The sequence below is a fragment of the Bacteroidales bacterium genome (genome assembly GCA_041671145.1).
Lineage (GTDB): Bacteria > Bacteroidota > Bacteroidia > Bacteroidales > JAHJDW01 > JAQUPB01.
This window is the reverse complement of the sequence record JBAZBZ010000016.1, coordinates 1-57671: the sequence shown is the minus strand read 5'-3', so window position 1 is coordinate 57671 and position 57671 is coordinate 1. Positions and strand designations below refer to the sequence as shown.

The window sequence follows — 57671 nt, the reverse complement described above, 5'->3', positions numbered from 1 at the left end:
GATGCCGGACTTGCTGCAAGCATTTTTCATTTTAAAGAAATTTTAATAAAAGATTTGAAAGATTATTTAAGAAACAAAAATATTCCTGTAAGATGAAAGAAATTGATTTCACAAAGTGCAATGGTTTGGTTCCTGTAATAATTCAGGATTACAATACAAACAAGGTTTTGATGCTTGGCTTTATGAATGAAGAAGCATTGAGAAAAACGAAAAAAGAAAAAAGAGTGGTTTTTTTCAGTCGCACAAAAAAACGATTATGGATGAAAGGCGAGACATCGGGAAATTTTCTTGAAGTAAAAAAAATTATTATTGATTGCGATAATGATACTTTGCTGATAAAAGCTTTACCGAAAGGAAATGTTTGTCATACAGGAAATGCAACCTGCTTCAATGAAGAAAACGCAGGATGTTTTATTGATGCACTTGAACAAATAATAATTGACAGAAAAAGAAATCCACAAAACAATTCATATACAAGCAAGCTTTTCAATGAGGGAATAAAAAGAATTGCACAGAAGGTGGGCGAAGAAGCTGTTGAAGTTGTTATTGAATCAATGGGTAAAAATAATGAACTTTTTAAAGAAGAATCTGCCGACTTGATTTATCATTTTCTTGTTCTGCTTTCAGCAAAAGGATTGAGTTTTGATGACATCATAAAAGTTCTTGAAAAACGCCAAGGGAAAAAGAATAAATAATATTTTTCAAGAAAAAACTTTTAGAATTACACTAAAGGGCATCTCTGAAAATTTTGAAGTCCAACGAAGATAGGCGGATTTTTTTTAGAGATACTATAAATAAAAAGCACTGCATGAAATATGCAATGCTTTCTTCATAGTGCAGAGAATTGTTTATTTTTGCTGTCTTCCTTCGCCTATGTATTTATAAAGAAATTTATCTATTGTTTCGTATAAAGCAAATTTATTTTCTTCATTGAGGAAACCATGCCCTTCATTGTTTTTTACCAGATATTCTACATCTATATTTTTTGCTCTGAGTGCTTCCACAATCTGGTCAACTTCACCTTTGTTTACTTTCTGGTCTCTTGCTCCGTGAGCAATTAATAAAGGTGCGGAAATTTTGTCGATAAAAAATAAAGGCGATGCTTCTTTCATGTATATAGTGTCATTATTGGGGTCGCAAATAGTTTCATAAGACATTTTTAATTGTGCTTTCAGATATGAGGGAAAAGAACGGATATAAGAGAACAGGTTTGGAATTCCTGCATAATCAATACCGCAAGCGAATATATCGGGAGTGAAGGTTAAGCCAGCGAGGGCAGTATATCCACCGTAATTGAATCCATATATTGCTATTCTCTTCTTATCGGCTATGCCTTGTTCAATGAGCCAGTTTACGCCATCAATAATGTCGTTCTGCATATTTTTCCCCCATTGCTTGAAGCCCATTTCCCTGAATTTTTTACCATATCCCCATGAGCCGCGATAATTCATTTGCAAAACAGCATATCCTCTGTTGGCAAGAAATTGCACCTCTGGATTAAGTCCCCATTTGTCTCTTGATAAGTATGGATTGTCATGAGGAACAACAACTACTGGTAAATCTTTTTGTTCTTTCCCTTTTGGAATTGTAAGATAACCCTGTATTGTCAGACCATCTCTTGTCTTAAATTCTATAGGCTTTGTTTCAGCCATAGCTTCTTCCTTTAACCATGGACTTACATCTCCTATTTTCGATAGAGCATCTTTAACTTTATCATATAAGTAATATGCACCTAATGTTTTATCGTTATATGCGTATATTACAAATTTGGTTTCTTTAATGTCGTTATCAACAATATGGATTTCGTAATTTTTAAGTTCATTCCCTATTCTTTCCATCATTTTTTTCATATCTTCATTAAAAAAAAATCTTTCGATTTTTGAAGAACTATATTCTACAAAATCAAGTTCTTTTCTAAGAGGCGACCAAAATAATCTTTCAATATCATAATCAGTATTTTCGTAAACAATTTCAATTTCTTTTCCTGTGCTCACATCAAATTTAATTATCGCTACTTTATCTCTTCCGATGTTAGTGGAGGCAATAAGATTTTTATCATCAAGTGTAAATAACATTGGATTGAAGCGTTCTTTAAAATTGCATTTGTAAATTGTTTTAAACTCATCGCTTTCGGTAGGGCGATATAAAATATTTGTGTTTACTCCATCACTTGATACAGCTATTCTAAGATTACCTTGATGGTCAGGAAGCCATTTTTGAATGCTTCCTGTATTTTCGCCAAGCATCGTCAGTTCACCTGTTTCAATGTTTAGACGATAAGGGTCGAATACCTGAGGATTTCTTTTGTTCAGTCCGACAATAATATTGTTTGTACTTCCTTCGAGCTGGGTAATTATCTGTGTTTTTACATTTTCGATTTCAATAAGTGGTTTTAACTTTTTTCCGTTAAAATCAACTGCATAAAGTTTATAATTTTCATCGTTGTTATTATCTTTCAAATATATCAGCCGTTTGTCGGTTACCCAGTAATATGTATTTATGTTTGTTTCTTTTTCACTGGTTACCCTTGTAACTTTGTTTGTTGCAAGTTCCAGAACGAAAATATTCATCTTGTTTTCAAACGGTGAAAGATATGAAATAAAACTACCGTCAGGAGAAATAAGATAATTTGTGCTTTCGGGATTTCTGAAGAAATCCTTAACAGCTATTTGTGCACTTAAGTTATTGAAAAGGAAAAAAATAAAAATTATAACAGGCACAAATATTCCTGAAAATTTATTATTTGTTTTCATGACAAATGAGGTTTTAATACATTTATTATTTATTTATACTAAAAACCGCATTCAAAAGTTACATCTTTTTGATTATTATTATGTATTATGTTTTATTTACTTTTTGTCAGATAAAATTATTTTTCGGTTTTTTTACTTTTTTTATTATCTTTGTGTGTAATAATATTGAGTAACGAATTTTATTTTTAAATGAGAAATAAAATAATATCAGCTATTACTTCTTTCAGTATTTTATTTTCGTTGGTTTCATTTTCACAAATTTTATTGAAGAAACAGGACGCAAAATATTTTACAATGCCAGTAGATATAAATACCGGTGAGTATATTCCAAAAACAATTATTGTAAAAGTAAAACCTGAATTCAGGGGAGTTTGTGAAAACAGCAGAATAAAAAATGAAGAACTTAGTAGTGCACTTTCAGATTTGCAAGTTAACAAACTCTTTAAAAAATTTTCAAATAAAAAACCACCTCTTGAAACGAAAAACAAAATCGGACTTCAAAATGTTGACTTATCATTGATGTATGAAATTACATATAATGCCGATATTCCTATTGAAGATGCAATAAATAAACTTTATGCCACATCAATTTTCGAGTATGTTGAACTTCATTATATACCAGTGCTTCTATACACTCCAAACGACACTTATATTGCTTCTCAGTATCATTTAAATAATATTCATGCATTTGAGGGATGGGATATATGTAAGGGTGATACAAATGTAGTAATTGGAATTATTGATACCGGCGTTGATACTGACCACCCGGACCTTATAAGCAATATAAAATATAATTATGAGGATACAATTGACGGAATAGACAATGACAATGACGGATACATTGATAATTTCAGGGGCTGGGATGTTGCCATGAACGACAATAATCCCGAAGCTCCGGCAAGTGGAGACAATCGTTATCATGGAGTTCATGTTTCCGGCATTGCAGCAGCTTCAGCCGATAACTATACAGGAGTTGCAGGAGTTGGATTCAAATGCAAATTCCTGCCTGTAAAAGTTGCTAATGAAAATTCTTCTTTGATTGCTTGTTATGAAGGTATCATTTATGCTGCCGACCATGGTTGCAGTATTATTAATTGTTCTTGGGGAAGAGAAGGTGGCAACATAAGCCAATATGAACAGGATATAATAAATTATGCTGTAATTAACATGAATGCTCTCGTAGTTGCTTCATGCGGCAACTGCAATGATGGCAATTGTGCGACATATTGGTATCCTGCTGTCTATGACAATGCTTTAGCTGTTGCTGCAACAAACTCTGTTGATACAAAATGGATTACATCCCCTACGTTCAGTTCAAGTTATTATGATAAAGTTGATATTTCCGCACCCGGTGCGGGAATTTATTCTACTATGGCACCCGGTACATATTCCACTATGAACGGAACATCAATGGCAGCACCTTGCATTGCGGGTTGTGCGGCAATTGTAAAATCAAAATACCCGAACTATACAGGAATACAGGTGGGGGAATTACTAAAGGCAACAGCCGATACGATAGATACTCTATCCGGTAACCTTCCATACAAAGGCAAACTCGGAACAGGAAGAGTTAATTTATACAGGGCTTTGACCGAAACTAATCACAAATCGGCTGCAATGACAAATTACATAATTACCGATAATAATGATAATGTTTTTGTGGGTAATGATACTTTGCATATAATAACCACAATTACAAATTATCTTGCTTCTATTAGTGCATCTACAATAACTTTATCATCAACATCTTTATTAGTAAATATTTTAAGTCCCGCAACTAAATCTCTGGGAGCTTTTACTACGGGACAAACTAAAAGTAATTCTTCGTCACCATCACCTTTTCTTGTGAGGATACTACCGAGTGTACAAAATAATTTAAGTGCGAAATTTTATATTACTTTTTCCGATGGAATATATAGCCATAAAGATAGCTTTGTTATTGTATTCAATAAGGATTATGTGGATGTGAATATTAACAAAATAACAGCATCTGTAAGCAGTGTAGGAAGAGTTGGATATACAGACAATACTCATAATTACGGATTGGGTTTTACATTTAACGGAAGTTTGTCGATACTTAATATTGCAGGTCTTGTAGTGGGTGTTTCCAACAACCGTGTTTCCGATTGCATTTATGGTACAAATATGAGTAATTACGAAAATGATTTTACAACAACAACAATTGCTCATACAATTACGCCTGCTGTTAAATCAGATTTTGATGTGGTAACAGAATATCATGATACGCTGTCCGGTGTTAATAAACTTAAAATAATGGTTACTCAAAAAACTTATGCGTGGTCTGATATTCCCGATTCAAAATATATTATTCTTGAATATTATATCCGAAATATAGGAACAACTCCGCTAAATGACTTGTATGCCGGATTATTTGCTGACTGGGACATTATTAATGATTTATGTACTGAAAGTCAAAACAGGGCTTCATATGATGAGATTAACAAAATGGGTTATGTTTATTGCATAAACGGTGGATATTGGGCGGGTTTAAAAATGCTTACAAGTGGTCCCGTGAAATATTATGCTTTTGATAATGATGGATATTATGGAAGTTATCAGATAAATGACGGTTTTGCAAGTTTCGAAAAATATGGAGCAATGAAAAATTCTCGTTTTAATGCTGGAAGCGGAGCAAATGGTAATGATGTTTCTCATATTTTAAGTTCGGGTCCATACAATATTCTTTCCGGAGATACGATTAAAATTGCTTATGCGATGCTTGCGGGAACAAACCTGAATGATTTGCAGACCACTGCCCAGAGAGCAGCCGAACGTTATACACCACAGAATTCGGTAAAAGACACCGAAAATGATAATTCTTTTTTATTTCAAAATTTTCCGAACCCATTTGATGGTGCAACAACAATAAAATATCAAATTGCAAAATCTTGTTTTGTTAAAATTAAATTATTGGATATTTACGGAAAAGAAATTACAACCCTTTTAGAAAAACAAATGTCTCAAGGTAAACATGAGCTTGAATATGATGGTTCTAAACTTGAGGAAGGGGCTTATTATTTCAGATTTGAAATAGATAATGATTCATTTACTAAAAAAGCAATAGTTATTCATTAATAAAACATTCAAGGACTTGGAAATATTTGATAACATTCCCGTAAGTTTTGTAGATTTCATTCTTGTAGCCCTTTTTTCCCTGATAATAGGTCTGGCTCAACGAAGAATACATTCACACAATCCCGAAGATAAACGATTATTCGGAACCGACAGAACTTTCACATTCATCGGAATACTTGGATTTATATTATACATTGCACAGCCCGATAGTTTGGCTTTGTACATAGGCGGAGGTTTTGTTGTCGCTTTATTCCTCGGGTTGTATTACTATCAGAAATTAAAAGTTTATAATGACTACGGACTTACAACAATAATTATTGCAATTGTAACATATAGTTTAGCACCTTTAATTGTTACTCAACCGCGATGGTTTGCAATTCTTATAGTTGTTGTAATTTTAGTGCTTACTGAAATAAAAGAACCGTTGACCTTAATTTCCCGAAAATTTGACAGAGATGAATTCATTACACTCGGAAAGTTTCTTGTAATTGCAGGAGTTATTCTTCCTATTGTTCCGGACAAACCTCTGTTTTCATTCATAAATATTACTCCATACAAAGTTTGGATTGCTGTTGTTGCTATTTCGAGCATTTCATATCTCAGTTATATTTTAAAGAAATTTGTTTTCAAGAATACAGGTATAATTATTTCGGGTTTGCTTGGCGGTATGTATAGCAGTACAGCTACAACCTTTGTTCTTGCAAGAAAAAGCAGGGAAGAAAAAAAATCCGGAAATTTATATTCTTCTGCAATTATACTTTCTACAGCTATGTTATACTTGCGAATATTAATACTCGTTTATATTTTTAATAAACAGCTTGCAGTTATACTGACTCCTTATTTTCTTGTGATGCTTGTTATTTCTCTGCTTTCGGCATGGTTGATTTACAGAAAGAAAAATAACATCAATGAAGACAATCAAGTTATTTCCGATGGCGATAAAAATCCTTTGGAGTTCAAAATAGCTTTCATTTTTACGGTTTTATTCGTTGCGTTTAGTTTTATAACATATTTTGTTATAAAAGAATTCGGAATAAATGGATTGAACATTCTTTCTTTTGTTGTCGGTGTTACTGATATAGACCCGTTTTTAATAAATCTTTTCCAGGGAAAATTCAATGTCGATACACAAATTATTGCTTATGCAACATTTCAGGCAATTATAAGCAATAACCTGCTTAAAGCTGTTTATACCTATTTTATCGGTGACAAATCAATCAAAAAAAATACAATAACAGGATTAGGTTTTATTATTCTCTCCAATATTCTTCTTGAATTATTGATGATTTTTGTTTTTTGAAATTATTTTTAGCTTTTTATTAAAATCATTTTTACTTTTGAAAAAAATAATATCGCAATGGTGAAAAAATATTTTTTACTGCTTTTTGTCATTTTTTTTGTAACAGCAATAACATTCGCACAAAAGGATTCGGTAAATTTTGGAATAAAATTTTCGGGATTTGTTAATGGTCAGGCGTATTTCGATTCAAGGCAAACAGTTAACTCACGCGATGCTCTGCTTTTACTTTATCCCGATAGTGTTTATAAAGATAAAAACGGAAAAGACCTTAATGCAGTGCCTAACCTGAATCAGGTGGCAATGAAGACACGATTCAGAGTTGATGTATGGGGACCCGATGCTTTTAAAGCAAAATCATCGGCAGCATTCGAAGCTGATTTTACAGGTCCAAGTAGTATTGAAAATAATGCTTTCCGCCTTCGTCATGCTTATGTTCGGCTCGACTGGGGAAAAACAAAATTATTAATGGGACAGTATTGGCATCCTTTTGTTATTTACGAAGTACAGCCCGAATTGGAATCATTAAATACAGGTGCTCCTTTTCATCCATATGCGCGTCAGCCACAAATAAGATTAGACCATAGAATTAAGAATTTTAATTTTGTTGTTGCTTCTTCTTCACAAAGGGACAATGTAAGCGAAGGTCCATCGGGCTCAAGTTCGGTATATATGAGAAATACTGTTATTCCTAACACCGATGTTCAGATTAAGTATTTAAAAAATGATAATATTTTCGGTGTTGCAGGTGATTACAAAATGCTTAGACCAAGAGTGAAGTCAAGTTTGGGTTATAAAGTTGATGAGCAAGTTGAATCATTCGCTGCTTCCGTATTTGCGAAAATGAAATTCAAAAATTTCACTATTAAATTACAAGGAGTAATTGGGCAGAATTTGTCTGACTTGTTAATGCTCGGCGGTTATGCTGTCAGAAAAATTGCTGACTCGCTGACAGATGAAAGAACCTATACAACTATAAATGTGGCATCGGGTTGGGTTGATGTTGCTACAAACGGGAAAAAATTGCAAGTCGGAATATTCGGCGGATACCTGAAAAATCTTGGTTCTATATACAATATTAGGGGTGATTATTATGCAAAAGGAAAAGATATTGCTTATCTATACAGGATTTCACCGCGTGTGATTTTTAATTCGGGCAAGGTGAGAATTGCTTCCGAAATCGAATATACAGTTGCTGCTTATGGAACACCTAATAGTTTGGACGATATTAAAAATGCAGAAGAAGTTAATAATATTCGTATACTTTTGGGAATTTATTATTATTTTTAATGCTAACTTATATAAACTTTAATGAAAGTTTTCTAAAATAAATTATGGATAATTTTATTGTATCGGCACGAAAATACAGACCTGTTACTTTTGATACGGTTGTTGGACAAACAGTGATTACAAATACGCTAAAGAATGCTATTAAAAACAATCATGTTGCACAGGCGTATCTTTTCTGCGGACCGAGAGGTGTTGGGAAAACCACTTGTGCGAGAATTCTTGCAAAAACAATAAATTGTAATAACATCACAAAGGATATTGAACCATGCGATAAATGCGAGAATTGTCTTTCATTTAACAAATCGGCGACATTCAATATTCATGAACTTGATGCTGCCTCAAATAATTCGGTTGATGATATAAGAAGTCTGGTGGATAAAGTCCGCTTTGCACCGCAATCCGGAAAATACAGCGTTTATATTATTGATGAAGTTCACATGTTGTCGTCATCGGCATTTAATGCATTTCTGAAAACATTAGAAGAACCGCCTTCTTACGCAAAATTTATTCTTGCTACAACTGAAAAGCATAAAATTATTCCTACAATTTTGTCGCGTTGTCAGGTATTCGACTTTAAAAAAATTACAGTTGATGATATTGCAAATCATCTGAAATATATTGCAGAAAAAGAAAATGTAGCTGCCGAACCTGATGCACTTCACGTTATTGCCACCAATGCCGACGGCTCTCTGCGTGATGCACTTTCAATATTCGACCAGTTGGTGAGTTTTTCGGGAAATAATATTACATACAAAACCGCTATTAATAATCTGAATGTGCTCGATTATGAATATTATTTCAAAATTACTGATGCCGTTTTTTCGGGCAACATTCATTCCTCGGTGAGCATTCTTAATGAAATACTTTACAACGGTTTTGACGGACATAACTTTATTACCGGTCTCGGTGAACATTTTAGAAATCTTATGGTTTCAAAAAGTGAATCCACTTTGAATTTGCTTGAAGTAAGCCCATCGGTTAAAGAAAAATATAAAGAACAATCGCTAAAATGTAATCCTGAATTTTTGCTGAAAGCTCTGAATTACGTGAGCAAATGCGATGTTCAGTATAATATGAGCAGGAGCAAACAACTGTTGCTTGAAATTACATTGATGCAAATGTGTACAATAAATTCAGATATTAATTTTGATGATTCTTCAGATACCGAAAAGCAGGAAAAAACTGAATTGAAAACAAATACAAGAACGCATAGTATTTCACAACCTACAAAGCCAGTAAATGTTGCAAAGCCCAAAACTCCCGAACCGCCGAAATATTCAAATGATGAAAAAGCAATTCCACAATCATTAAAAATTAAAGACATAGGAAACTCTTTCGAAGAAGAGAAAAAACAGGATGTCGTAAAAGATGTTGAAAATAAAGTTGCAAAAGATTTTACTGCTGACGAACTTGAAAAAGTGTGGCTGAAATATTCCGAAACTATTCCAAAAAATAATCTGAGTTTTATTACACTTCTTACAAAACGAAAACCTTTGTTGAAAGAAAATAATGTTGTTTTATTAACCATTGATAATAAAGCACAGCAAAACGAACTCAACACACGAAAAGCCGAACTTCTCGAATTTATAAGAAAAGAACTCGACAATAATCAGATACAACTCGAAATATTTATTGAAAAAACAACAACGGAATCAAAGCCATATACCGATTCTGATAAACTCGTTGAAATGCAGAAAAAAAATCCTAACCTCGAAAACCTCCGTAAGCAATTTGATTTGGATATTGAATATTAAATGTAATATGTAAGGTAAAGCAACAGCTAACATGAATCTGATGTAAGCGGGGGCGATTTAAAATAATTTATTGATTTTGTTGAAAATTATGCTGTGCAAAAAGTAAGTTTTTAAATTTATATTCCCTTCTTTATACAGTTACAAAAAGATATTTGCGATTTAGTTATTTTAATGCCTTTGTGGTATCTTCTGCCATTTTTTGTAATCTATAGTTACGTATTTTTTTAAGTTTTTTTCGGTGACGTGCTTGCTTATTGAATTGTTCATAGAAATATGATATAGGATTGGCAAATGCTGATGGCTTATATGGTGCATTGCTGCCTCCTTCTTTAAGTATGATGCTTGGTAATACATATAGATTACTTCCATTATTTGGTTTTTTGAAAATATTATATTTATCATCATCACGATTTTTAGATAATATATAATTTTTAATGAAAAGATTTCTGTCAATGTTGAGGACTATCAAAATAGAATAAACCTGATGTGTAATGTCTTTAACAAAATACATTTTCTTTGAAATATATCCGGGATAAATAAAATAAACAGTATCATTTCTGCCCATCATAATCGAAAACTGTCCTTTATTATTGGTGATGGTTTTCTCACCTCTCGAAATATTATAAACAGTGGTATTGCTCAATGGAACACTGTCATAAGTTAATACGCTTCCATATATTTTAGAAAAATAATAATTGGATTGAGCTCCTGCAAATGAGAATTTTAAAAATACAGCAATAAAAAACAATAAATATTTCAAAATATTTTTTCTAAGACATACATTCAAATACAATAGTTATAAAACAAAAAATCTAGAAAAATATTATATTAAATAATTTAAGCATTCTATGTTCAATAGGTGGATTCAAGGTGCTAACGCAACAAAATTATTTCTGAACTTTCAAGCAGTACGAACACGGTAGTTGAAGCAACCACATGTTGGGAGCTGGGCTTTATTCTTTTATTATTTTTCTCGCTTCAACTGTCTTGTCAGTAATCAATTTCACAGAATAAATTCTGCTATGCAAAGTATTTATATCTGCTTGTAGTTTGATGTTTATAACTGGTAATTAAATGCTTTCTTTTTTAACCTTTCCGAATGTCTTAATAATTCGGAAAGGTAATATAAAATACCTACAGTTTACATTCAGCCATTCTTTTAAACTCAGCTTTAATAAGTTTTGATAGTATGTTTCCTCCCATACCAGGTTTATACTTCCATAGTATTTCGCCAGTTTCACAAGAAACAATAACTTTTAAATACATGAGTTTTGCAGAGGAAATGGGTCCTATACCGCCTTTAGCTATGCCATAAGGTATTGCAAAAAGAACTGCCTTGCCTTTTTCTCCATTAACATAACTCAAGTCAAGGTTTTCTGCTGTTACAAATTCTATTTTCTTTCCGTAAGTTGTTTTTGCTTCTGATTCGTTTGTACTTTTATCTATATATTCTTTATCTATCAGTACAGTATAATCCTTAAGTTTTACACAATTTGGTTCTGCAATTTTTTCGGTATAATCTTCAAAATGCAAAACATCATCATTCTTAATTATCCATTTAATATGTTCTTGCATGCATATCAAAACAAATTTGCAATCGCTTTCAAGGTATTTAGAATTCTTACGTGCAAAAGATGATGGAAAGTATATCTTATAATCAATTTTCCTAAGAGGCTCTTCCATCCTTTGATACATCAACGCAGGAACTGTTAACCCAGATCTTGTAACAACATTAGCACCACCATCCTCAAGTTCAAAATAAGCTAATACAACATATTTGTTATTTTTTGCATCTCTTAGCTTCCTGACTTCCGATTCTGTTTTATATTCAATTACGGCATTGTACTTCCAATATTTTGGTACTACTTCTTTAATCATTTTGTTATATTCAGAAATAAAATCCTGATATTCTTGCAATTCTTTTGCGTTCTTTTCTTTCTTACTTAGTTTTGCAACATAATCTTTATCTTCTTCAAGCAATTCAACAACAAGTGTTCTTTTTGACATTGCTTTAAAATCTTCCGGTTTTCCATAAAATTTTGGACTGATTTGGGTATAGCCGTAACCGCAAGTTAACAGCAAAAATACCATAAACACCATTTTTGTGATTTTTTTCATTGTTTTTTGTTTTTTTTTATTCCCTACTCTTTAACGGATTTTCGGGTTACTCCGCTTATTTTATGTTTATAATTTTCTTGTTAGCGTTTCGCATTGCCTCAAATTGTATTTTATTATTCCTACAACCCGAATTTCTATAAAATAATTGATTCAAAAAAGCCATACGTTTTTTTTGCTTATAAAAAGCATTCTATCCGCAAATTACAAAAAAAATAAATATTTAGAAAAATAAAATTTGAAATTTTAAAAAATCTCGCAGAGTTTTACACAAATCCCGATAACTATCGGGACGCGGAGCTTGAACTTTAAACTTTAGACCTTAAACTATTTAACAGTATGGATTGGCTTCACAATTTGTTTTCCGATTTCCACTGCTTTTAAATTTTCGGGAATTAAATTATGATGGCGTGCAGGCAGCGATTTTTCAAGTCCTTTCTGAATAAATTCTGTTGAAACTACGGGTTTTATTTTTAAGAAACCGCCGAGAACAATCATGTTAAATACTTTAGAAAGACCTTGTTTTGCTGCTTCATCGGATGCATCAATACGAAAAATATTTATGTCTTTTCTTTCGGGATGGCGTGTTATGCCGTTACCGTCATATACCAGAAATCCTCCCGGTTTAACTTTCTGTTCAAATTTATCCATCGACTGCTGATTAAGAATAATAGCAGTATCATAAGAATTAAGTATAGGTGAGCTTATTTTTTCGTCACTTATGATAACAGTAACATTAGCAGTGCCACCGCGCATTTCGGGACCATAAGATGGCATCCAGCTAACTTCCTTATTTTGCATTATACCTGAATATGCAAGTATTTTGCCCATTGAGAGCACACCTTGTCCGCCAAAACCGGCTATTATTATTTCTTCTGTCATAGCTTTACCGAAAATTTATTATTTATAATTTTAAAATATTTTTTAATAATTATTCTTTAGGAACTTTTAAATCACCGAGAGGATAAAATGGCAGCATATTTTCCTCAAGCCATTTGTTTGACTGAAGCGGTGTCATTTTCCAACCCGAATTGCAATTTGAAACAATTTCCACAAGGCAAGTTCCCTTTTGTTGTTTTTGATATTCAAATGATTTTAGTATTGCTTTTTTTGTTTTTCTTACATTTGCAGGAGTATGAACTGATTGCCTTGTAACGTAATATGTTCCCGGCAGCTGTGCAACAATTTCAGTAATTTTCAAAGGATTCCCCATTAATTTTACATCTCTACCGTAAGGACTTGTTGATGTTTTCATTCCCGGTAAAGTTGTCGGAGCCATTTGCCCTCCTGTCATTCCGTAAATTCCATTGTTAATAAAAATAATAAGAAAATTTTCTCCTCTATTGCAGGAATGAATTGTTTCGGCAGTTCCGATAGCCGCCAAATCGCCATCACCCTGATAAGTGAAAACATATTTTTCGGGCATTAATCTTTTTATTGCAGTAGCTAATGCAGGAGCTCTTCCGTGCGCTGCTTGCTGCATGTCAATATCCATAAATTCATAAGCCAATACAGAACATCCAACGGGAGCTATTCCAATGGTTTCGGATTGTATTCCTAGTTCATCAACAACTTCCATTACCATTCGGTGAACTACGCCATGTCCGCATCCGGGGCAATAACTTAATTGTTTTTTTGTAAGAAGCTTTGTTTTTTTATAAACTAAATTTTCTTCTTTAACTATATCTAATTCTGCCATTTTTTTTATCCTCCTATAATTTGTTTTTGTAATGCTTCAAGAATTTCTTCGGGTGCAGGAATAATTCCGCCGCATCTTCCGAAATGCTCAACTTTAACTTTTCCGCAAACTGCAAGTTTGACGTCTTCAACCATTTGTCCTAAGCTCATTTCAACAGAAAGAATGCCTTTTACCTGTTTTGCCATTTCATTAATTTGTTTTGATGGAAAGGGGAAAAGCGTAATTGGACGCAATAAGCCAACTTTTATTCCTTTTTTTCTGGCTATTTCTATTGTTTTCTGGCATATTCTTGCACTGGAACCATAAGCTACTAGAAGATATTCAGCATCGTCACATTTTATTTTTTCAAACCGCACTTCATCTTCCTGCATCTTTTTATATTTATCTCTTAACCGCAATACCCTCTTTTCCTGATTTGCAGAGTCAAGGTCTAATGAAGTTATTATGTTTCTTTCCCTGTTGGGAGTTTTTCCGGTTGTAGCCCAAGGACATGTTTTTACAACTTCTTCATTTGTGCGCCGTGGAATTTGTTCGGAGAGTTCCACCTTTTCCATCATTTGTCCTATTGCACCATCCGATAATATCATTGTTGGATTTCTGTATTTAAAAGCAAGGTCAAAACCTATTTTAACAAAATCAAACATTTCCTGAACTGAAGCAGGTGCTAATACTAATAGCCGGTAATCACCGTGTCCGCCACCTTTTGTTGACTGGAAGTAATCAGATTGGGCGGGTTGAATTGTTCCCAAACCAGGTCCTCCTCTGACAACATTAACAACCAAACAAGGAAGTTCAGCTCCCGCTATATACGAAATTCCCTCTTGTTTTAAGCTGATGCCGGGGCTTGACGAAGATGTCATAACTTTTTTACCACAACAAGCTCCGCCGTAAACCATATTGATTGCAGCAACTTCACTCTCTGCCTGAAGAACAACCATGCCTGTTCTTTCATGAGGTTTTTGAGCCATTAGATATTCTATGACTTCCGATTGCGGTGTAATAGGATATCCGAAATAACCATCAGCTCCAGCGCGAATAGCAGCTTCTGCTATCGCTTCATTACCTTTCATTAATCTTAATTCTTTCATTTTATTAAATTATTTTTCTATTGTAATTTAACTCTATAGACAGTGATAACACCATCGGGACAAACAACTGCACAATTTGTGCAACCGGTACACATATCATTAACGACTTCGGCGTAATTGTACCCTTTTGCGTTCACTTTTTTTGACATCGCAATGCATTTGTCAGTGCAAGTATTAATACAAAGCTCGCATCCTTTGCACATTTCAACGTCAACTACTATTTTACCTTTTACTTTTGCCATTTTGTATTTTTATTGTAAAAATGTTTTTATTTATTTTAAAATTATCTTGCGAATTTATTTAATTTTTTTTTATAAAAAATAAATTTTATTAATAATTTTTCAAGAATAAGTAATATACCTAAAACCCTTAATTGATTTACTAAACGAAATTAATGAACTGCACTTATGAAATTAATATGAGCTGTTCATAGAAACAAAACAAATAAAGTAATATCAATAAATTTTAAAAACATAAGTAAGAATGATGAAGTAAGAGCAATTTAACAATTTTATTTCAGCAAAAGTTAAATTTTAGCCGCTTGAAGTATAGTTCTTGTATACATAAAAGTAAATTCTGAATTTGTATTTAGTCAAGTTAAAGTTTATCATTAATTTATTAAATAAATAACGTGCATTAATAAAATACGTGCCATTTTTTTTACCTTTATGCAAAAGAAATTATGCTTTATATTAAAGCATTTTTTATTTAATATGAGTTAATTTAAACTAAATGTAGAATATATTAACTTGATAATTATTAAACAAAGAGATTAAATAAAACCAATACTCGTTTTTTTATTAAAACATGCAACTATTAATATAATTTTTCTGTCTATTATTTATATATGAATAATTTATAATACTTACAAACCTAATAGATAAAATAAAATTATGAATTATATTTTTTTTATTAGTTTTGCACTTTTATTTATTTAACAATAATAAAAATTTATTTAAGCACTTCTAAATTTTTTTAATTTAATTAAATTATGAAAAAACATATATATCCTTTTCTAATCGTTCTTATAACTTCATTTGCTTTATTCGGGTTTACGGGCGACCCACAAAAAGAACAAAAAAATAACCAAAGTGGTACTGAAGCAAATTATAATTATTTTACTGTTGACCATTTTGCCGATTTAAAAGTTATGAGATATACTGTACCCGATTTCGAGCTTTTAACCTTGAAGCAAAAAGAGCTTGTATATTATTTGAACCAGGCAGCATTAGCCGGAAGAGATATTATATGGGACCAGAATTTTAAGCACAATCTCTGCATTAGAAAAACACTTGAGGCAATTTACGAAGGATATAAAGGAGACAGAAGCACAGACAATTTCAACAAATTTCTTACATACTTTAAAAGAATAGAGTTTTCAAATGGCATTCATCATCATGCAAACTCATATAAAATTATGCCCGAATTTTCCAAAGAATATTTTGTTGAATTAATAAAAAACTCCGAAGGCGTGACGTTTCCACTTCAGCAAAATGAAACAATTGATGATTTAATAGCTAAATTAACTCCTATAATTTTAGATCCTTCAGTAGCAAGAATAAAAGTTTGCAGCGACCCCCAACTTGACATGGTAAGCAATTCGTCGGTTAATTTTTATGAAAACATTACTCAAAAAGAAGTTGAAGATTATTACAAAGCAACCATCAATCCTGATGAAACATATCCTATATCTTACGGATTGAATTCAAAATTAATTAAAGTAAACGGAAGAGTTGTTGAAAGAGTTTATAAATTGGGCGATATGTATTCTTCGGCTATTGAAAAAATAATTTATTGGCTCGAAAAAGCAACAGAGGTTGCCGAAAATGCCGACCAGAAAGCAACTTTAGATGTTCTCATTCAATTTTACAAAACGGGCGATTTGAAAATATTTGATGCGTATAACGTAATGTGGGTAAAAGATACGTTATCAACAGTTGATGTAATAAACGGATTTATTGAGGTATATAATGACCCCATGTCAATGAAAGCATGTTTTGAATCAGTTGTTTCGTTTCGGGACATAAGTGCTTCAAAAAGAGCTGAAACATTTAGCAGAAATGCACAGTGGTTCGAAGACCATTCTCCTGCAAATCCTGCTTATAAAAAGAAAAATGTTAAAGGTGTTTCTGCAAAAGTAATAACTGTTACTGCATTAGGTGGAGATTGTTATCCATATACACCTATCGGAATTAATTTACCAAATTCTTTGTGGATAAGAAAGCTTAAAGGTTCAAAATCTGTTACTATGGGAAATATTCTTTATGCGTATAATCAATCACAAGCAACTGATGGTATGATTGAGGAATTTTGTTATTCACCCGAAGAAATTGAATTATCAAAAAAGTATGATGCAATGAACATTAACATTCATACCGATATGCATGAATGTCTTGGACATGCATCAGGACAAGTAAAACCCGGAGTAACTCCCGATATGCTTAAAAATTACTCTTCCTCATTGGAAGAAGCAAGAGCGGACTTATTTGGTTTATATTACTTCATGGATCCCAAATTAATTGAATTGGGAATACTCCAGTCAGAAGAATGCGCAAAAGCACAATATAATTTTTATATACGGAGAGGTTTAATGACACAACTAACACGAATTGAACTTGGAAAAAATATACAAAATGCTCATTACAGAAATCGTCAGTTAATAGCAAAATGGTGTTATGAAAACGGATTGAAAGATAATGTGATTTCAAAAATCGTAAAAGACGGTAAAACTTATTTTGTTATCAATGATTATAAAAAATTACAAAACTTATTCGGACAATTATTAGCCGAAATACAACGTATTATTTCCGAAGGAGATTATGAAGCAGGAAAAAATCTTGTTGAAACTTATGCAGTAAAAGTAGACCAACAAATTCATCAGGAAGTAATAAACCGATGGAAGAAATTAAATGCGGCACCTTATGGCGGCTTCGTTAATCCTTATTTTACGCCTGTTTATGACGCAAAAGGTAAAATAACTGATGTGAAAGTTGATTATCCCGAAGATTTCATAAAACAAATGCTGTTTTATTCAAAAAATTATTCGTTCCTGCCAACATATAATTAGCAACTTTACTAAACTTTCAAAGTTTAGTAAAGTTTAGCTGAAAATTTTAAAAGCTGTTTTTAAACCAACAGCTTTTTTTTATTTTAAATTATCCGCATAAAAGTTTTATTTTTGCAGTGAAAATGTAATAAGCAAAAATTCATACTGCAAATGAAAATATATAAATATCCGAATAAAGAAATATTGAATAAAATCTTGCAAAGACCTTATTTTTGCGATAAATCTATTGAGGCAACCGTACTGAAAATTATTAGTGATGTTAAAAACAATGGTGATAAAGCAGTAAGGAAGTACACATTCCAGTTCGATAAAACAGTTATTGAAAATGCAATTATCGATATAACCAAAGTCAAATCTGATGAATTAAACATTTCTGCATTATTAAAAAAATCAATAAAAACAGCAATAAGCAACGTAGCAAAATTTCACGAATCGCAAAAAATAATTTATAAAAAAATCGAAACTTCTAAAGGAATATCTTGCTGGCAAAAACCCGTACCAATTGAAAAGGTTGGCATTTATATTCCCGGCGGCTCGGCACCTCTTTTTTCTACTGTTATCATGCTTGGTATTCCTGCAAAAATTGCAGGTTGCAAAGAAATAGTTTTGTGCACGCCTCCCGATAAAAGCGGAAACATAAATCCCGCAATACTTTTCACATGCAAGGAAATCGGAATTAAAAAAATATATAAAGCAGGAGGAGCACAGGCAATTGCCGCAATGGCTTATGGAACGGAAACAATTCCGAAAGTCAATAAAATATTCGGTCCCGGAAACCAATATGTAACAATTGCAAAGCAACTTGTAAACGCCCATGGCGTTGCAATAGATATGCCGGCAGGACCGTCGGAAGTTGCTGTTATTGCCGATAAATCAGCTAATCCTGAATTTATTGTTTATGATTTGCTTTCACAGGCAGAACATGGCACGGACAGCCAAGTGCTGTTGATAAGTGATGATGAAAATATTATAAAAAAAGTGCTCTCTCTTTTGCCTGAATGCAAGGAAAAATTACCACGCAAGGAACTTGCAAAAAAATCATTAGAAAATAGTTCGGCAGTTTTAGTAAAAAATATTTCTGAAGCAATAGCAATCTCAAACGAGTATGCTCCCGAGCATTTGATTTTATCAGTTGCCAATTCAGAAAAAAGTGCAGAAAAAATAATTAACGCAGGTTCGGTTTTTCTTGGAAATTATACTCCCGAATCAGCCGGTGATTACGCATCGGGGACAAACCATGTATTACCAACAAATGGTTATGCCAAATCGTTCGGTGGAGTTAATCTTGATAGCTTTATTAAAAAAATTACTTTTCAGTCAATAACTCCGGCAGGATTGAAAAATATTGGCAATGCAATTGAAATTATGGCAGAAGCCGAAGGTTTGAAAGCTCATAAAGAAGCTGTAACAATACGTTTAAAAAAACTAAAGAATGTTTAATCTCGATAAAATAATTCGCCCTAATATAAAAGTGTTGAAACCATATTCATCAGCACGTGATGAATTTTCCGGCACTGCCGATATTTTTCTTGATGCAAATGAAAATGCTTATGGTTCTGTTGGCATTGAAAAAAAAGTAAACAGGTATCCCGACCCTCATCAGAAAATGCTGAAAGAAAAAATTGCAAAAATAAAAAATGTAAAGCCAGAACAGATTTTTTTGGGTAATGGCAGTGATGAGGCAATTGATATTGTCATTCGTGCATTTTGCGAACCGGCAGAAGATGAAATATTGCTCATCCCTCCGACTTATGGAATGTATCAGGTTGCAGCAGATGTGAATAATGTAAAAACAATAAAAGTAAAATTAAAAGAAAGCTTTCAGATTGATGTTGAAAATATATTAAGTTCCGTAACAAGAAAAACAAAACTGATTTTTATATGTTCTCCAAATAATCCGACAGGCAACTGTTTCAGAAAGGAAGATATAATAAAAATATGTAAAAATTTTGATGGCATTGTTGTTCTTGATGAAGCGTATATTGATTTTGCACTCGACAAAACATTATTGCAAAAACTAAATGATTATCCTAATTTAATTATTCTTCAGACCTTTTCAAAAGCGTGGGGACTCGCAGGAATACGACTCGGAATGGCTTTTGCTCAAAAAGAAATAATAAATATTTTCGATAAAATAAAATATCCTTACAATATAAGCGAACTGACTCAGAAAGTGGCTTTGTCTGCTCTTAAAAATGAAAATCAAAAAAATAGTTATGTGAAAAAACTTCTCAGACAGAGAACAACATTGATGAAAGTTTTACCTGAATTACCGTGTGTTTTAAAAGTTTATCCTTCTGATTCAAATTTTATTCTTGTAAGAACCACTTGCGCCGACATGCTTTATAATTATTTTATTAAAAACAATATTATCACCCGCAACCGTTCAAATGTTACAATGTGTAAAAACTGCCTCAGAATAACTGTTGGAACAGATAGGGAAAATAAGCAGCTTATTAAAGCGTGGAAAACGTTTAAATAAAAAAATCATTATTCAACCGTCTTATCGTAATAATCAACTTCAACTTTAGGGTTGCCATATATATTTCTCTTTTTACTATAATAATAAACATCAATAATAGCCATATCGCGGAGAAAATCAATGCGACCAATAGAAATACGATGAATATCAAGTCCTGTACGCACTTTTAAATCTGTAATCAACTCCGGGTGATTTTGGGGTTTTATCATTTCAATGTTTTCGTATTGAATGATTTTAGAATATTCTCTTTTTATTAATATGTTTCCATCCAAAGTAAAAACAGAAACAACAAATACAGCGTTAATAATTCCAAGTTCAAAATATTCGAGTTGAATTGCACTCACAAGTCCAATTGCAATAACAATGAAAAGATAAGTCATGTCTTTCATCGATATTCCTTCAGTACGATAACGCAACATGGAAAACACAGCAAATAATCCGAATGCCGCTCCAATTGAAATTTTAATTTTGTTCAATAAAAATGTAAGCAGAAATATGGCAATATTAAAAAGAAAATATGTAAAGAATACTTCTTGTTTTCTGTAATTCGGATAATATATGAATACAACTATTATTATAACTGTGAGCAAATCTATCAGTAAACTGATAAAAAAAGCTTCGTTAATCTGAACATCTTCTCTCACATAGTTCTTATCCTTGTTCTTGTCTTTTTTCTTTTCTTTTACAACATTTTCATCGGTTTGTTGAGTAAGGATAGTGCCGGAAGTGCTGTCAGCACGTGAAGTATTAATTGAAAATGCAACATAACCAGATACGTTGAAAATTAAAAAAATAAATAGCGGTAAAAATATTTTAAGCTTTTTCATGGCAGATTTTATTTAAGTTTAACAAATTCGGTTTAAAATTATTCATTCTTATATTATCATACAAAAATATGACACCAAAACAATATTTGCTGACGGTTGTTTCTTTTATTCTATGTTTTCTCATCACTTCCAGAAACGCTGTATGTGTTCGCTTTTCCTGCTTGAGTTCAGCTATTGCGATTTCAGGAATAAATTTTTGTTTTATATCATTTTTAAAATTAACATTTGTATCAATTGTCAATCGTTCATTAGCAGTTTTATTTACAAGTGTAATCCGGAAATAATTTGCCCACAATTTCGGATAAAGTTCTTTCGCAGAGTATTTTGTTTTTAAATGAAGAAACCTTTCAGCTTTATCCGTAATAAGTGTTTCGCCTTCTTTTTGTATAATACGTTCTTTTATAGTGCGATTTTTATTATTCTTGAATTTTATTTCAAAAAAAATCAAATCAGAATCCACATACCTCCTTAGACGCACTTTATATCTATTGGCTTTTCCTCGCTGATGATTCATATACATATCCCAGTCATCAGTATCATAATACAAGGTTTCATAAGTGTTAAGACGTACATTATTTACTTCAAGCACGCGATAATCAGATTTGATTTTCTCCAAAAAAACAGGTAATTGCTCAACACAAAAAATATATTTTATATCCGCTCTATCTGTTAATTGCACTCTATCCATCTCTTTCAGGGATATCGGAGTAAAATCATTCAATATTTCTTTTATATCTTTCACTAGAAAAATCAATATTCTTTTCAATGCATAATTCTAAAAACCATTTCTTTCAACAATTCGCTGCTGCTTATGGTTGCGTTATCAACACCTTTTGAGCGAATATCATATTCACGCAACATGGAAATAATTTTAAAAAGTTTCTGACGTGAAAAAGCTTTTGCAGCAGCTTCATAATCTCTCACAAAATATGGACGTACTTTCAATATTGAAGCCATTTCGTTATTTGTTATTTTTGAATCTTTAATATCATGATAAATCAATATTCTTGAAAAAAACAAATATAAATTATACATAATAACGGCGAACGGATTTTCCTTTTGGTTAGCATTGAAATGGTTTACAATACGGTTTGCTTTCAAATCGTTTTTTGTTGCGATAGCTTTTTGAAGTTCAAAAACATTATAATCCTTGCTTATTCCTATAAATTCATCAATATGGTCCTCTGTAATCTGCGTATTTTCGGGAATATTTAATTTGAGTTTGTTGATTTCTCCTGCAATTTTTGCTAAGTCGTTTCCCAAATGTTCTGTTAATAATGTATTTGCCTGATTTGTTATCGTGTAATTCTGTGACTTTAAATATTCGACTGTCCATTTTGATATATCCCAATCGCCAATTTTATTCGATTCGAAAAGAATGCCGGCTTTATCTACTGTTTTTGCAAATGTTTTTCGTTTATCAAGTGTATTGTATTTATAACATATTACAAGAATGGTTGATTTTAAAGGGTTTTGAATATACCCCGAAAGATTTTCTTCAATTTTCTTCAGATGTTGTGCTTCTTTAATAATAACTACCTGATAATTTGCCATCATCGGAAAACGTTTGGCAATTTCCATAATTGATTTTTCATCTGTTTCTATTCCATATAAAACGGTATGATTGAATTCCTTTTCGGTTCCTTTCAAAACATTGTCGGAAATATAATCAGTTATCTGGTCAATGAAAAATGGCTCTTCTCCGCTTAAAAAATATACAGGATGATAAACCTTGTTCTTCAAATCTTGCATTATCTTATCGAAACTCTGCATCTATTTTCGGTTTATATTTTTATGAATATTAAAATATTTTGCTAAAGTTTTTGTAAATATTAACGAGCCCTCATCTCTAGTATTTATAAGTGAAAGAAAATATTTTTCATCGTCAGCAATTTTCATCGTATCAAAATTCCAATATTGTAAATTATTTTTCTCAGCTAAAGTAGCTATATATCCCGAAATTTCATATTTATTATTTATATATGGTAAAAATTCTTTATAAACAGGTGTTTCAAATAATATTACATTTATTTTATTTTTGTTTGCAAGTTTAATAATTCTATTTAAATAATCAAATTCCGTTTCAGAAAAATTAAAAATATATCCTTTAGGATTTTGTTTGATGAATTTCTCGTTTTTAAAATTCCACGCCATATCAATTGGCTTTATTCTTCCGTTTTTATTATACGGATATTTATTTTTGAATAAAAAATGTTTTATTCCCTGAACCATATAAAAATTTATTTTATTATTATAATATGCATACTGCATAAAAGGTATTGAAGAAATGTTATAATAAAAATTTTCTTTTTTCTTAACAATATTTGCAATAACTGAATCGCTCAGCAGATGGGCGTAACGATATGAATTAAACTTGTTGAACGATTCATCAAATGTCTCGTAAGAAACATGAATAAATAAATATTCAGGCGGTTTGTTGTTTTTAAGATATAAGTAAAAATTTGCAAATATCTCTGAATACGATGCGTTTTCGGTTGATAAATTATAAGATTTCAGATTTGTGTATTTGTCAAATTTATCAGGTAAAAACATATACATGGGTACGCACGAGCCAGTAACAATAACATCAGCATTAATTTTATCGGTTAATATATAAGACGTTTTCAGGTCTTTGTTTTTTAAAAGAAAAAAATTATATGCTTTCTCAAGCACAACGAGAGTTACAATTAAAACAATTAATAATATCAGGACTTTTTTTAACATTAATCTTTATATTTTTAAGAAGTTTGTCGTTTGTGGTTTGTTGTTTCTCAATATTGAACTTATCTACTTTTGTTTATGCTTTTCAATTTTTTTTAACAACAAACTGTTTTTTTAATCTTCAAAACTTATTATATATGAAGTACGCATTTTCATTGAAAACCCCGAACAATAAAATCAGCATCAAAAATAAAAATATTAAAAAATAATTATTTTTTTGTTGTGAAATAATCTTTTGAAGTTTGTTCTCGAAAATAAAATAAAATATTATTAATAAAATAAGCATGTAAAAATTAAAAATGACTTCGAGATGCCCGCCAATAGCAAGGGGATTTACAAACTGGAATAAGTAATTTTTCGGAATAAAATTAGTTATATTAAAAATTTCTCCAATAATTTTTAATCCTGCACCAACTGATTTTGCTCTGAAAAATATATTTGCAAACGCCACAATATTAAGGGTTATAAAAACACTTAAAATTTTATATGATAAAAAATTTATTTTTCCCGATAATTTTTTCCTGTAATTTTTTGTCAATGTTTCGTAAATCATGCAAATGCAATGTATGATGCTCCATATTAAAAATGTCAAGCCCAAACCGTGCCAAATACCTGAAATAATGAAAATTATAATTATTCCTATGATGGTTCCTGTTTTTTTATATTTCCTTAATTTGTAAACAACAGGAAAATAAATATAATTCTTCAACCAGTTAATAAGTGTAATATGCCATCTTCGCCAGAATTCAGAAATAGAAGTTGCATCGAAAGGGAGAATGAAATTTTCGCTAAGCTTATAACCGAACAATTGTGCTGTTCCAATTGCCATATCTGCATATCCCGAAAAGTCGAGATATAACTGAATGGTAAATAAATAAACACCCACCAAGGTTGTCAAACCGCAATTATGAGCAGGTAAATCGAAAATGCTTGAAACTGCAGGAGCAAGCCGGTCGGCAATTACAATCTTTTTAAATAAACCGATTATTATTCTTTGAAATCCGTTTGTGAAATTTTCATAATCAAATTTTTTTTCAATGAAAATTTGAGGGATAAAATTTCGAGCGGTTTCAATAGGTCCCGATGCTACTTTTGCAAAAAAAGCAGTATAAAAAGCATATCTGAAAATATTTTTTTCGGGTTCTATATTTTCATAATAAACATCTGTGAGATATGCTATATTCTGAAGTGTATAAAACGAAAACCCAAGCAGGAAAATCAAATCAGCCATGCGGTATGTAACGGGAGCAGAAATAGTTATTGTTATTGTAGCAAAACTTACCAGATACTTTATGATAAATAGCGATGCAATGTTTATTATAAGCCCGAGAAGAAATAAGGATTTTCTTATGGATACATTGAATATCTGAAAATTCGCATTGCCCCTATCCCTAAGGGGGGGCGAATTTTCATTTCTGCTAATAAACAGTCCGAAAAAATAATTGAATACTGTTGAAAATATAATTACAAAAAGTGAACTTGCATTTGCAAAACAAATAAACACATAACTTGCAACAAGCAAAATTATCCATCGCAATTTCAATGGCGACAGGTAATACGCAATTACTACGAGTGCTATAAATAATAAATAATTTAAAGATGTAAAAAGCATTAAAATAGTTTAAAGTTTAATGTTTAAAGTTTATAGTTTTACGATTTAATAACTTCACAACTTTAGTTTCCCTTCACCACCCCTATGAACTAAAGGGGCAACCCAACGCCCAACACAATTTCACAAATTCACTACTTCGCTACTTCACAATTTAATTTCTTCTAAATGCCTTAATGTACAATTCACAATATCTCCCACATTTTTGAATGACATTACTTCTTTAAAAGTAAATTTTATTTTATAAAACTCTTCAATGGCTGCAATTATTTCAAGATGCATCAGTGAGTCCCAACCTGTAATATCTTTAGGAACTGATTTTTCTGAAATAACAATTTTATCATCAGAAAAAACTTTTCTGATAATGCAATTAAAATCGGATAATATTTCCTTTGAAGTTTTCAGAATGAATTTTGTTTGAGCAAAAGTAACCAGAATTTTACATACTAAAAAATCAGTTGTTTCGATATTTTTTATAATTTTGATTTCTGTAATTATAAATAATAAAAATGCAAAAACAGGAAATAACAAATATTTTCAACAATTTCAATTCGCTTAATGTTTTAATCATTGGCGATGTGATGCTCGATTCATACATCTGGGGCGATGCCGACAGGATTTCTCCCGAAGCTCCCGTTCCTGTTGTTATGGTTGAAAAACGTCAGGAACGGCTTGGCGGTGCAGCTAATGTTGCCCTAAATGTAAAATCTCTCGGAGCAAATCCAATTATATGCTCAGTTATCGGCAACGACAACAAAGGCGAATCTTTACTTAATTTATTTAAAGAAAGTAATATTTCAACAAAAGGAATAATAAAAAGCGACAAACGAATAACAACAACAAAGTTCAGAGTTATTGCAAACAACCATCAGCTTATCAGAGTGGATGAGGAAACTGATGAGGAAATAAGCAGCGATGAAGAAAATACTTTGTTTGAAAAAATCACATCAATAATAAAAGAAAATAAAATTGATGTAATGATTTTTCAGGATTATGATAAAGGTGTGATTACAAAAAAACTGATTGAAGAAGTTGTTGAATTAGCAGTAAAATCAAATATTCCGACAGTTGTTGACCCGAAGAAAAGAAATTTTAATAATTATAAAAATGTTATTTTATTCAAACCGAATCTGAAAGAATTAAGAGAAGGATTGAAACTTGATATTGCTCAAAACAATGTTGATGCTATTTATAAAGCTATTGACATACTTGAAAATAATCTGAAAAACGAAATAACATTGCTAACGCTTTCTGCTCAAGGAGTTTTAATAAGCAATAAAGGCAAGAAACAAATTATTCCGGCTCACATTCGCGATATTATTGATGTTTCGGGTGCAGGAGATACTGTTGTTTGTGTTGCTGCATTGTGTATTGCATTAAAAACCAATTTGAGTTTACTGGCATCTCTTGCAAATCTGGCAGGCGGAATTGTTTGCGAACATAGCGGTATTGTGCCGGTTGATAAAGAAAAATTTCTTGAGGAAGCAATTAAACTTTAAAAATAGCACACAGATAACACAGATTAAACAAGATTTACACAGATAATTTTCAAAATGGAATATTTACATAAAGATTTAACAGATAAAATAATAAAATGCTTTTATGAAGTTTACAATGAATTAGGATATGGTTTTTTAGAAAAAGTTTATGAAAATGCCATGATTATTGAATTGCAAGCCAATCGACTAATTTGCGAAAAACAAAAACCCATTAAAGTTTTTTACAAAGAAATTGGAATAGGTGATTATTTTGCCGATATTATTGTAAATGATAAAATAATTATAGAGTTGAAAGCTGCCGAAGTATTAATACAGGAACACGAATTGCAGCTTATAAATTATTTGAAAGCAACCGATAAAGAAATAGGATTACTTTTAAATTTCGGAAAAAAGCCTGAGATTCGCAGAAAAATATTTACTAATGATAAAAAAACAATCTGTGTAAATCTTGTTTAATATGTGTCTTCTGTGTTCTGTTTATTTTTTTACAAAAACATTATGCGAATTGTAAATATAATATTTTTAATTTTTGCATTTACTTTTTTATGCTTCCATTGCTTAAGTCAAAATACTGGCAATGAAAAAAATATTATTGTACTTACTAAAAAGAAAAGACCCCTTTCAAAACCAAGATTTATTACCAATAATGAAATGGTATTTTGCAAAACAATTGATAATAAAAAATCAGGTTATATTAATAATATAGGCAATTATTCTATAAATATAGACATTTTTAAGATTGATTATAAATCTATATATTCTCTTAATAACATGAGAACATCCGATTATTTTCAAAGAACTTTAGGTTATACAATAGTAGGTTTAGGAATTGCGACTGTCATTTTTTCACCTGTTTTAGCTCCGCTTGGAATAATGCTTACTAAAACAAAAAGAGATAATTTCAATTTGATAAATGATTGGAATTATAAAGTTATTAATACAACGATGTATGCTCAATCAAAAAACATAGCAGACACCATAAAATTAATAGAAAAATCAATAATAAAAGATGTCAAAACCGAAAGGAGAAAGCTTCCATACATAAATGATAGTACATGGGAAAACACTTTTTATATATACCCTTTAAATGCAGTAAATGAATTAGATATGGGTTACGAAAGAAGGATTACAAGCAGGATTGGGATTGAAGCAACATACGGAATAATATATTCTTGGAAAAATCACTATTTTAACGATATTTTACCTAATAACTATAAGAATCCATTTATAAACAATGGCTATTCTTTCAAGCTTAGAATGAAATATTACTATAATTTACGAAATTATGTGGGGATTAATTTCCTTTATAAATATTTTTATTTCAATAAAAAATCAACTTATTCTTTTGATAGCTATGATATTATATCTATTATCTCCGAACAATCTGCCTCAAATAGGGTAATTGGTTTATTTGTCAATTTTGGTTATTGGTTAAAATACAACCATTTTATTTTTGACATTTATTCAGGTATTGGATTAAAAAATATTGATGGGAAAATCACAACATATTCTTATAAATTCAAAGGTGGTAGTAGTTATCATTATGATTACAACCCTCCCAAAATTGAATCCACAAGATATGCGAGCGGTGAGCTTTATGGGCCTAATGGAAGGTTGTTTTACCCATCAATTCAACTTGGAATTAAAATAGGTTATTGTTTTAAATAAAATTAGTAAAATGCTACAAACAAATTACATTCGCGAAAATAAAGAAGACGTCATAAAACGTCTATCAGTTAAGAATTTTGACAGTACGGAATTAATTGAAAAAATAATTTCAATTGATGATGAACGCAAAAAAATAAAAACTTCGCTTGATGAAACACTCACAAAAGCTAATGTTTTAGCAAAAGAAATTGGTGAACTTTTTAAAAAAGGCGAAACTCAAAAAGCAAATGAATTAAAAGAGCAAACAAAAGAACTGAAAGAAAACGAAAAAGTTTTTAATGAAAACTTATCTTCACTCGAAAAAGAAATAACCGATATATTGCTTGTAATTCCTAATTTACCTCACGCATCTGTTCCGAAAGGAAAATCCGCAGAGCAAAATGAAATTATTTTTGAAGAAAATAAAAATATTGATTTAGGAAAAAATAATTTGCCTCATTGGGATTTGGCTGCAAAATATGACATCATAGATTTTGAACTTGGCAATAAAATTACCGGCTCGGGATTTCCTGTGTACAAAGGCAAAGGAGCACGATTGCAGCGTGGCTTAATCAATTTCTTTCTTGATGAAGCAGTAAAAGCCGGTTATAAAGAAATGCAGATTCCGTTTTTTGTTAATGAAGCATCGGCTTATGGAACCGGACAACTACCCGATAAAGAAGGACAAATGTATTCTGTTCCTTTAGATAATTTTTATTTAATTCCAACTGCGGAAGTGCCTGTTACTAATCTATACAGAGATGTTATTTTAAAAGCAGAAGATTTGCCGTTAAAAAATTGTGCTTATTCTTCCTGTTTTCGCAGAGAAGCCGGTTCTTATGGAAAAGATGTACGTGGTTTAAATCGCTTGCATCAGTTTGATAAAGTTGAAATAGTTCAAATTCAACATCCCGACAAATCATACCAAACGCTTGATGAAATGCTTGAACATGTGAAGGGATTATTGCGAAAATTAGAATTGCCATTTCGCATTGTTAAACTTTGCGGCGGCGATATGAGTTTTGCTTCTGCTCTAACTTTCGACTTTGAGGTTTATTCCGCTGCACAAAAGCGTTGGCTCGAAGTCAGCTCTGTTAGTAATTTCGAAACATTTCAATCGAACAGAATGAAACTGCGATTTAAAGACAGCGATAAAAAAACAAAACTTGCTCATACTTTAAATGGAAGCGCTTTGGCATTACCGAGAATTGTAGCCGCATTACTCGAAAACAACCAAACCGAGAACGGAATTAAATTACCTAAAGCAATTGCTGATTATGCGGGGTTTGAGGTGATTTAACAAAACTCACATCGTCAATTTCTGAAAAACTTCTTCAATACTTTGCTCTTCTTTTTTCATTGAAAGTACGGTAAGGTTATTTTTCACGGCAAACTGAAAAATAGTAGGACGTATGTCGTTTGCTTCAGCAGAATGTATTTCCCAGATATTATCTTTAATATTCTTTACGGTTGTAACTTGAGGAATATTTTTAAGTAAATTCACATCAACTGCGATATCAAATTCAACTGTAACAATATTTTTATTTGATGAAATTTTATGAAGATTTGCAGTTGAATCATTGGCAACTATTATTCCTTTATTAATAATTATTGCTTTGTCGCATATTGCTTCAACTTCCTGCATTATATGTGTGGAAAGCAAAACGGTTTTTTCTTTTCCTATTTTTTTAATAAGATTTCTTATTTCAATAATCTGGTTTGGGTCGAGTCCTGAAGTCGGCTCATCTAAAATCAATACTTCCGGATTGTGAATCAATGCCTGCGCCAAGCCAACTCTTTGCTTATAACCTTTCGACAATGCTCCTATTTTTTTCTTTTGCTCAACTTCAAGCCCTGTAATTTCAATTATTTCATCAACTCTATTTTTAATATTTTTTATTTTAAAAATTCCTCCCGTAAAAAAAAGATGCTCTTTAACGTACATATCATAATACAGCGGATTATTTTCAGGCAGATAACCAACTTTTCTTCTCACTTCAATTGGTTCATCAATAATATCAAATCCGCAAACAGAAACCGCACCTGAATTCTGTGGTATGAAACATGTTATTATTTTCATCATTGTGGATTTTCCGGCGCCATTTGGTCCTAAAAAACCAACTACTTCACCGGCTTTTACTTCAAACGACACGTTATCTAATGCTTTCTGCGTTCCAAATATTTTTGTGATGCTATTAACTTTAATTGACATTTTTTTTAGTTTCCAGTTTAGAGTTTTCAGTTCTCAGTTTTTTCTCATTGCTCACAGTTCGTAATTCACAGCTTTATTTATAGTTTTCAGCTTACAACTTTCAATATTTTTAATCCTAATTCCTAAATTCTAAATCCTAAATATTAAATGCGAAGTTAAAAAAAATAGTGAAAATAACTTTTCTTTTAAATAAATTTTGCTTTTCTTTGCAAACGAAACAGTGGAAAGATTTGATTGATTGCAACCACTTTTAAAAAAATGCTAAAACAAGGTTTAGCCCGTCAATCAACTTCCCTTAAAATTATTTATTAACTAAAAACTTAAAGAAATGTCTTATTTATTTACATCGGAGTCCGTATCTGAAGGACATCCTGACAAAATTTGCGACCAGATTTCTGATGCGTTATTAGACGATTTTTTGCGCCAAGACCCTGAATCAAAAGTTGCATGCGAAACATTTGTTACAACCGGTCTTGTTGTTGCAGGCGGTGAAGTTAAAACCAACGGCTATGCTGATGTTCAGCGAATAGCCAGAGAAGTTATTAAAAATATTGGCTATACAAAAGCCGAATACAGATTTGATTGCGATTCATGTGGTGTTATTTCTGCAATTCACGAACAATCTCCCGATATAAATCAGGGTGTTGTTAGAGAAAAAGAAGAAGACCAGGGTGCGGGCGACCAGGGAATGATGTTCGGTTACGCTACTACCGAAACCGAAAATTACATGCCTCTTTCAATTGATTTATCGCATTTGCTTTTGATTGAATTAGCAGCCATTCGTAAGGAAGGCAAAAAAATGAAGTATTTGCGTCCCGATGCAAAATCGCAGGTTACTATTGAATATGATGAAAATCAAAAGCCATTAAAGATTGATACTATCGTTGTATCCACTCAACATGATGAATTTGTTCTTCCTGCCGACAATTCAAAGAAAGAAAAGGATTTTGCAGAAAAAGAAATGATAAAACAAATAACATCCGACATACAAAATATATTACTTCCAAGAGTTAAAAAAGATTTACCTAATAACATCAAAAAGTTATTTGCAAACGATACAAGGTTACTTGTCAATCCTACAGGTAAATTCGTTATTGGCGGACCACACGGTGATACTGGCTTGACGGGAAGAAAAATCATTGTTGATACTTATGGTGGCAAAGGTGCTCACGGTGGTGGTGCTTTCTCGGGAAAAGACGCATCAAAGGTTGACCGCTCTGCAGCTTATGCGGCACGGCACATTGCGAAAAATGTAGTTGCAGCAGGTGTTTGCGACGAAATATTAATTCAGGTTGCTTATGCCATAGGAGTAGCCCAGCCAGTAGGATTATACGTTAATACTTATAACTCTTGTAAATTAAAAAATGCAAGCGGCAAGAAAATCAGTGATGGCGAAATTTCTGAAAAAATCAATAAGTTATTTGATATGCGTCCGGCAATGATAATAAAACGACTCGGACTCAAAAATCCTATTTTCACGGAAACCGCATCTTATGGGCATTTCGGAAGAACTCCTTTCAAAAAAACAGTAACTCTGATGCACAATGGTGTTGAAACATCAAAAGAAGTTGAATTCTTTACTTGGGAAAAACTCGATTATGTTGAAAAAATAAAAAAGGAATTCAGCATAAAAGAAAAGGCGTTGCAAACGCAATATTCATAATTATTAAAAAACCGCAAAGACGCAAAGACGCAGAGAAAGATAATATTTATTATAACTTTGCGACTTAGCGTCTCGACGGTAAAAAATTATAGTTTCTTTATTTCTTCAACTGCTTTAAGGAAGGTTTTATCAACTTTGAGAATTACAGGGTAAAAACTTTCATTGTTAAAAATCAATCTGCCGATAAATGCTTTAAGATAAGTTTTAATCATCGTTTCCGATATTTTGGAATTATCGATGTTTTTGCCAATTCCCTTTTTTGAAGCAAACTCAATAAAGTTTTTGTACATTTCATCTGTTACAATAAAGTTGTTGTTGAATGTTTCGGATTTATATTTTTTATTTAATTCTTTTCGGTTTCTGTCGGCATAATCAAATGCAAATTGATTAATAAGTCCTTTGTTAGCAACGTCAAAAAAGTATTTTACACTTTTTCCCGTATCGTTTCGAACAGTTATGTCGGGTGTTATGCCACCGCCGCCATATACTATTTTCCCTTTGGGTGTTTTGTACTTTAATGAATCGGGATGAGTACTCTTTTTTGGTGCACCTGATGTATCTTCATCTTCAGTATATTGTTTAAAAAAATCGTTATAATAATCACTGGTGTTTGCACCATAAGGTCTCTGGATGCAACGACCAGTGGGAGTATGATATCTTGCAATTGTAAGCCGCAAAGCCGAACCATCCTGTAGTTCCATTTGTTCTTGAACTAACCCTTTGCCGAAAGAACGCCTTCCTATTACCAATCCTCTGTCATTATCCTGTATTGCACCTGCAAGAATTTCACTTGCAGAAGCCGACCATTCATCAATTAAGACAATAATTTTCGTGTCTTCAAGTTCACCTTTACCTGTGGCATAATAATCTGTACGCGGGCGATTTCTTCCTTCAGTGTAAACAATTAATTTTCCTTCATAAAGAAATTCATCAGCTATTTTAACAGCAATATCAAGATAACCGCCGCCATTACCCCTTAAATCCAATATTAATTTTTTTATATTTTTGTTTTTTAATTTTTCAATTGCAGTTTTCATTTCGTTAAATGTTGTTGCAGAAAACTTGCTGAGTTTGATATATCCTGTTTGCTTATCAAACATAAAAGCAATGTCAACACTTTTTTCGGGAATTTTATCGCGGACAATAGTAAAATCAACTAATTTATTATATCCGTTTCGTAAAACACTTATTGTAACTTTAGTTCCTTTTTTACCTCTGAGCTTGCTGAAAACTTCCTTATTTGTAATTTTTATTCCGGCAGCATTAATATTATTTATTTTTATGATTCTATCACCTGGTTTCACACCAAGGGATTCCGCCGGTCCGCCGGTAATAGTTGAAATTACAATTACAGTATCTTTTTGAATGTTAAATTCAATACCTATCCCTTCAAAGCTTCCGGTAAGCATTTCATTGGTTTTTTTTAGTTCCGAAGCAGGAATATAATACGAATGAGGGTCGAGGTTTTGTAATAAATCAGCAACAGCAATTTCAGTTAATTTATTTTTATTAACGGAATCAACATAATATTCATCAATAATATTAAGAATGTCGTTGAACTTGTTACTTTTATTTTTTTCAAATGAAAAAATGTTTTTAGAAGATGATTTTCCGAAATTAAGAAAATTGCTTCCGATAACAATTCCTATAATTATTGCAAATGCCAATAAAACGGGCAAATAAATCTGTAATTTTTTGTTGTCGTTCATAGTGAATTATAAAATAAAAGCTTTCGTTAAAATGAAAGCTTTATGAGTATACCTAACTGCACTTGGTTCGAGCCAATTTGTTAGTAATTTACTAATTAAAAATACAAAGGTAGAAAAATAAATATATAAGTTAAAAACAAATTTGAAGTTTTAATGTTAGATTAAAACCAATGGTGCATAAGCTTGCTTTTATCAGAGCAAGAGAGCGAGAACTATCTCTTAATAAATTCATTGAAAAAGTAATCGAAAGAGAAGTTAAATAAACAAACTATTTTATCATACAGCTAAGCATTTTATTTCCTTCAATAAATGCTTCGAGTTTATCGCCGATATTAAGTGGACCTATACCGGCAGGAGTGCCTGTAAAAATAACATCTCCTATTTTCAATGTCATAAATTTCGAAACATGAGAAATTATTTTTTCGAAAGAAAATATCAAATCATCTGTATTGCCTTTCTGAATAGTTTTTCCGTTGATGTTCAAATGAAAATTTATGTCATTAACATTTTTAAATTCTTCTTTTTTAATAAAACTGCTGATAGGAGCAGAGCCATCAAAACCTTTGCATTTTTCCCATGGCAGTCCGTTTTTTTTACATTCATCTTGTAGGTCGCGGGCAGTAATGTCTATTCCGATTCCGATTTTATCAAAATAAGTATTTGCAAATTTTTCCTGAATATTTTTTCCGACTTTACAAATCCTCAGAAGAATTTCAACTTCATAATGAACATTTTTTGAAAAATCGGGATAAAAAAAAGGGCGATTATTCAGAATAATTGCTGTCTCAGGTTTGAGAAAAAAAATAGGTTCTTTGGGAAATGTTTTTTTTGTTTCAATTACATGTTTTCTGTAATTATAACCGATGCCAATGATTTTCATGTGGAAATAGTTTTTCGTTAATTGTTAATAGTTAATTGTTATTTGTGCTTATAAACCAAAACTTAAAAATATTGACCTTATTACTATTAACAATTAACTATTTTATCATTTATTAAAATCCCTGAGTTTTATTGCGGTTAAAACTCTTTTTGTAGAGATAGGAAAATCACTATTCATCATCCAGTTGTAATAAGATGGTTCTTTTTTTAAAACTTCTGAAATGAGTTTTCCTTTATGTTTTCCGAAATTAAATATTTCAATACCGTTTTCGTTATATGCTATTCTGCCAACGAGGTCAGCAAAATTTCCCGCACATGAAAAATCGTGAAGAAAATTTATGTCCTTATTTTTTAATTCATCATATTTTTCCAATTGTGATGCAAAAACTTCATACGTTGCTTTAGCATCGGCTTCAGCGCTGTGAGCATTCTGTAATTCTTTATTGCAGTAAAATTTATATGCGGCAATTAAATTACGTTGTTCCATTTTGTGAAAAATATTCTGAACATCCACAAACTTTTTTTTACTGATATCAAAGTCAATACCGGTGCGATAAAATTCTTCAATCAAAATTGGAATATCGAATTTATTTGAGTTATAACCGGCGATATCACAATTTGATAAAATGTTATTTATTTTTGCTGCAAGTTGTGAAAAAGCAGGGCAATCCTTAATATCTTCATCTATAATTCCATGAATTTTTGTACTTTCAATTGGAATGGGAATAGTAGGATTTATGCGATAAGTAATAGTTTCGGTACTGTAATCAACGCCAACTTTAAAAATGGAAAGCTCAATAATTCTATCGGTGGTAACATTTATTCCTGTGGTTTCAAGGTCAATAAATGCTAATGGTTTCGAAAGTTTAAGATTCATTATTTTTTTTGTTTGTTGTTATTTTGTTCGACTTTAGGAAAATTGAAAACAGGTGGTTTATTTATTAATAAGGCAAGATTTTTTTTAATTTCGGGTACATAAAACTCAAAATCACCGATAGTAAGCTGGCAAATATTTTTTTCAAAACCTTCGCCTTTTATTTCTATAGTATATTCACCCGGTAGTAGCATCATTACGTATTTAGCTGTTACGGGATTTGGTTTATATGTACCGATATGTTTTTTTGTGGATTTTTCAGTAACAGTAATTTCAGTGTTTACTTTCAAATCTTTAATTAGCGGTTTCAGCAAAGTGTCTTTTATTACAGTATCGGCAATTTGCTTTACTTTCTGAACAATATTGACCGAATCCTGTGAAGTGATATATCCGGAAACTAATGTGGGTTTTGGCGATATGTCGTTAAAAGTTATTCTGTAAATATCCAAATCACCATATCCTTCCGGTCTAAAAGCTGAAATATATGCATGTCTTTTATCCGAGCTGAAAGATATTGTTTTGTTATCATCAACTGTATTTATAGGATATCCTAAATTAACAGGCTCGCTCCAGTCATTTTCTTCATCATTCCATACTGATTTAAAAATATCATATCCTCCCATGCTGTTATGTCCCAGTGAGCAGAAGTAAAGAGTTTTACCATTGTTGGTAATGTAAGGACAGTCCTCATCCCATTCGGTATTTATACGATTACTCAATCTGGCTGGAGTTCCCCAGTCACCATCAGGTAATTTTTTTGAAATGAAAATATCTTTTATTCCTGTTAAATTGTTTAAATCACTTGAGAAGTAAAGTTTTTGTCCATCTGCAGTAATGCTTGCTGCCATTTCAAGAGTTTTTCCGTTAATGTTATAACTCATGATTTCGGGTTTTCCAAATGATTTACCTTTTTTTTCGGATACGAAAATATCACCAAATCCTAAATAGTTGTCAAAATAAAGAAACATCGTATTTCCGTTTTCAGATAAGCTAACTACATCTTCAGACAAATCGGAATTAAAAGTACCGCCAAGATTTTTTGCTTTTGACCATAAGCGATTTTTATAATAAGAGATATAAACATCAGGCATTAAAAACCCATCATAGTCATATTGTGTTTCGCCTGTTTGCCCTCTTACATTTCCTATTCTTTTTGATGAAAAAACCATGAAGGATTCATCGCCCGGTACGTAAGGATTATAATCGGGAAATTCGGAATTTATAGTTGGTCCAAGATTTTCAAAAGTAACATTTACAGAATTTCGTATAAGTTCCATTGCATTGTAACACATTTCTATCTGAAGGGTTGCCGGAATATCCATGTAATCTCTTCCTTTTGTGAGTTCTCTCCTGAATTTATTGAAACAATTAATTGCATCTTCAAATCTGTTTGCATATTTGTAAGCTACTCCAAGTTCGTAATAGGCATCGAAATTACTTTTATCTTTTTTTAAAACACTCTCAAGTAAAGGAATCGCTTTTAGTTTATCAATATTTGTATATAAATAACAAAGAGCAACTTTATATTTATAAAGAGCATTTGACGTATCCTTTTTTAATAGCATTAAATATTGTTTAAGTGCATCCTGATAATTGCCACCGGAAAAAATAAGTTTGGCATCTTTTTTATTTCCGATAGTATCTTGTTGCTGCTGAGCTCGTGCACTTTTGGGATTTTTAGGTGTAGGGTTGGTTTGGCTATATGTTGTGTATGTAAAAGAAATAATTGAAAGAAATAAAAGATACGTTTTTATTGAAGTATTGATTTTAAACATTTTATTTTTTTTTATATTACGAAATTAAAAAAAATAAAAACACAAGTGCATAATAAAATCATTTTTTTAATAAAAATCACACAGATAAATTAAATAACTATATTATATCCGTTACAACAACTGAAAATCAATGTTTTTAAAACAAATGTTCAATGTTGTTAATAATTTTTTTAAAAAATATTTTGGAAATAAAAAAAATTATTACCTTTGTCGACTAAATCGATAGACATTGTATTAAATATTCGAATATCAAAATACATGATTAAATATTTTATATAAAATTTTAACCGGAATAAACCAAAAACAAAATATGATTATAGATAATATATTTTTCAGAAAGAAAGCCAAGCAAAACGGAATTGATGTGAAAATAAAAGACCGTCCATTAAAAAGTATAATAAAATCTTTTTCATGGCGTTTTGTGGGAACGTGTGATACGATATTTATTTCATGGTTGCTAACGGGAAAAGCAACAATCGCATTTTCAATAGGAGGAGTTGAAGTGTTTAGTAAAATATTTCTATATTACCTTCATGAACGTGCGTGGGAAAACATAAGGTGGGGTAGAATGAGAGTCGTAATTAGAAGAAATACCCGATTAACAGGAAGAATAATCAGAAAATCATTTTTATTCGTACAATAAAAAAAATAATTGTGATGTTAATAAAATATAAATTAAAACATATTGAGGAATTAGAATCGGAATCAATATATATAATTCGTGAAGTAGCGGCTCAATTTGAAAAACCAACTCTGCTTTTTAGTGGCGGCAAGGATTCTATTGTTATGTTTCACATTGCACGAAAAGCATTTTATCCGGCTAAAGTTCCATTTCCTCTTTTGCATATTGATACAGGGCATAATTTTCGGGAAACACTTGATTATAGGGATGAACTTATGGATATAACAGATGCAAATTGTATTGTTAGATTTGTTCAAGACGCTATAAATAAAGGAAAAGCAATTGAGGAAAAAGGACCAAATGCAAGCAGAAATGTACTTCAAACAATAACTTTGCTCGATGCAATTGAAGAATTTAAGTTTGATGCAGCAATGGGTGGGGGTAGGAGAGATGAGGAAAAAGCAAGAGCAAAGGAGCGTTTTTTCTCGCATCGCGATGATTTTGGTCAATGGGACCCGAAAAATCAGCGACCGGAACTCTGGAATATTTTCAACGGTAAAAAAAGAATGGGTGAACATTTCAGGGTTTTTCCTTTAAGCAACTGGACAGAAATGGATATATGGCAATATATTTATTCCGAAAACATTGAAATGCCAAGTTTATATTTTACTCATCAACGAGAGTTGATAAAACGCGATGGTATTTTACTTGCCAAATGTCCTTATATTCCTTTGAAAGAAAGTGATGAGATAGTTACAAAAAAAATCCGATTCAGAACAATTGGCGATATGACTTGTACCGGAGCTGTTGAATCGCCTGCATATAATATCGAAGAAATAATTCGCGAAGTTGCTGCTTCGAGAGTTACGGAACGTGGCGGCAGATGGGATGATAAACGCTCCGATGCAGCTATGGAAGATAGAAAAAAAGAAGGATACTTTTAACAAATTGTGAAATTGTGAATTTATGAAATCGCGAACAAAAATAAATCATGAATTATAAAAATGAAAATAAAAAAATCTATAACTACTGCTGACAACCAACAACTAACAACTAACAACTATCTCAACATGGAATTACTCCGCTTTACAACAGCAGGCAGTGTTGATGATGGTAAAAGTACTTTGATTGGTAGATTACTTTATGATAGCAAGGCGATTTTTGAAGACCAACTCGAAGCCATTGAAGAAGCAAGCAGAAGAAAAGGGGAGGAGCAAGTTAATTTGGCTTTGCTTACCGATGGCTTAAGAGCCGAAAGAGAACAAGGAATAACAATTGATGTTGCATACAGATATTTTGCTACGCCAAAAAGAAAATTTATTATTGCCGATACACCCGGACATATTCAATATACACGAAATATGGTTACCGGTGCATCTACGGCTAATGTTGCTTTAATATTGGTTGATTCGCGACTTGGTGTTATTGAGCAAACTCACAGGCATTCTTATATTGCTTCGTTATTGAGAATTCCGCATTTAATTCTGTGTGTTAACAAAATGGATTTAGTTGATTACAGTCCCGATGTTTTTAAAAAAATAAAAAATCAATTTCTTGAGTTTTCTGAAAAGCTTGATATAACAGATGTTCACTTTATTCCTATAAGTGCTAAATATGGAGATAATGTTGTAGATAAATCTTCAAAAATGAATTGGTATGAAGGCGAAACTTTATTAAGCTTGCTCGAAACTATTCCGATTGAAAAGGACGAAGATATAAACGATGCCCGCTTTCCGGTACAATATGTTATTCGCCCTCAATCTGACGAATATCACGATTATCGTGGTTATGCCGGTCGTATTGCAGGAGGTGTATTTACTAAAGGTGAAGATGTTTTGGTTTTGCCGTCGGCAATTAAAACAAAAATTAATTCAATAGAAATAAATGGTAAACAACTTGATTCTGCTTTTGTTTTGCAATCGGTAAATATTACTCTTGCCGATGATATTGACATTAGTCGTGGTGATATGTTGGTTAAAGAAAAAAATCAGCCGCAGGTAAATCAGAATATAGAACTTATGATTTGCTGGCTAAATGAAAAACCTCTTGTTGTCGGAGGCAAATATATGGTAAAGCATAATACAAGAGATGTGCGATGTGTTATTGTCGAAGTAGATTATAAAATGGATATAAATAATGTCTGCAAAAATATGGAAGATAAGCACGTTGGTTTAAATGACATTGCGAAAATTAAAATAAAAACATCTAATCCGTTAATTTTTGATTCATACTCGCGAAACAGAATTACCGGTAGCTTGATTCTTATTGATGAAGGAACTAATGAAACGGTGGGAGCAGGGATGATTGTTTGAGATTTTTAAACTATTTTTTTACTTCTTAGGTCTGTGCAACCCACATTCTTTATGTTCTGGTTCTTCCCACCACCAGCGTCCTGCACGAATATCTTCACCCTGCTTTATTGCTCTTGTGCATGGCTGACAGCCGATGCTTGGAAAACCATTGTCGTGTAAAATATTATACGGAATGTCGTTTTGCTTTATATAATCCCACATTTGTTTTTCAGTCCAATTAATTAACGGATTTAGTTTAATCATTTTATTTTGTTCGTCCCATTCAATCATTTTTGTGTTAATGCGGGTAACAGATTGCTCGCTTCTCAAACCACAAATCCAAACTTCATTTCCTGCAAATGCTCGCTTCAATGATTCTGTTTTTCTTGTTTTGCAACATAGTTTGCGATTATCTAAACTTTCATAAAATAAATTTATTCCTTTGCTGATAACCATTTCCTCTACCTTTTGTGAGTCGGGAAAATATATTTCGATTTTTATTCCGTATTTCTTATTTGTTTTATCAATTAAATCATAAGTTTCGGGAAATATTCTGCCTGTATCAAGAGTAAATATTTTTACGGTTTTGTCAATCGAATTAATCATATGAGTCAGCACTTGGTCTTCCGCTCCCATACTGGAAGCAAAACAAATTTTATTTTTATATCGTGATATAAAATGTTCTAAAACCCCAGTAGGTGTTGAATTTTTAAAATTTTCGTTTATTTTATTTATTTCTATTTCTTTCATTTGAATTATTTTAATGCAAAAATACTTTAAAATATTCATTTGCATTTTAGAATGTTCAATAAAATTTAAAAATATTTTTGTTTTTTTTATTTATGTAAATATTTTTATTTTAACTTTGTCGACCAAACTTATAGACATTGTGTAAAATAATATTGAAATGGGGAAATTATATGATAAATTAGTTGAAGATGTAAGGTTTGTTGAAGGAATAAAAGCGTGTTTCAATTGCGGCACTTGCACTGCAATATGTGCTGCTGCCGAATTTTATAATTATGACCCACGCAATATTGCTGATATCGTTCAAACCAAAGATGATGAAAAAATAACAGAACTTCTGAAATCTGATGCTATTTGGTATTGCGGGGAATGCATGTCTTGTAAAACACGCTGTCCCCGCGGTAATGCTCCCGGTTTAATTATTATGGCTTTGCGTGCATTATCTCAGGACATGGGATATTTTATTGAATCTGAAAAAGGCAGACAACAACTTGCTGTTAAAAGAACAGTTGGCGAATGGATTTTGAAGTATGGCTATTGCCTGTATTTAGAGGGAATCGGAACATCACTTCATCCTGAGCAGGGACCAGTGTGGGATTGGATTCAGGATAACTGGAGTGATGTGTTTAAGAGATTGGGTGCTAATTATAAAGGTGAAGGACCCGGCATACTCCGAAAAATTCCCGAAGAAGCATTGGAAGAAATAAGAAAAATATTTGAAGTTACAGGCGGCAAAAAAAGATTTGACAAAATTGAAGAAATGTCGAAAATAAAAGCAAAAGAAATGAAGCTTGATTTAAAAGAAAGCGGAATTGATAATGATTATTGCATGCACATTTATAAAACAAATAACGGGAAGCATTGTCGTGAATGAGAATAGTCGTAAGACAAAAGTCATAAGTCGTAAGAATTTTTCAATCTTTTAATTTTTTAATTGTTTAATTGAAAATATGAAACCTGAAGGGAAAAAGGCAATATGGAAAGATTATCAGAAAGAAATTGCTGATGACAAATATTTTTATGTTCGAAGTTGTGTTCGACAAAATTTCTTTCCCGGCTCAGAAACTGCATTTTTGAAAATTCTCAGAGACGAATTTAAAAAAGATGTTTATGAGCATCCTTGTCATACAACATGCACGGGTATTGGTTATCATGGGGATATTGTTCCTTTGGATACTACAATGACTGTTGTAGCTCGCCAGTTTGCATTAATGACCGAATCGGGATATGAAAATTTAGTTCCATCATGTATTACTTCTTTCGGATTATATACAGAGATACTTGAAACATGGCATCATTTCCCCGAAACAGAAAATAAAATTCGCGAATATTTGAAAAAAGCTACAGGCAGGGAATTTAAAATACCAAAAAATCTTGCTCATGCAAGCGATATTATTTTTAAGTTTCGTAAAGAAATTGCAGCAAAAGCAAAATATAAATTAATAAATAAAAATACTGGTGAACCACTGAAAGTAGTTGAACATATAGGTTGTCATTATTCAAAAATGTTTCCGAGTAAAGGAGTGGGAGGAGCAGAGTATCCTTATGTTTTAATCGGCATGATTGAAGATTGGGGCGGCGAAATAATTGACTATCCTGAGCGCCGTCACTGCTGCGGATTCGGATTTCGTCAATATCTGGTTCAGGCAAACAGAGGTTATTCCATTGCTTGCTCAAAAAAGAAATTCGACTCAATGGAACCTTACAAACCGGATATGATAATTACCAATTGTCCGGGTTGTCCTATGTTTCTCGACAGATGGCAATATGCAATAAAAGAAATGGAAGGAAAAACTTATGGGAAAAATGGTGAGGGAATTCCTGTATTTACTTATGAAGAAGTTGCAGGACTTGTATTAGGTTACGACCCATGGGATTTGGGATTGCAAATGCACCAGACAGATTGCGAACCATTGCTTGATAAAATAGGAGTGGAATATGATAAGAATGAAAAAAGAGAATTAATGAATAATGAATAATTGGTGCAATGTCAAATTGTAATATTTTTTTATCGGACAATAGTGATTTTTATTATTAAATATTAATTATTCATTTGCTAATTAAAAAGAAGACATTTTAAATACATACAAAAATAAATTAATAAAAAAGTATGAAAAAAGTAGTAGTGATAGGTGGTGGAATTGCCGGAATGGAAAGTTCGACATACCTTAAGTCAATGGGATATGATGTAACACTTATTGAAAAGAATTCACAACTTGGGGGGCATTTATTAAAGTGGGAAAAACTTTTCCCGACAATGAGGCAGGGAAAAGATGTTGTGAATTTTTTGAATGATGGAATAAAAATTTCGGGAGTAAATGTATTACTGAATACTGAAGTTGCAAATGCAGAGAAAAGCGGAAATGAATTTAAAATTGAATTAAAAAACGGACAAAAGCTGAATGCGGATGCTGTTTTAATTGCAACCGGCTACGATACTTTTAATGCCCGTCAGAAAGAAGAATATGGATATGGCATTTATGACAATGTTATTACATCAGCAGAGTTGGAAGAATTATTTTCCAGTGGGAAAACATTAACAACTCCTTCCGGCAAAGTTCCTAAAAGAATAGGATTTGTTCATTGTGTGGGCTCAAGAGATGAAAAAGTGGGAAATATGTATTGCTCGAAAGTATGCTGTGTTACTGCCGTTAAACAATCTATTGAAATAAAAGAAAAATTATCCGATACTGAAGTTTATTGTTTTTATATGGATTTGCGAATGTTCGGAATGCACTTTGAAACTTTATACAGAGAAGCACAAGAAAAATGGGGAATTAATTTTATACGAGGTCGACTTTCTGAAGCATGCGAAAATATTGACCATTCATTAGTCGTTAAAGTTGAAGATACTTTAGCAGGAAAACCTTTGAAAATGAATGTTGACATGCTCGTGCTTATGGTTGGCATTGTTCCGTCGCAAGGAACAAAAGAAATAGGAAAAATATTTGGTTTGAAATTCGGAGTTAATGGATTCCTGAAATCACTCGACCAACATATTGCAAACACAAATTCAGATATTCCGGGTGTTTTTTTTGCAGGAACATGCGTTGCTCCGCGACCAATAAATAATACTTTTGTTGACGCAAGGGCTGCAGCAGTGATGGTTGCAAGCTATCTTGAAAATTATAAAGTGGAAAAAAGGATGGAAACAATTTGTAATTAATAACAAGATATGGGAAAAATTTAGGAGTTAGGATTTAAGATTTAGGATTTGAAAATTAATTTGTAAAATTCTGATTTCTCAACTGAAAACTAAATTATGATTGATTTTGGATATACGATAAATAAAGACCGGCAAATAGATTTCGATAATGCTGACAGGCGAATTATTGAATATGTTGCAAAAGAAGAAAGTACTATTAGCATTTGTCTTATTTGCGGTGCATGCACAGCTACATGCAGTGCCGGTAATTTTACGGATTTTAATATAAGAAAGATAACAAATATGATTCGTGTTGGTGAAGTTGAAAATCTCAGAGAAGAAATAAAAAAATGTATGCTTTGCGGTAAATGCCAATTAGTATGTCCGCGGGGAGTTAATACGAGAAATATTATTTTGAAAATAAATGAGGCAATTAAATTATTTCATTAAAATGAGTATTGAGGGAACATCCCAAAATGTAATTACTTTTTCTTTGTGCTCCTTTGAGTCCTTTGCGGTAAAAATATTTAACCACAAAGTCGCACAAAGGAATTCACAAAGTCACACAAAGGATTTTTATTAAAAAAATATTAATAATATAATTGTTAATAAAAATGAATTTTGACCCATTTGTAATACCTTTCTGCGCAGGAGCGGTGGTGCTTTTTGCAATATTGCTATATAAATATACCGGTTGGATAAATAAATTTTCAATTGAGGAAAAGAAAAAGATTTTAAAAGGTATTTTCAGCAGAAAAATTATTATTGCAACAAAAGAGGTGCTTATGGAATCTCTTTTGCACCGAAAAATATTCAGGGTAAATCCGTTGCTCGGATACATGCACTCATCTCTTGCTTTTGGCTGGTTTTTACTGATAAGTGTTGGGATTATTGAAGCAAAAATTCACAGCAACTGGGCTTTTAACATGCCTTACGAACCCATATTTTATAAATTTTTTAATCATAGCATGGTTGGAAAAGAACATTCTGCATTTTTTAATTTTATAATGGATTTCATTTTATTGGTTATACTTTCAGGTGTGGCTTTAGCTTTTGTGAAAAGATTTTATTCGAAATTATTCGGAGTAAAAAAATCCACTAAGCTAAAGCCATTCGATAAATTTGCTTTAATTTCACTGTGGTGTATTTTCCCTTTAAGATTTTTAGCCGAAAGTTTTACATCAGGAGTTTATCACAACGGCGGCTTTTTAACAGGTAGCGCAGGACATTTTTTTAATTTATTTCTTCCTGTTTCAGTATTGATATATCCTGCATGGTGGGCTTATTCAACTGCTCTATGTATCTTTTTTATATCGCTTCCTTTCTCAAGATATATGCATATTTTGACGGAAGTTATTTTAATTTATTTCAGAAATTTCGGATTAAAGACAGAAAAAGAATTTACATCTTTTTCGGAAATAGAAGTCAACTCATGTCCGCGATGTGGAATATGCATTGATAAATGCCAGCTCGCTTCGGTTAATGAAATAAATAATGTTCAATCGGTATATTTTTTGAAATCAATTAGAGAAAATGAAATTGAAAATAATGTTGCAGCAAATTGTCTTCTTTGCGGAAGATGTCAGGAATATTGCCCCGTTGGAATAAGCACAAATAACATAAGAATTGCTAAAAGGAATGAAATTTCAAGCATCGAAAATTCGTTTGAATATCTGAACGGACATGAAATAAAAAATTGCGATGTTATTTATTTTGCGGGCTGCATGACTCATTTGACACCTGCAATAAAAAAATCAATGACAGCAATTCTCGATAGAGCAAAAATAAATTATTGGTTTATGGATGTTGCTGAAACTACTTGTTGCGGCAGACCTTTGATGCTTGCCGGAAATATTGATGGTGCAAAAAAATTAATGGAGTATAATAAAAAACAAATCAAAGAATCGAAAGCGAAATTGCTTGTTACTTCTTGTCCTATTTGTTATAAAATGTTTAAGGAAGATTATTCGCTCGATATTGAAGTGTTACATCACACACAATATCTTTTGCAATTGGTGAATCACAGAATATTAAAACTACATAAAATTGACAGGCAGCTTGCATATCACGACCCGTGCGAACTTGGTAGAGGCAGTGGAATTTATTCTGAGCCGAGAGCGTTACTTAATAAAATTTCCACATTAAAAGAGTCGGCTGATAATAAAGAGGATTCGCTTTGTTGTGGAGGAAGCATTGGCAATACTCAAATAAAATTTCAGCAACGCGATGCCATAATGCTTGAAACATTAAAAGGACTTACCATAAACAATCCCGATACAGTGATAACTTCTTGTCCTTTGTGTAAAAAATCATTTTCCAGAAAAAGTATTATAAGAGTTGCCGATATATCTGAAGTGGTTGCTGAAGCGATGGATAGTTGATTCTGGAATTTAAAAATTTCTCGCAGGGTTATGCAGAGTTTTTCGCTGAGTTTCGCAGAACCGAAAATGGAATTACTTATAAACTCTCGTTTTTTTTGTTACAGCAGATGCAATAAAAAATCCCATTACATCTTTATCTTTATTTGTCAGGTTTTTTACATTACCTTTAACATTTGATCGCGGACCGGAAAAGAAAGGGTCTCCTGCATATACTTCCATGAAAGCAGCGTAAATAAAATCATAATATTCTTTTGTTATTGCTCTCATTTCAAGGGTAACAGTATCATTTATTTTCGGAGTAAAAGAATATATGGGGAAATCAGGTATGTAATGCCCGTTTACCATTAGGTCATCGGTAAACATTAATCTTTTTAATGTATCGGATTGAATTGTGTCATTTATATAATAAAGCCATAAGTAATAATCGCCTGTTGTAGCGGGTTCTTGTGCCCAGAGATTAATTGTAGCTTTTTTATGGTCGAACTGGTCTGTTCCGAAAGTTATCGAATCAATAGGAGCGACGTATTTCAGCAATGAACTTGCTGAATATTCCTCGCCATCATATTTTATATTCAATGTATATGTTTTTCCTACAATACCTTTTATTGAATCTGTTTGATAAATACCCTGAGAAGTTTCGGTGAGAGGGAAAATAGAACTACCATCACTTATTGAAACTACTGCACTCGTTGCCATTGGCTGAGTTTCATTTTTAAAATAATTGCTTGTCTTCGAAAGTTTAATTGTATGGCGTTTATACTCATCTGTGAGCAGTCCATCAACAACCAATCTCACATAAGCGTCCTTTGTTTTTATATCAATTTGCTTTTTGCAACCTGATATTGCAAGAACTATTAAAAACAATAAATAGAAAATTTTCTTAAACATATTTTTTTGTAAATTAAAAATGAAAATTATATGATACTGATGGCACAAGTGGTAAAACATAATATTTATAAGCAACCATTGTGTTCTCATCATTTTTATCGGATTCAAATGTTACCATCCAAGCATTTTTCCTGTTGTAAATATTATAAACTGAAAAATTCCATTCACCATGAAACTTTTTACCGGTTTTATTTTTCCCTTTAAGAGTAACACTAACATCAAGGCGATGATAATCGGGCATTCTGTATGAATTTCTTTCGGAATATACCGGAATCACAGTGTTTCCATATACAAATCTGCCTGTTGGAAAAGTAACTGCTGCACCCGTTGAATATAACCAGTTTATTGCAATGCTTAATCTTTCATTGATTTCGTAATTTGCAACAACTGAAACATTATGCGGTTTATCATTACCTGATGGGTATTCATATCCGTTGTTTATTTCCTTTATTGTTCTGAATGCCCTTGCATACGTGTAGCTTATCCATCCGGTAATCAGTCCTTCCTGTTTTCTTACCATACATTCAACTCCATAAGTTTGTGCTTTACCAAATCTTAGCTCGCCATCAATCTTTGGATTAAGCAACAGCAAAGCATGGTCTTTGAAGTCAATTTCATTTTTATATTTTTTATAATATGTTTCGAGTGAAACTTCGATTGTATTCTTTCTTAAATTTCTGAAATAACCAACTGAATACATATCGCAATATCGAGGTTTTATGTTGGCACTTGAGGGCAGCCAGATATCGAGTGGAAATCCACCTGTGGAATTTGATGCAAGATGAAGATATTGCATCGTTCTTGAATAACAACCTTTCACGGAAGATTTTTCGTTGAGTGAATATTTTAAACTTATTCTTGGCTCGAGTCCCGAATATGTATTATAAAATTTCCCTTTACCATAAACGGTGGTATCTATGGTTTCGTGTTCGCTGTTGAAAGAATAAACAGTTGTGGCGCCTATGCTTTGAAAAATCGAATATCTTAAACCGTAATCAATAGTCAGAGAAGAATCTATTTTTTGCTCATTACAGATGAATATCCCGTCTTCCATAGCATTGGAAGTCGGCATTTTCAATTCATTAATGAATGTATTTTCTCCAGTACCTTTAGCATAACCCGGATTGAAGTGATGAAATGTTGAAATGAACCCGAATTTAATTGTATTTTTCATATTCGGATAAAAAGTAAAATCTGATTTAATGCCATAATCCTGCAGATTTGCAATCCACTTAAAGCCCATCATTGCCTGTTCAACCTTCATTCCGTAATCATAATTGCTGAAAAGGAATGTGAGATTAGAAAAGAGTTTTTTTGAGAAGAGATGATTCCATCGGAATGTCTCGGTATTATTGCCCCAGTCCAAATGAAAATCTTCGGCAAATTTAAAAACATCACGACCGAAATATGCTGACAAAAATAAGCGGTCTTTATCACTTAATGTATAATTCAGTTTCATATTAAGGTCATAGAAGTGAATCTTTACATCCTGAATCATCGTGTCGGGAAATATTTTGAAATATGAATCACCATAAAAACGCCTTGCAGAAATCATAAACGAAGAGGTGTCTTTAACGATAGGTCCTTCTAATGTTAACCTGCTTGAAATAAGTCCGATGCTACCTGTGCCGCAATATTTTTTCATGTTGCCGTCTTTCATTCTTATATCAAGCAGAGACGACATTCGCCCTCCGTATTCGGCGGGAATATCTCCTTTATAAAGTTTAATGTCTTTAACAGCATCGTTGTTGAAAACAGAAAAGAATCCGAGTAAGTGGGAAGCGTTGTAAACAGTAGCTTCATCAAGTAAAATTAAGTTCTGGTCGGCACTGCCTCCTCTTACATTAAATCCCGAATTGCCGTCACCTGTGGATTGAACTCCGGGCAATAGCTGAATTGCTTTGAGAACATCAACTTCGCCCATAAGTGCAGGTATTGACTTTATCGTTTTGGCATCAAGCTTTACAACTCCCATTTCCGCTTTATTTATATTTTCATCGGCTCTTTTATCGGTAATAACAACTTCCTTTATTGCTGTACGGGTTTCTTCCAAATCAACGTTAATCGTTATGTCTTTTGTTAAATTAATGTTTTTTGAAATGTTGTTATATCCGATATAAGAATATGTAACGTTGTAAATGCCGGCAGGCAAGCTTAATGAATAGAATCCGTAAGAGTTGGTAACGGTTCCTGTTTTTAATTCTTTAACATAAATGGTTGCACCTATCAATACTTCACCATCCTTACTGTCTTTAATATGCCCGCTAATAGTGAGTTTCGGAAGTGTTAAAGCATTTGCATTTAATGCTGTTACCAGAATAATAATTATAGTTTTAAAAATCAATCTTTTCATCTAATCAAAAATTTCATACAAAGACAAATAATCTTTTTAATAGTTGCAACTTAAAGAAAACAAAGTTAAGAGTAATTTATTATTTAAAAAGTTATATTCTGTGAAAAACGAAAAAATGACGATAAAAGTATTTCGTATTTACTTCGATATTCGACATTCGTTATTCATTATTATTAAAAAAAATATCAAATCAGGCTGATGGAAATAATGAATTTCGAAGTTTCGGGAACATCATAAAGCATCATATAGAACTTCTACGGAATGATAAACTTTCCTTCCGGTTCCATCTTTAATCTGTTGGCGGCAGCTTGTTCCCGGGGCAACAATTACTGTTTCATTTTCCGATTTTCTGATTTCGGGAAATAAAATTAATTCACCGATTTGCATTGATAAATCATAATGTTCTTTTTCGTATCCGAAAGCACCAGCCATTCCACAGCATCCGGAAGGTATAATTTCAACTTCGTAATTTTTGGGAATACTTAAAATTGTTTTTGTGGATTCTATTGATGCCAATGATTTCTGATGACAATGCCCGTGCAGTTTTATTTTCAATTTTTTATCCGAAAAATCATTTGCTGAAATATTGTCATTCTTAAATTCATTTTCCAGAAACTCGTCAATCAAAAAAGTATTCTTTGAAATGTTTTCAGCATGAATTTTATTTTTATTTTCAGCCAATCTTAAATATTCATCTCTGAAACTCAGAATTGCCGAAGGTTCTATTCCCAGCAAGGGTGTGTTTTTTGTAACAATATTTTTGAATACATCAATATTTTTGTTTGCAATCATTTTTGCTTTACGGATAAATCCTTTTGAGAGTAATGCTCTTCCGCTTTCGGGATGCATTGGTATTTCAACCTCATAGCCAAGCTTTGTTAAAAGCTTGATTGCTTTTATTCCTGTTTCTACATCATAATAATTTGTAAACTCATCGCAAAATAAATATACTTTTCCTTTTATTTGCACATTATCCAAAGGTTTTAATTCTTGTGCATTTTGAGCAATCCATTTCCGTAAAGTAAAAGAATGTAACAACGGGAAATTTCTTTTTTGCGAAATGTTTAGGAAATATTTTAAAGATTTACTTGTGAAATTATTTGACATTGCAAAGTTGTAGAACAAATGAAATTTTGATATAAACAAATTTATCTTATCAATATTTGCGAAAAGCTTTGTCCTTAAATGAATTTTATTTGAATCAAAATAATGTTGAAGAAATTCAGCTTTATAAGTTGTCATGTCAATATTCGAGGGGCACTCAGATTTGCAACCTTTACATGAGACACATAAATCCAGAACTTCATAAATTTCTTTGTGATTAAATATGTTTGACTTTTCAGAATTAGTGAGGAATTCTCTTAAAATATTTGCTCTTGCACGTGTTGATTTGTTTTCATCTTTTGTTGCCATGTATGAAGGACACATTGTTCCTCCTGCTGTAATTGTTTTTCTGCAATCTGCCGAACCATTGCATTTTTCAATGGCTCTCAGAATTCCATCTGTATCGCTGAAATCGAAATGAGTTTTTATTTCGGGAATATTTTTTTCGAAAGAATATCTCAAACTTGTATCCATTGCCGGTGCATCAATAATTTTTCCCGGATTGAAAATATAATCTTCATCAAAAGTTTCTTTAACTTTTTTGCAAAGTTCATAATTATGTTCGCCGATAATTATTTTAACAAATTCGCCTCTCGCTCTTCCATCACCATGTTCGCCGCTTAACGAACCTTTGTATTTTTTTACAAGATTAGCAGTGTATTCGGCAATTTTTCTAAGAAGCTGAACTCCCTCGCAGGTTTTTAAATCCAATACCGGCTTGATGTGAACCTCGCCTGTACCAATGTGTGCATAGCAAACAAATTTAACATTCAGATTTTTGAGAAATTTATTTAATTCAGAAAAATATTCAGGTAAAACATTTACATCAATTGCAGTATCTTCAATAAATGAATGAGGTTTTGCATCACCTCGCATGTTTGATAAAACGCCGAGTCCCGCCATACGCAAATCCCAAGCTTTGTTTATGTCATCGTCGAAAAGTATCGGGAAGTGGCAGCCGAGTTTCTGTTCTTCCATTGCCCGTTGCATTTCCGAAGCAATTTTATTTATTTCCTCTTTGGTTTCTTTAGCGAATTCAACAAAAAGAATTGCTCCTGGCTCACCTTTAATGAAGAATTTATTTTTCTGCTGTGAAATGTTTTGTCCTGCAAGTTCTATAATTGTTTTATCCATCAATTCCACAGAAGACGGTTTGAATTTAAGGGCAATAATATTTGCCTGCAATGCTTCTTCAACGCTGTTTATATGAATACAAACAAGTGCTTTTTCTTTTGGTGGCAATGGAACAAGATTTAATTTTATTTCCGAAAAAAATGCAAGAGTTCCTTCCGAACCGGAAAGTAATTTGCATAAATTAAATTTTTCGGAATTATTTTCAAAAGGGGAGGAGTTTAGAATTAAATCGAGAGCATAGCCCGTATTTCTGCGAGGAATGTTTTTTAAAGGATATTCGTTTTTTATTTCTTCCTGATTTTTTTTGTCATATAAAATATTTTTAATGCTTTGATAAATTTTATTTTCAAGAGAATTGCCGTTGCATTTTTCTTCAAACTCAGTGTTTGAAAGCGGCTTGAATACTGCTTCGGAGCAATCATTTAATATTGCTTTTATTTCGAGCGTATGTTCACGAGTACTGCCGTAAACCAACGAATGTAAACCGCACGAATTATTGTTAACCATTCCGCCTATTGTACAGCGATTGGCAGTTGATGTTTCGGGACCGAAAAATAACCCATGCTTTTCGAGATGTTTGTTCAACTCCGATAAAATAACTCCCGGCTGCACCTTCACCCAATGTTCTTCAACATTTAATTCAATTATTTTATTAAAGTATTTTGAAATATCAACAACAATGCCGCTTCCTACACATTGTCCTGCAAGCGAGGTTCCGCCTGCGCGAAATATTAACGATATTTTTTCTTTTTTCGCAAAACGGATTAATTTTTTTATATCATCATCGCTTTTTGGAATTGCAACTGCCTGCGGAATTTCGCGATAAATTGATGCATCTGTTGCATAAATCAAGCGTGTTGCTTTATCGGTAAAAAAATCACCTTCTGATATTTTTGCGAGCTGCCTATACTTTAAATCCATTTGGTTAAAATCAATAGAACGCAAATTTAAAAAGATTAGTTGATTTTTTTGTTAATGAAATAAATCAAATTTCAGAAAAATTATTGTTATTTTTGAAGTGTTAAGTATGAAGATTAAAATAACAAGGTGAAGATAATGAGCTTAAATGACGCAGATATCAAAGTCCCGCCAAATACTAAAAATAAAACAATGAAAAAAAATAAAAAATCAATCAGAAAAGCTCAAAAAAAAGATGTTGATATTATTCATAAACTTTTAGATATGGAGCCATTCAAGTATAATGACGATGTTCCTTATGACAGAGAATGGATTGAAGTACTTGTTACAAATAAAAAATGTTTGACTTTGGTTTACGAAACCGAAGGGCAAATAAAAGGTTTTATAAGCGGAGAAAAATTAATTAGCAATGTTATTTTATTATGGTTTTGTGCAGTAAAAAAAGAATATCAAAATAAAACTATTGGCATAAAACTTTATCTCGAATTTGAAAAAAAATGTAAGGAAAGAGGAATAAATGCAATTCTTGCTTATGGATACAAAACATCTGCTAAAATGTTGGAAAAACTGAATTTTTATTCCAATGAAAAAATGTATAAAGAATTTTATAAGCCATTAGAAGAGCAATTGACAGAATAAAACTAAATGATTATACAAAATTGGCGATGCAATATCACAATGGTGGCTGATAATTATGGTTTTAAGAATATTGTCGTAAATTATAAAAAAAAATATCGAAAGAATTGGTTTTTATTAAACCATTATTTATTTTTGTCTTGGCTCTGTACTAAAAAAATAAGTTTTTAGAGGTGCCCTTAATTATATTGTGAGTATTAAAAAATATGTAGCCATGAAAAAAAGTACGCAATTTGTTATTTCAATGCTATTTGGGATTATTGCCCAGTTTCTTATCTTATCAGCATTCGCACAAACTGATTCCTCTAAATACAGGGAAGGTTGTGTATTGTTCAAATTAAAAGATAATGTTTCCATAACATCGGGAGCATTTAAGCAGGTATATCAACGAGAAGTTGATAAAACCCAGTTTTCTTTTATAAAGAAGATATCAGATTTATATTCTGTTGCCAAAGTTGAGCGCCCTTTCTATGATGCAGATGTACGGGATATAAGAATGCCAAGGATATTCAGAATGTATTTTAATAACCATGCAGAAGCAGATGCCATTATTAATGAACTTCAGAAGATGGATATTATTGAATATGCAGAAAAAGAACCTGCATACCATTTGACTTATGTGCCCAATGATGAATACTATCTCAATCAGGTGCCTGGTTTTGCTAACGTGGGATGGAAATGGTATTTTGACCTTGTTAATGCTGAAACAGCATGGGATATATATCTTAATAACAGACCAGCAAGCCCTAATATAAAGGTGGGTATTGTGGATAATGCTGTTTATACCACACATGAAGACCTTGCTGATAAAATCGTTGCCACACATAATGTATATGATGGCACAAGCAATTGCAATCCTGTATCCAATACGTATGATTGGTCGCATGGTACGCATGTTGCCGGCTTGGCTGCTGCCGACTTTAACAATGGTCTGGGAATGCCTTCCATAGGTGTAGACAATAAAATAGTTGCAGTGAGGATAACAAATAATTTGGGAGGTATAGTGAATGTTCCCGATGGCATTTATTGGGCAGCAGATAATGGGGCTAATATCATCAATATGTCTTTCACTTCTACTACTGGTGGTAGTACCCTTCAGGATGCAGTGAATTATGCATATAATACAAAAGGGTGCATCCTTGTAGCTGCTGCGGGCAATGAAGGAAATACCACAATAAATTATCCCTGTGCTTGTACTAATGTGATTTGTGTGGGGGCAGTTAATTCGAACGACCAAAGAGCTTCTTTCTCCGACTATGGCAGCCAGGTAGATATTGCTGCACCGGGTGGGCAAAATACATCGTACAATTGTGCTGCGTTGAGTTCAACAGCATGTCTGTCTTCCGCCTACGGTAGCGCATCAGCTCCTGACCTCACACCTTTGGGAATAGTTGGAAATTATCATCTTATGGTTGGTACTTCTATGGCAACTCCTATGGTTTCAGGCCTGGCCGGATTGATGTGGTCGCTGAATCCAAATCTTACAAATAGCCAGATTACCAATCTTCTCGTGTCGACAGCGCATAATATCGGGTCTCAGCAGATAGGTCCCCGTATGGATGCTGCCGCTGCTATGCAGGCAGTTTTGAATACCGTAGATGTTAAAGAAAAAATAAAAAACAGCCAGTCAGCTCATTCAATAAATATTTATCCTAATCCTTCTAATGGATTGATAAATATTTATTTTAACTCCGGTAAAAATCCTATATTGGTTAAAATTACAGGAATTGATGGAAAAAAAGTTATTGAAAGGTCGTTTGCAGACAACAATAAAAACAATAGTATTCAATTTGACATGACAACATATCCTGCCGGATTATATAATGTTACGTTAATGTTTGATGACTATGTGATAAGCAAGAATATAAACATAATTAAATAAAGGATATTTATCGTCAAATAAATATATATGTCAAGTTTCACAATGTTGTTTATAATAACTTGTGTTAATAAAATTGGAAAATCCATTTTGCTATATGTTTTTTCGGATTTTAAAAAAAAACAATGAATAACTTCACTGATGAAGAGCGGTTGAAAACAGATTTTAAAAATTTCTGATTTCTTTAGTTCGATTTATTTTGTTACCTAAAAACAACAAAACCCCTGTAAATACAGAGGTTTTATTGTTTTAAAAAGTACCCGAAGCCGAACTTATTTAATTATTTCTCGATTTTATCATATTTTACTGTACTTCTTTGTTTGTCGGCATTACATGTGTTTTGTTTAATTCAGCTTAAAGTAATTTTAATCAATTTTATAAAATATTTGCCCCTATTTTTGACCCCTATTATTTTTATATTTATCTTTGTAAAATCAACTTAATTATATTTAATAATGGCAAATATAAACTTTTATTTAAAATCAGTCAAACCAGATAAAAAAGGTTTGAAACCTATATTATTACAAATAACTTTTAATTATAAGAGGTTTCGTCTCCATACAGGAGAAAAAGTAAAACCTGCATTATGGAATTCAAAGAAACAAAGAATTTTCGAGAAAAGAAACTTTAATAATGAAAAAGAATTAGTAAGAATAAATAATTTCTTAGATAATATTGAAGCTGATGTGAAAGATTTAATAAATGATACAAAACTTAAAAAAATTGAACTTTCAGAAGCATATTTTAAAAACAATCTTTTTAAAAAAGAAAACAAATCAAACAACTCATTTTTTGAATTATTCAATGAATACATCGAAACAAACAAGTCAACAAGAGCGGAAAGAACGATTAAGGGATACACAACGGTAATGAATTTTTTAAAGAAGTTTGAAAGTCAAACAAATTTCGCAATTGATATTAACACTTTAGATTTAATGTTTTTTGATAAGCTCAAAGAGTTTGCTTTTTTGAAAATGAAAATTGCAGATAATTATTTTAGTAAAATTATAGCTGTTTTAAAATCTTTTTTAAATTGGGCAAAAGATAGGAATCATCATAATAATGATATTCACAGAAAATTTAAAGCACCGGAAAAAGAAAAAGAGATAATATATTTAACAATTGATGAATTAATGAAGCTTACCGAATATAATTTTGAACTTGAAAGACATCAAAAAGCAAGAGATTTATATTGTTTTGGTTGTTATACAGGATTAAGAGTGTCTGATATTAATCAATTGAGAAGAGAGCATATAAAAGATAATGTCATTTATAAAACTATTCAAAAAACCAAAAGCTATGAAACCATTCCTATAAGTTCATTTGCTCAAAATATTTTAAATAAATATAATGATTTGCCTTTAACTCCACTTCCAACAATGTCTGAACAAAAACTTAATAAATATATCAAAAAATGTTGTGAAATTGCAGAAATTAATGAAAGTGTTAATATTGTTAAGTTTTCAGGTGGAAAATCAATAGAAATCACAAAACCCAAATACGATTTGATAACAATC

At 31.9% G+C, this 57671-nt stretch carries 47 protein-coding genes and 1 pseudogene (1 of these 48 running past the window's edge); 26 read left to right on the top strand and 22 right to left on the bottom strand.

All coding sequences use genetic code 11. From position 1 onward, the window contains the following. Together hisF and hisIE are read left to right on the top strand one after the other, a co-directional pair. Window positions 1-96, top strand: partial view of an imidazole glycerol phosphate synthase subunit HisF gene (gene hisF, locus WC223_07290; protein MFA6924043.1) — the final stretch only. The gene continues 657 nt to the left of window position 1, outside the view; the window shows 96 of its 753 coding nt (coding positions 658-753); the start codon falls outside the window, past its left edge; it ends in the stop codon at window positions 94-96. Next, a complete protein-coding gene (gene hisIE / locus WC223_07285) occupies window positions 93-695 on the top strand; it encodes a bifunctional phosphoribosyl-AMP cyclohydrolase/phosphoribosyl-ATP diphosphatase HisIE (protein MFA6924042.1) in 603 nt (200 codons plus the stop codon). The genes hisF and hisIE overlap by 4 nt, the downstream gene beginning before the upstream one ends. Window positions 696-848: 153 nt before the next feature. Here the strand turns inward: hisIE and WC223_07280 are convergent, their stop codons facing one another. After that, window positions 849-2753, bottom strand: a complete 1905-nt coding sequence (locus WC223_07280) for a S9 family peptidase (protein MFA6924041.1) — start codon at window positions 2751-2753, stop codon at window positions 849-851. Window positions 2754-2942: 189 nt separating this feature from the next. On the opposite strand from WC223_07280, the gene WC223_07275 reads away from it, so the two are divergent. From WC223_07275 to WC223_07260, 4 genes are read left to right on the top strand one after another with little or no spacing between them, the layout of a single operon-like run. Next, window positions 2943-5849: a S8 family serine peptidase gene (locus WC223_07275; GenBank protein MFA6924040.1), complete on the top strand. Its 2907-nt coding sequence runs from the start codon at window positions 2943-2945 to the stop codon at window positions 5847-5849. 16 nt (window positions 5850-5865) lie between these two features. Next, window positions 5866-7149 (top strand): DUF4010 domain-containing protein, encoded by a 1284-nt coding sequence (locus tag WC223_07270; GenBank protein ID MFA6924039.1) that lies wholly within the window; start codon window positions 5866-5868, stop codon window positions 7147-7149. A gap of 57 nt (window positions 7150-7206) precedes the next feature. Continuing rightward, window positions 7207-8436 carry a hypothetical protein gene (locus WC223_07265; protein ID MFA6924038.1) on the top strand — a complete coding sequence of 410 codons (1230 nt, stop codon included), beginning with the start codon at window positions 7207-7209 and terminating at the stop codon, window positions 8434-8436. Between the two features lie 44 nt (window positions 8437-8480). After that, window positions 8481-10190 (top strand): DNA polymerase III subunit gamma/tau, encoded by a 1710-nt coding sequence (locus tag WC223_07260; protein MFA6924037.1) that lies wholly within the window; start codon window positions 8481-8483, stop codon window positions 10188-10190. 163 nt (window positions 10191-10353) lie between these two features. On the opposite strand, the gene WC223_07255 is transcribed toward WC223_07260, so the two are convergent. The 6 genes from WC223_07255 to WC223_07230 all read right to left on the bottom strand — a co-directional run bounded on the left by WC223_07255 (window position 10354) and on the right by WC223_07230 (window position 15334). Beyond that, window positions 10354-10950, bottom strand: a complete 597-nt coding sequence (locus WC223_07255) for a hypothetical protein (protein MFA6924036.1) — start codon at window positions 10948-10950, stop codon at window positions 10354-10356. 374 nt (window positions 10951-11324) lie between these two features. Continuing rightward, on the bottom strand, window positions 11325-12308 hold the full coding sequence (locus WC223_07250; protein ID MFA6924035.1) for a hypothetical protein: 984 nt from the start codon (window positions 12306-12308) through the stop codon (window positions 11325-11327). Between the two features lie 324 nt (window positions 12309-12632). Further along, a complete protein-coding gene (locus WC223_07245; GenBank protein MFA6924034.1) occupies window positions 12633-13187 on the bottom strand; it encodes a 2-oxoacid:acceptor oxidoreductase family protein in 555 nt (184 codons plus the stop codon). 49 nt (window positions 13188-13236) lie between these two features. After that, entirely contained in the window at window positions 13237-14004 is a 768-nt protein-coding gene (locus WC223_07240; GenBank protein MFA6924033.1) for a thiamine pyrophosphate-dependent enzyme, read from the bottom strand. A 5-nt stretch (window positions 14005-14009) separates the two neighbouring features. Next, complete coding sequence (locus tag WC223_07235) at window positions 14010-15092, bottom strand: 3-methyl-2-oxobutanoate dehydrogenase subunit VorB (GenBank protein MFA6924032.1); 1083 nt, start codon at window positions 15090-15092, stop codon at window positions 14010-14012. 17 nt (window positions 15093-15109) lie between these two features. After that, window positions 15110-15334 carry a 4Fe-4S dicluster domain-containing protein gene (locus WC223_07230; protein ID MFA6924031.1) on the bottom strand — a complete coding sequence of 75 codons (225 nt, stop codon included), beginning with the start codon at window positions 15332-15334 and terminating at the stop codon, window positions 15110-15112. A 749-nt stretch (window positions 15335-16083) separates the two neighbouring features. Between WC223_07230 and WC223_07225 the strand changes: the two genes are divergently transcribed. The 3 genes from WC223_07225 to hisC all read left to right on the top strand — a co-directional run bounded on the left by WC223_07225 (window position 16084) and on the right by hisC (window position 20641). After that, window positions 16084-18159, top strand: a complete 2076-nt coding sequence (locus WC223_07225; protein ID MFA6924030.1) for a dihydrofolate reductase — start codon at window positions 16084-16086, stop codon at window positions 18157-18159. Window positions 18160-18309: 150 nt separating this feature from the next. Beyond that, window positions 18310-19599 (top strand): histidinol dehydrogenase, encoded by a 1290-nt coding sequence (gene hisD / locus WC223_07220; protein MFA6924029.1) that lies wholly within the window; start codon window positions 18310-18312, stop codon window positions 19597-19599. Beyond that, entirely contained in the window at window positions 19592-20641 is a 1050-nt protein-coding gene (gene hisC / locus WC223_07215) for a histidinol-phosphate transaminase (protein MFA6924028.1), read from the top strand. The genes hisD and hisC overlap by 8 nt, the downstream gene beginning before the upstream one ends. 8 nt (window positions 20642-20649) lie before the next feature. Here hisC and WC223_07210 read toward each other — a convergent pair whose 3' ends face one another. The 6 genes from WC223_07210 to WC223_07185 form a co-directional block, all read right to left on the bottom strand. Beyond that, window positions 20650-21468: a DUF4956 domain-containing protein gene (locus WC223_07210; protein ID MFA6924027.1), complete on the bottom strand. Its 819-nt coding sequence runs from the start codon at window positions 21466-21468 to the stop codon at window positions 20650-20652. Beyond that, window positions 21455-22210 (bottom strand): polyphosphate polymerase domain-containing protein, encoded by a 756-nt coding sequence (locus WC223_07205; GenBank protein ID MFA6924026.1) that lies wholly within the window; start codon window positions 22208-22210, stop codon window positions 21455-21457. Before WC223_07205 ends, WC223_07210 begins: the two co-directional genes overlap by 14 nt. Before the next feature lie 20 nt (window positions 22211-22230). Next, complete coding sequence (gene holA / locus WC223_07200; GenBank protein MFA6924025.1) at window positions 22231-23241, bottom strand: DNA polymerase III subunit delta; 1011 nt, start codon at window positions 23239-23241, stop codon at window positions 22231-22233. Beyond that, on the bottom strand, window positions 23242-24192 hold the full coding sequence (locus WC223_07195; GenBank protein ID MFA6924024.1) for a hypothetical protein: 951 nt from the start codon (window positions 24190-24192) through the stop codon (window positions 23242-23244). It abuts the gene before it with no gap. Window positions 24193-24310: 118 nt separating this feature from the next. Next, on the bottom strand, window positions 24311-25801 hold the full coding sequence (locus WC223_07190; GenBank protein MFA6924023.1) for an MBOAT family O-acyltransferase: 1491 nt from the start codon (window positions 25799-25801) through the stop codon (window positions 24311-24313). A gap of 144 nt (window positions 25802-25945) precedes the next feature. Then, on the bottom strand, window positions 25946-26329 hold the full coding sequence (locus WC223_07185) for an acyl carrier protein (GenBank protein MFA6924022.1): 384 nt from the start codon (window positions 26327-26329) through the stop codon (window positions 25946-25948). Between WC223_07185 and WC223_07180 the strand changes: the two genes are divergently transcribed. Genes WC223_07180 through serS form a run of 4 tightly spaced genes read left to right on the top strand, consistent with a single transcriptional unit; the run spans window position 26308 to window position 30244 of the window. Further along, window positions 26308-27297, top strand: coding sequence for a bifunctional ADP-heptose synthase (locus WC223_07180; protein MFA6924021.1), 990 nt, complete (start codon window positions 26308-26310; stop codon window positions 27295-27297). The genes WC223_07185 and WC223_07180 overlap by 22 nt on opposite strands. 54 nt (window positions 27298-27351) lie before the next feature. After that, the gene (locus WC223_07175) at window positions 27352-27753 is read left to right on the top strand and encodes a GxxExxY protein (GenBank protein MFA6924020.1); all 402 of its coding nucleotides are present in this window, start codon (window positions 27352-27354) and stop codon (window positions 27751-27753) included. Window positions 27754-27795: 42 nt separating this feature from the next. After that, a complete protein-coding gene (locus tag WC223_07170) occupies window positions 27796-28965 on the top strand; it encodes a hypothetical protein (protein ID MFA6924019.1) in 1170 nt (389 codons plus the stop codon). A 10-nt stretch (window positions 28966-28975) separates the two neighbouring features. After that, on the top strand, window positions 28976-30244 hold the full coding sequence (gene serS, locus WC223_07165; GenBank protein ID MFA6924018.1) for a serine--tRNA ligase: 1269 nt from the start codon (window positions 28976-28978) through the stop codon (window positions 30242-30244). A gap of 6 nt (window positions 30245-30250) precedes the next feature. Here serS and gldA read toward each other — a convergent pair whose 3' ends face one another. Beyond that, window positions 30251-31156 carry a gliding motility-associated ABC transporter ATP-binding subunit GldA gene (gldA, locus tag WC223_07160; GenBank protein ID MFA6924017.1) on the bottom strand — a complete coding sequence of 302 codons (906 nt, stop codon included), beginning with the start codon at window positions 31154-31156 and terminating at the stop codon, window positions 30251-30253. A gap of 328 nt (window positions 31157-31484) precedes the next feature. On the opposite strand from gldA, the gene metK reads away from it, so the two are divergent. Further along, window positions 31485-32819 (top strand): methionine adenosyltransferase, encoded by a 1335-nt coding sequence (gene metK, locus WC223_07155; protein MFA6924016.1) that lies wholly within the window; start codon window positions 31485-31487, stop codon window positions 32817-32819. 86 nt (window positions 32820-32905) lie between these two features. Here metK and WC223_07150 read toward each other — a convergent pair whose 3' ends face one another. After that, window positions 32906-34528 carry a S41 family peptidase gene (locus WC223_07150; GenBank protein MFA6924015.1) on the bottom strand — a complete coding sequence of 541 codons (1623 nt, stop codon included), beginning with the start codon at window positions 34526-34528 and terminating at the stop codon, window positions 32906-32908. A gap of 158 nt (window positions 34529-34686) precedes the next feature. Here WC223_07150 and WC223_07145 point away from each other — a divergent pair. Continuing rightward, window positions 34687-34791 (top strand): annotated as a pseudogene (locus tag WC223_07145) (toxin-antitoxin system HicB family antitoxin). Window positions 34792-34796: 5 nt separating this feature from the next. Here the strand turns inward: WC223_07145 and WC223_07140 are convergent. The 3 genes from WC223_07140 to WC223_07130 form a co-directional block, all read right to left on the bottom strand. Then, on the bottom strand, window positions 34797-35408 hold the full coding sequence (locus WC223_07140; GenBank protein ID MFA6924014.1) for a fumarylacetoacetate hydrolase family protein: 612 nt from the start codon (window positions 35406-35408) through the stop codon (window positions 34797-34799). Between the two features lie 105 nt (window positions 35409-35513). Beyond that, complete coding sequence (locus WC223_07135; GenBank protein ID MFA6924013.1) at window positions 35514-36284, bottom strand: exonuclease domain-containing protein; 771 nt, start codon at window positions 36282-36284, stop codon at window positions 35514-35516. Then, on the bottom strand, window positions 36284-38056 hold the full coding sequence (locus WC223_07130; protein MFA6924012.1) for a tetratricopeptide repeat protein: 1773 nt from the start codon (window positions 38054-38056) through the stop codon (window positions 36284-36286). Before WC223_07130 ends, WC223_07135 begins: the two co-directional genes overlap by 1 nt. Window positions 38057-38366: 310 nt before the next feature. Between WC223_07130 and WC223_07125 the strand changes: the two genes are divergently transcribed. From WC223_07125 to WC223_07115, 3 genes are read left to right on the top strand one after another with little or no spacing between them, the layout of a single operon-like run. Further along, window positions 38367-38699, top strand: a complete 333-nt coding sequence (locus WC223_07125) for a DUF2061 domain-containing protein (protein ID MFA6924011.1) — start codon at window positions 38367-38369, stop codon at window positions 38697-38699. A gap of 14 nt (window positions 38700-38713) precedes the next feature. Next, complete coding sequence (cysD, locus tag WC223_07120) at window positions 38714-39622, top strand: sulfate adenylyltransferase subunit CysD (GenBank protein MFA6924010.1); 909 nt, start codon at window positions 38714-38716, stop codon at window positions 39620-39622. Between the two features lie 60 nt (window positions 39623-39682). Then, complete coding sequence (locus tag WC223_07115; protein ID MFA6924009.1) at window positions 39683-40990, top strand: GTP-binding protein; 1308 nt, start codon at window positions 39683-39685, stop codon at window positions 40988-40990. 18 nt (window positions 40991-41008) lie between these two features. On the opposite strand, the gene WC223_07110 is transcribed toward WC223_07115, so the two are convergent. Further along, window positions 41009-41719 carry a phosphoadenylyl-sulfate reductase gene (locus WC223_07110; protein MFA6924008.1) on the bottom strand — a complete coding sequence of 237 codons (711 nt, stop codon included), beginning with the start codon at window positions 41717-41719 and terminating at the stop codon, window positions 41009-41011. Window positions 41720-41876: 157 nt separating this feature from the next. Between WC223_07110 and WC223_07105 the strand changes: the two genes are divergently transcribed. The 5 genes from WC223_07105 (at window position 41877) to WC223_07085 (ending at window position 47242) form a co-directional block, all read left to right on the top strand. After that, window positions 41877-42590 (top strand): 4Fe-4S dicluster domain-containing protein, encoded by a 714-nt coding sequence (locus WC223_07105; GenBank protein ID MFA6924007.1) that lies wholly within the window; start codon window positions 41877-41879, stop codon window positions 42588-42590. Window positions 42591-42666: 76 nt separating this feature from the next. After that, a complete protein-coding gene (locus WC223_07100; GenBank protein MFA6924006.1) occupies window positions 42667-43695 on the top strand; it encodes a heterodisulfide reductase-related iron-sulfur binding cluster in 1029 nt (342 codons plus the stop codon). A 131-nt stretch (window positions 43696-43826) separates the two neighbouring features. After that, window positions 43827-44882 carry an FAD-dependent oxidoreductase gene (locus WC223_07095; protein MFA6924005.1) on the top strand — a complete coding sequence of 352 codons (1056 nt, stop codon included), beginning with the start codon at window positions 43827-43829 and terminating at the stop codon, window positions 44880-44882. A 96-nt stretch (window positions 44883-44978) separates the two neighbouring features. Beyond that, window positions 44979-45311 carry a 4Fe-4S dicluster domain-containing protein gene (locus WC223_07090; protein ID MFA6924004.1) on the top strand — a complete coding sequence of 111 codons (333 nt, stop codon included), beginning with the start codon at window positions 44979-44981 and terminating at the stop codon, window positions 45309-45311. Window positions 45312-45475: 164 nt separating this feature from the next. Next, the gene (locus WC223_07085) at window positions 45476-47242 is read left to right on the top strand and encodes a (Fe-S)-binding protein (protein MFA6924003.1); all 1767 of its coding nucleotides are present in this window, start codon (window positions 45476-45478) and stop codon (window positions 47240-47242) included. A 72-nt stretch (window positions 47243-47314) separates the two neighbouring features. Here the strand turns inward: WC223_07085 and WC223_07080 are convergent, their stop codons facing one another. From WC223_07080 to WC223_07070, 3 genes are all read right to left on the bottom strand, one after another. Beyond that, the gene (locus tag WC223_07080; protein ID MFA6924002.1) at window positions 47315-48130 is read right to left on the bottom strand and encodes a DUF4249 domain-containing protein; all 816 of its coding nucleotides are present in this window, start codon (window positions 48128-48130) and stop codon (window positions 47315-47317) included. A 13-nt stretch (window positions 48131-48143) separates the two neighbouring features. Beyond that, a complete protein-coding gene (locus WC223_07075) occupies window positions 48144-50483 on the bottom strand; it encodes a TonB-dependent receptor (protein ID MFA6924001.1) in 2340 nt (779 codons plus the stop codon). A 231-nt stretch (window positions 50484-50714) separates the two neighbouring features. Further along, a complete protein-coding gene (locus WC223_07070; protein MFA6924000.1) occupies window positions 50715-53642 on the bottom strand; it encodes an FAD-linked oxidase C-terminal domain-containing protein in 2928 nt (975 codons plus the stop codon). Between the two features lie 189 nt (window positions 53643-53831). Between WC223_07070 and WC223_07065 the strand changes: the two genes are divergently transcribed. The 3 genes from WC223_07065 to WC223_07055 all read left to right on the top strand — a co-directional run. Beyond that, a complete protein-coding gene (locus WC223_07065; GenBank protein MFA6923999.1) occupies window positions 53832-54278 on the top strand; it encodes a GNAT family N-acetyltransferase in 447 nt (148 codons plus the stop codon). A gap of 211 nt (window positions 54279-54489) precedes the next feature. Next, on the top strand, window positions 54490-56157 hold the full coding sequence (locus WC223_07060) for a S8 family serine peptidase (GenBank protein ID MFA6923998.1): 1668 nt from the start codon (window positions 54490-54492) through the stop codon (window positions 56155-56157). Between the two features lie 452 nt (window positions 56158-56609). Then, a partial coding sequence (locus WC223_07055) for a phage integrase SAM-like domain-containing protein (protein ID MFA6923997.1) occupies window positions 56610-57671 on the top strand: 1062 nt, incomplete at its 3' end.

Excerpts from the sequence above, each read along its gene's own strand:
- WC223_07250 (MFA6924035.1), bottom strand. The coding sequence starts at position 12,308 with ATGAAAAAAATCACAAAAATGGTGTTTATGGTATTTTTGCTGTTAACT.
- serS (MFA6924018.1), top strand. The coding sequence starts at position 28,976 with ATGCTACAAACAAATTACATTCGCGAAAATAAAGAAGACGTCATAAAA.
- WC223_07275 (MFA6924040.1), top strand. The coding sequence starts at position 2,943 with ATGAGAAATAAAATAATATCAGCTATTACTTCTTTCAGTATTTTATTT.
- WC223_07265 (MFA6924038.1), top strand. The coding sequence starts at position 7,207 with ATGGTGAAAAAATATTTTTTACTGCTTTTTGTCATTTTTTTTGTAACA.
- WC223_07060 (MFA6923998.1), top strand. The coding sequence starts at position 54,490 with ATGAAAAAAAGTACGCAATTTGTTATTTCAATGCTATTTGGGATTATT.
- WC223_07130 (MFA6924012.1), bottom strand. The coding sequence starts at position 38,056 with ATGTTTAAAATCAATACTTCAATAAAAACGTATCTTTTATTTCTTTCA.
- WC223_07135 (MFA6924013.1), bottom strand. The coding sequence starts at position 36,284 with ATGAATCTTAAACTTTCGAAACCATTAGCATTTATTGACCTTGAAACC.
- WC223_07170 (MFA6924019.1), top strand. The coding sequence starts at position 27,796 with ATGCGAATTGTAAATATAATATTTTTAATTTTTGCATTTACTTTTTTA.
- WC223_07190 (MFA6924023.1), bottom strand. The coding sequence starts at position 25,801 with ATGCTTTTTACATCTTTAAATTATTTATTATTTATAGCACTCGTAGTA.
- WC223_07140 (MFA6924014.1), bottom strand. The coding sequence starts at position 35,408 with ATGAAAATCATTGGCATCGGTTATAATTACAGAAAACATGTAATTGAA.
- cysD (MFA6924010.1), top strand. The coding sequence starts at position 38,714 with ATGTTAATAAAATATAAATTAAAACATATTGAGGAATTAGAATCGGAA.
- WC223_07070 (MFA6924000.1), bottom strand. The coding sequence starts at position 53,642 with ATGGATTTAAAGTATAGGCAGCTCGCAAAAATATCAGAAGGTGATTTT.
- WC223_07225 (MFA6924030.1), top strand. The coding sequence starts at position 16,084 with ATGAAAAAACATATATATCCTTTTCTAATCGTTCTTATAACTTCATTT.
- WC223_07105 (MFA6924007.1), top strand. The coding sequence starts at position 41,877 with ATGGGGAAATTATATGATAAATTAGTTGAAGATGTAAGGTTTGTTGAA.
- WC223_07245 (MFA6924034.1), bottom strand. The coding sequence starts at position 13,187 with ATGACAGAAGAAATAATAATAGCCGGTTTTGGCGGACAAGGTGTGCTC.
- WC223_07080 (MFA6924002.1), bottom strand. The coding sequence starts at position 48,130 with ATGTTTAAGAAAATTTTCTATTTATTGTTTTTAATAGTTCTTGCAATA.
- WC223_07280 (MFA6924041.1), bottom strand. The coding sequence starts at position 2,753 with ATGAAAACAAATAATAAATTTTCAGGAATATTTGTGCCTGTTATAATT.
- WC223_07095 (MFA6924005.1), top strand. The coding sequence starts at position 43,827 with ATGAAAAAAGTAGTAGTGATAGGTGGTGGAATTGCCGGAATGGAAAGT.
- hisC (MFA6924028.1), top strand. The coding sequence starts at position 19,592 with ATGTTTAATCTCGATAAAATAATTCGCCCTAATATAAAAGTGTTGAAA.
- WC223_07210 (MFA6924027.1), bottom strand. The coding sequence starts at position 21,468 with ATGAAAAAGCTTAAAATATTTTTACCGCTATTTATTTTTTTAATTTTC.
- WC223_07075 (MFA6924001.1), bottom strand. The coding sequence starts at position 50,483 with ATGAAAAGATTGATTTTTAAAACTATAATTATTATTCTGGTAACAGCA.
- WC223_07150 (MFA6924015.1), bottom strand. The coding sequence starts at position 34,528 with ATGAACGACAACAAAAAATTACAGATTTATTTGCCCGTTTTATTGGCA.
- WC223_07090 (MFA6924004.1), top strand. The coding sequence starts at position 44,979 with ATGATTGATTTTGGATATACGATAAATAAAGACCGGCAAATAGATTTC.
- metK (MFA6924016.1), top strand. The coding sequence starts at position 31,485 with ATGTCTTATTTATTTACATCGGAGTCCGTATCTGAAGGACATCCTGAC.
- WC223_07235 (MFA6924032.1), bottom strand. The coding sequence starts at position 15,092 with ATGAAAGAATTAAGATTAATGAAAGGTAATGAAGCGATAGCAGAAGCT.
- WC223_07085 (MFA6924003.1), top strand. The coding sequence starts at position 45,476 with ATGAATTTTGACCCATTTGTAATACCTTTCTGCGCAGGAGCGGTGGTG.
- WC223_07065 (MFA6923999.1), top strand. The coding sequence starts at position 53,832 with ATGAAAAAAAATAAAAAATCAATCAGAAAAGCTCAAAAAAAAGATGTT.
- WC223_07110 (MFA6924008.1), bottom strand. The coding sequence starts at position 41,719 with ATGAAAGAAATAGAAATAAATAAAATAAACGAAAATTTTAAAAATTCA.
- WC223_07125 (MFA6924011.1), top strand. The coding sequence starts at position 38,367 with ATGATTATAGATAATATATTTTTCAGAAAGAAAGCCAAGCAAAACGGA.
- WC223_07195 (MFA6924024.1), bottom strand. The coding sequence starts at position 24,192 with ATGTTAAAAAAAGTCCTGATATTATTAATTGTTTTAATTGTAACTCTC.
- WC223_07175 (MFA6924020.1), top strand. The coding sequence starts at position 27,352 with ATGGAATATTTACATAAAGATTTAACAGATAAAATAATAAAATGCTTT.
- holA (MFA6924025.1), bottom strand. The coding sequence starts at position 23,241 with ATGCAGAGTTTCGATAAGATAATGCAAGATTTGAAGAACAAGGTTTAT.
- hisIE (MFA6924042.1), top strand. The coding sequence starts at position 93 with ATGAAAGAAATTGATTTCACAAAGTGCAATGGTTTGGTTCCTGTAATA.
- WC223_07260 (MFA6924037.1), top strand. The coding sequence starts at position 8,481 with ATGGATAATTTTATTGTATCGGCACGAAAATACAGACCTGTTACTTTT.
- WC223_07230 (MFA6924031.1), bottom strand. The coding sequence starts at position 15,334 with ATGGCAAAAGTAAAAGGTAAAATAGTAGTTGACGTTGAAATGTGCAAA.
- WC223_07115 (MFA6924009.1), top strand. The coding sequence starts at position 39,683 with ATGAAAATAAAAAAATCTATAACTACTGCTGACAACCAACAACTAACA.
- hisD (MFA6924029.1), top strand. The coding sequence starts at position 18,310 with ATGAAAATATATAAATATCCGAATAAAGAAATATTGAATAAAATCTTG.
- gldA (MFA6924017.1), bottom strand. The coding sequence starts at position 31,156 with ATGTCAATTAAAGTTAATAGCATCACAAAAATATTTGGAACGCAGAAA.
- WC223_07180 (MFA6924021.1), top strand. The coding sequence starts at position 26,308 with ATGCAAAAACAGGAAATAACAAATATTTTCAACAATTTCAATTCGCTT.
- WC223_07100 (MFA6924006.1), top strand. The coding sequence starts at position 42,667 with ATGAAACCTGAAGGGAAAAAGGCAATATGGAAAGATTATCAGAAAGAA.
- WC223_07240 (MFA6924033.1), bottom strand. The coding sequence starts at position 14,004 with ATGGCAGAATTAGATATAGTTAAAGAAGAAAATTTAGTTTATAAAAAA.